This is a genomic window from Streptomyces sp. NPDC047049, from assembly GCF_040643995.1.
GTDB lineage: Bacteria > Actinomycetota > Actinomycetes > Streptomycetales > Streptomycetaceae > Streptomyces > Streptomyces mooreae.
Genome location: NZ_JBEYVM010000027.1, coordinates 1 through 57,671, shown reverse-complemented (window position 1 = coordinate 57,671; position 57,671 = coordinate 1). Strand labels below are relative to the sequence as shown.

The window sequence follows — 57,671 nt, the reverse complement described above, 5'->3', positions numbered from 1 at the left end:
AAAGCTGATGACGGAACGACCCCCGCACCACACCCCCAACCGCCAGCTCGCCGCGCTCATCGCCGAGGCGGGATTCTCCAATGCCGGGCTGGCCAGACGGGTGGATCAGCTCGGCATCGAGCACGGCCTCGATCTGCGGTACGACAAGACGTCGGTGACCCGCTGGCTGCGCGGCCAGCAGCCCAGAGGCACCACCCCCGCCCTGATCGCGGAGGTGTTCACCCGCAGGCTGGGGCGCCGGCTGTCCGCTCAGGACCTCGGCCTGGACGCCTGTGCGCCGGTGTACGCCGGGCTGGAATTCGCCGCGAGCCCCAGCGAGGCGGTGGACATCGTCAGCGGCCTGTGGCGCAAGGACTCCGGCAGCCACGCCGAGCTCCGCAAGATCGCCTTCACCCCGGCCGGGCTCGTGGTGCCCAGCCGCGACTGGCTGATCGGGCGCGCAGACGAACGCGTCGCCCGCGGCGAGACCAACGGCGACGGCACGGGCCGGGTACCCGCACAGGGCCGGGTCACCGTGCCCCGGCAGCGCCGCACCGACCGCGTCGACCGCACCCAGGGCTCCAGGGTCACCTCCGGCGACATCGCGGCGCTGCGCTCGGTCGGCGAGCTGTTCCGGGCGCTGGACCACGCCTACGGCGGCGGCCACGCCCGCCAGGCCCTGGTGCGCTATCTGGAGCACGAGGCCGAGCCGATGCTCCGCGGCAGCTACGGCGAGGCCACCGGCCGCCGGCTCTTCGCCGCCGCCGCCGATCTGACCCGGCTGGCCGGCTGGACCTCGTACGACATCGCGGCCCACGGGCTGGCCCAGCGGTACTTCGTCCAGGCCCTGCGGCTGGCCCAGGCCGCCGGGGACCGGGCGTACGGGTCCTACGTCCTGGCGACGATGAGCCGGCAGGCCGTCTACCTGGGGCACGGCAGGGAAGCCGTGCAGCTGGCGCGGGTCGCCCAGCAGGGCATCGGCGGCAGCGCGCCGCCCGCAGTGCAGGCGCTGCTGCACTCCGCGGAGGCCCGCGGCCACGGCGTCCTGGGCGAGGTCCGGGCCTGCACCACGGCGCTGGCCCGTGCCGAACGGGCGCTGGAGACCGTCCGCCCCGGTGACGACACCCCGTACTGGGCTCGCTTCTTCGACGAGGCGCAGCTCGCCGACGAACTGGCGCACTGCCACCGCGACCTCCAGCAGTACCGCGCCGCCTCCCAGCACGCCGAGCGCTCCCTCCAGCTGCGCGCGGCCGGATTCGCCCGCAGCAGGCTCTTCTGCCGGGTGGTGCTGGCGACCGCGCGGCTGGGCCTGGGCGAACTGGAGCAGGCCTGCACGCTGGGCGCCGAGGCGGCGCTCCAGGCCTCCGAGATGCGCTCCGTACGGGCCCATGAGTACGTCAGGGAGTTCGAGCGCCGCCTGGAGCCCTACCGGGACGCCGCGGCGGTACGGGGGTATCGCGAACGGGTGGCGGCGCTGGGGTGAGGGGGCCCGGCCGCCCGGCCGCCTGGGTGAGGCCGGGCCCGGCCGCCCGGTTCAGGCCGCCGTGGGCAGGGCGTCCGGTTCCGTGGTGAAGGCCGGCAGCCCGAAGTCCTGGAGGAGCGCGCGGGCGGCCCGGCGGCCCGAGTTCAGCGCGCCCTGGAGCGTGCTGGTATCACGGTGATCGCCGCACACATACAGGCCGGAGAGCACCCGCACCGGCCGCTCCGGGTCGTGCGGCGCCGGCATCGCGGGGACGGCATACGGGTCGTGATGGGCGCTCAGCAGCTGCCAGTCGTCGGTGCGCGCACCGTAGATCCGGTCGAGCTGGGGGCGGACCGTCTTGTCCAGTACGGACAGCGGCAGCATCGCGGCGGCGCCGAGCACGGTCGTGGTGATCAGCGACCGGCCCGGCGGCGTACGGGAGGGGTCGATGGCGCCGGCGGCGTAGCTGTAGGCGACCGGACCGTCCGTCGGCAGGATCAGGGCCGTGTCGCGGGACGGTGCGCCGCGGCCCCCGTCCGCCGCGGTGTGGTGCAGGACGGCGACCGGGTGGAAGGCCGGCACCCGCAGCCCCGGCAACAGCTCGGCCGCCTCCCGCGCGCCGGTGGCCACCAGTACCGCCCGGCAGGGGATGTGACCGTGCTCCGCGGTGCTGACGCCGGTGGTGGAGACGGCGGTGACCCGCACGGACGTCCGGACCGTGCCGGGCGGCAGAGCGGCGGCGAGCAGGTCGGGGACGGCTGCGGCGCCGCCGGCCGGCAGCCACAGCCGGCCCTGGGCGTAGGCGCGCAGCGCCACCGCCGCGCCCCGGCTGGAGCCGCGCAGCTTGGGATCGCACAGCAGCGCGGTCAGCAGGGGCCGCAGGAACGCGTCATGGCCGCGGTGCGGAAAGGCGGGGCGGCTCGCCAGGGCGTCGTGGATCGGACGGTCGGCGGGCGGGGCGTGCGGGGCGAAGGCAGGGGGAGCGGCGGCGGTGTCGGCGGCGCGGCGGTCCGTCCGGCGGTCGATACGGCGGACCGGGCGGCGGTCCGGGGGCGGTGCGGTCCGCCGATCGGTGAGGCGGACGGGCTGACGCTCCGTCCGGCGTTCCGTACGGCGGTCGGCGCGGGAGAGGGCGCGGGCCGCGGACAGCGCAGCCTTCGCGCTCCGGGGCGCGCTGACGCGCTGCGCCCGCTGCCCGTTGTGGACGCTCAGACCGGGCGCGAACGGACGGAGCGTCAGGTCGCCGAGGCCCGGGGTACGGCACAGATCCGCGGCGGAGACGGCCAGCGGCCGGCCGTAGCGGTCCAGCCGGAAGCCGTCGAGGCGGTCGGTGGCGGACCGGCCGCCGATATGTGGCGCGGCCTCCAGGACCGTGACGGACACCCCCGCCCCGGTCAGATGGCGGGCGGCGGCGAGTCCGGCCGGACCGGCCCCCACGATGACGACGTCCACGGCCGATGCGGTACGCAGCACATGCCCCTCCCGAGGTCGGTCCCAACGGCGGCGCACCCCTGTCGTGCCCGGTGCCGCCCTGGGGGATACCGAGATGAGGCGTGCGGGGTCGGCAGGAGGCGGCGGTCCGTTCGAGAGGGGGCGTCCAAGGGGCGCGTCGACGCGCCCCTTGGCCAAAGCTTCCCGTGTGGCCCCGCGGCTATGCCGCCCGGACGGCGGTGTGACGCGGACGACTTCGCGGTACGGACGACGGCAGGACGCGCATGCCCCCGCCGCGGACGGCTGCGCGGCCCGGGGACCACGGGGCCCGGAGCGCTACGCGGCCCGGACCGCCTCGATGATGCGCGGATGGGTGAACGTGAACCCCGAGTCCAGCAGTCGCCGCGGAATGACCCGCTGACTGCCCAGCACATCGCCCGCGAACTCGCCCAGCGCGGCCCGCAGGACCGGCGCCGGCACGGTGAACAGCGTGGGCCGGCCCAGGACATGGCCCATCACTGCGGTGACCTCGCGGTTGGTGACCGGCTCCGGGGCCGTGAGGTTGACCGGACCGGCCAGGTCCTCGGTGTCGATGAGGTGCCGGAGCGCCCGGATGTGGTCCTCCAGGGAGATGAAGCTCCAGTACTGGCTGCCGTCGCCGAGCCGGCCGCCCAGACCGAGCCGGAAGACGGGGAAGAGCCGGCCCCAGGCGCCGCCGGAGCGTGCCACGACCAGACCGGTGCGGGCGAAGACGGTGCGGATGCCCGCGTCCTGCGCCGGCTTCGCGGCGTCCTCCCAGGCCACGCAGACCTCCGGCAGGAACCCGTGGCCGGCCGGCGCGCTCTCGTCCGTCCGCCGGTCGCCGGTGTCGCCGTAGTAGCCGATCGCGCTGCCGCACACGAAGACGCGCGGCGGGGTGTCCATGGCGGCGAGGGCCGAGGCGAGGGCCCGGGTGCCCAGGACCCGGCTGTCGCGGATCTCCTGCTTGTAGGCGGCCGTCCAGCGGTGGTCGCCGACCCCGGCGCCGGCCAGGTGGACGACGGCCTCGCAGCCGGCCAGTCCGGCCGTGTCGACCTCCTGGCGCCCGGGGTCCCAGCGCACCTCGCCGGCGGCCCTGGGCGCGCGCCGTACGAGCCGCACGACGTCATGGCCGTCCGCCCCCAGAGACCGTACGAGCGCCGTGCCGATGAGTCCGGTCGAGCCGGTGATCGCGATCCGCATGAGGCCATACTGCCCGCAGCGACGGACCGGTGGTGGCACCCGGGGTCCGGGCCCGCCGTGCCCCGGTGCGAACCGGCCCCGTGGCTATGGCCTGAAACGGTCCCAGAGGGTGGGGAAGCGCTCCGCCATGGTCCGGTCGTCGTCGAAGTCCAGGTACGTGCCGACCGGTTCGCGGGGCGGCGGGGGCAGCCCCAGGTCCGGCATCACCCCGCCGGTCAGCTGCTCGTACGCCTCGTCGGCCGCATAGCCCAGCTCCTCGGCGTCGCCGTCCACCGCCTCGTCGAAGTCGTCCAGCAGCTCGGCGAGCTGGTCGGGGTCGTGCAGCGCGCCCTCGAAGACCTCCCGGCCCTGGGCGATCAGCCAGCAGCGGAAGTAGTCGAAGGCGTCGTCGCCGGCGCCGCCGAGCAGCACCGAGGCCGCGGCCCACAGATCCCAGGAGTACGCCCGGTTGTAGCGGGCCTCGAAGTGGCGGGCGAAGTCCACGACGGCATCCGGGTCGAGCCCGAGGAGCCGCTCGACCAGCGCGTCGGCCTGCTCCTCCGGGTCGCCTGCGGCGGCCTCGCGGGAACCGTCGATCAGTTCCCAGAACTCCGTCTCGTCCATCACCGCTCCAGCATCTGCCCTGCCGGCGCCCGTCGCATGCGGAGTACCCCGGATGCGGCGGGGGCGTTATCCGGATCGGTGACGTGGCGGGCGCGGCGGTGACGGGGTGTTCGGACCGGGTTCGCTCACCGGGCCCGCGCCGCCGTGTGACCGTCCCAAGAATCACTCGTTGGACGGCGTGCAACGACCGAACGACGGCATATCCACCATTTCGCGAAGGGCTGTTCCAGGCCATGCCCATGGACGAACGCACCCGGGCCGACGTCGAACGGGCCGAGGCGGCCCTCGTCGAGCACTATCCACGGCTCGTCCGCCTCACCTACCTCGTCCTGCCCCCGTCGACGGGCCGCCACCGCCGGGTCCTGACCGCACACGGCCTGGTCCAGCGGGCGCTGCCGCGGGCGCGGCTGCGCCGGCCGGACGGCGGACTGCCGGCCCAGCGCGGCCCGGCGCCCGAACCGGGCTACGACGTGGTGCGGCTGCGGGCCCTGCGGCTGGCGCTGGCGTACGAGGGGCGGCCCCTTCGGGTACCGGCGGCCCTGCCCCAGGTCTGGGGCCTGCGGCTCTTCCCGCGGGTCGGCGGCGCCGAAGAACTCGCCCTGGACCAGGCGCTGTCCGCGGTGCCGGCGCCGGTACGCGCCGCCCTCGGGCTGTGGCATCTGGAAGGGCTGGACGAGGACGCCGCACGCAGCGTGCTGGCACGGGCCGGGGTCGAGGAGCCCGATGCGGCACAACGGGCGGCGGCGCAGCTGGACCGGGAGACGGAGACGGGCGCCGCGGCACTGCTGAACTCGGCGGAGTTCGACCCGTGCACGGTGCAGACCCGGCCGACCGACCTGCTGCGCCGCCGGCAGCGGGTACGTGCGGCGGTCGCGCTGGTGGCCGTACTGGCGGTCGGCGCCGCGGTGGCCGGGCTGTCGGGCGGCGACGGGGGCCGGAGGGAGCGCCCGCCGACCACGGCGGAGCAGGCGCTGGACCCCGGCCGGCTGCTGCGCACCCCCAACGAAGCGTGGACGGACACCTCCCGGGTGGACTTCACCGCCTGGCCCGTGCGCGGCCGGCAGGCCGGCGACCGGGAGCTGCTGGGGCGGGCGCTGCGGGTCTGGGCGGCGCCACCCGCCGACGCCCGGATCATGAGGTCCGCGGGCACCTCCACCCGGCCGCCCGACCACCCGCCGCAGCTGCTCTACGCGGGCCAGATCGACGCCGTGACGGTCGTGGTCTTCTACGACGGCGAGCGGCTGGTGCGCTACGCCGAGCCCGAAGGCGCCACGCCCACGCTGCACTTCGCACGGGTCGACGACGCGGATCTGACCACCGGCGCCGCGCTGGTGATCGGCCGCGGCAACGGCTGGATGCGTTATCTGCTGGCGCCGTGGGTCTCCGACGTCGGCGTCCGCGACCTGCTGGCACCGGCCGCCCCGGTGCACGGACTGCATGTCACCCCGGACGGGGTCACCGACCGCATCCCGGTACCGCCCGAGGGGGGCACCGGCTGCGGGCACTGGCCGGCGGCCCAGTTCCGGCCCTCGACGCGGATCGCGGGCACCGGCGTGCACCCGCCCTTCCTGCTGACCGACCTCAACGACCTCGCCCCCGTCCACCTCACCTCCGTGCCACCCGGCGGCGCACCGGCGGCCCAGGCGGGCGAGGCGACCGGCACCCCGGCCCTGCAGGGCTGGGCCCGTACGGCCTGCGCGCTCGGGTCGCTGCGGGGCGCCGGCGTACGGTCCGTCGACAACTGGGCGTTCGCCGGCCAGCGACTCCCGGAGGACAGCGGCAGCGCGACCTGGGTGTGCAGTCGTGCCGACACCTGGCGCGGACCCGGCAGCGTGACCCTGCACTTCCTGCCGCCCGCCACGCGCCCGGCCGAGCCCGGCCGGATCGCCGGACGGGCGCGGGACACCGCCGCCTGCAGCCGCTTCGGAGCCCCGGTGGTCGGGAACGTCCACTGGCGGGCGCAGTCCGGCAAGTGGTACCTGCTCGCGGCCGGCAGCCAAGGGGTCGGCGGCCTCGACGCCACCGGCGGGGTACGGGTCTTTGCCCACACGAACACCCTCGCCGCGCCCGCCGGGCAAAACGCCCCCGACGAGGTCGTCGGACGGCTGCGGAACGGGGGGACGGTGCGCGCACTCCGTCCGTAGGCGAGGGGCGGATCGCTGTACGGCGGCCGGTGAATGCGGACGGGCGGCTGGTGAATCCGGAGAGGTGGCCGATGAATCCTGACAGAAGATGTCGGGTATCGCTGCCACGGTCGCCGTGTACGGATGCGAGGCACCTGACAGCGAGGAGTGGCGTACATGACAACGCAGCGGGAACTGGCGGGACGGGTGGCGCTGGTGGCCGGAGCGACCCGTGGGGCCGGGCGGGCAATGGCGGTCGAGCTGGGCCGGGCCGGCGCCCTGGTGTATGTGACGGGCCGGACGACCAGGGAACGGGTCAGCGAGGTCGGCCGGCCCACGGAGACGATCGAGCAGACCGCGGAGCTGGTGAGCGCGGCGGGCGGCACCGGTATCGCCGTACCGACCGACCACCTGGACCCGGCGCAGGTCAAGGCGCTGACCGAGCGCATCGACCGGGAACAGGGGCGGCTGGACGTACTGGTCAACAGCGTCTGGGGCGGCGACCGGCTGATCGAGTTCGACACCAAGCTGTGGGACCTCGACCTGGAGAACGGGCTGCGGATGTTCCGCCTCGGCATCGACACCCACGTCATCACCAGCCACTACGCCCTGCCCCTGCTGATCAGGCGGCCCGGCGGTCTGGTGGTCGAGGTCACCGACGGCACCGCCGCCTTCAACCGCACCTACCGGGACAACCTCTGCTTCGACCTCACCAAGAACGCACCGCACCGCATCGCCTTCGGGCTCGCCGCCGAACTGAAGGAACACGGGGGCACGGCGGTCTCGCTCACCCCCGGCTTCCTCCGCTCCGAGGAGATGCTCGACCACTTCGGGGTGACGGAGGAGAACTGGCGCGACGCGGTGGCCGATGAGCCGCACTTCGCCATCGCCGAATCGCCGGCCCTGATCGCCCGCGGCCTGCGGGCGCTCGCCGCCGACCCGGCCAAGGAGCGCTGGAGCGGCCGGTCGCTCTCCAGCGGGCAGCTGGCGAAGGAGTACGACTTCACCGACACGGATGGCTCGCGGCCCGACTGCTTCGGATACTTCGAGGAGGTCGTCTTCGGTGGGAAGGAGGGCGGCGCGGAGGACTACCGCTGACGGGTACCGCTGACGACTGCCGGTGACGCGGGCCGGTTTCGGTGGGGGCGCCCGCCCGCGCCCGTGCATCCGGCGGATCACGGGTCGCTGTGGTCCGGTCCGGCCGCGCCCGGCCCGCCCTCGCCCGGTCCGTCCGCGTCCGGTCCGGCTCCTGCCGTGGCCCCCGCCGGGTACAGCGCGGCCATCCGGCGGGCGGCCGAGGCGAAGCGCTCGCGCAGCTCGGGGGGTGCGAGGATGTCGCCCTCCGGGCCGAGCGCCAGCAACTGGGCGTAGGCGACCTCTGCGGACTCCACGGCGAGTGTCACGGTCAGCCGGCCGTGCTCGTCAAGGCCGTCCGCGGTCTGCGCCCGCGCGATCGCCTCGCGGGCCGCGGCGCGTTCGGTGACATACGGCAGCTGGCTGACACCGCGCGGGGACAGCCGCAGTACCACCTCCTCGCGCAGGATCGACCGGGCGAACTGGGCCGCCCGCTGTGCCCAGAACTCCGGGAGGTCGAAGGAAACGTCACGGGTGAATCGCCCGCCGGTGCGGTCGGTGCGGTGGGCGTTGTGGGTGCTGTCGGTGTGGTGGGTGTCGTCGGCGTCGTCGGCCCTGGAGATGTTGCCGTTCCCGGCGGGCGCCACTGTGGTGAACCGGTCGACACGGTAGACGCGGTAGTCGCCCTGCGTACGCGCCGCCAGATACCAGACGCCCGCCTTCAGCACGAGGCCGTAGGGCTCCAACTCCCGTTCCACCTCGGTGTCCTTGCGGAGGTAGCGGGCGGTGATCCGGCGGTCGTCCCAGACCGCGTCGGCGATCTCGGGGAGCAGGGCGGGCGTCTCGGGCTCCTGATACCAGCCCGGTGCGTCGAGGTGAAAGCGCTGGGCGGCGCCGGTCGCGGCGTCCCGCAGCTCGGGCAGCAGGGCGGCGGAGACCTTCAGCCGGGCGGCGGACGCGGCGTCGGCAAGGCCCATCTCGCGCAGGGCGGAGGGCACGCCGGACAGGAAGAGGGCTTCCGCCTCGCTGCGGCCGAGGCCGGTGAGCCGGGTGCGGTAGCCGCCGATGAGGCGGTAGCCGCCGGCTCGGCCGCGGTCCGCGTAGACGGGTACGCCGGCCTCGGAGAGCGAGAGGACGTCGCGGGCGACCGTACGCTCGGAAACCTCCAGCTCCCGCGCCAGTTCGGCGGCCGTCATCGACGGTCGTGCCTGGAGCAGTAGCACCATTTTGATCAGGCGGGCAGCGCGCATGGGTTCATGATGGGGCGCGTTGTTTGTCTGCGGGCCCGGTTGTGGCTGGGCGCGCAGTTCCCCGCGCCCCTTTGGGGCGGCGTTGCGTGTCGGCTGCGGTGTCGTCGGTTGGTCTGTGGGGCTGGCGCCTTTGCGGGGTTGGTGGTTGCCGCGGGGGCACCTCCCGGCCGAAGGCTGGGGGAGGGGTACCGGGCGTCCCCTCCGGCCCACCACCCACAGTGAAAAGGCGCACCGGGCCGCAGCCACCGGCAACGTACGCCCGGCACACAGACACAAAGACAGCCCGGCCCGGCCGTAGTCAGGGCGTGGTCGGCCGGGCCGGTGGTGGGTTCCCGTGTGGAGGCCCCGGGCGCGGGAAGGTGGCCTCCACACGGGAGTCGGGGGTGCCCCGGAGGGCGGGCGGCGGCGCCCGGTGTGGGGCGGGGCCGCCGGTGAGGCAGGGGCCGCGGTGCGGCGGCCCGTGGCTCACCGGCCGTAGCGCTCCCTGGCCTCCTTGACTGTCTCCGGCTTGACCTGGCCGCGGCGGGCGAGGGCGGCGAGCGCCTGGACGACCACCGACTGCGGGTCGACGCCGAAGTGGCGGCGGGCCGCCTCGCGGGTGTCGGACAGGCCGAAGCCGTCGGTGCCGATGGAGGTCCAGTCCTGCTCGACCCAGGGGGCGATCTGGTCGGGGACCGCCCGCATCCAGTCGCTCACCGCGACGACCGGGCCGGGGGCGCCGGCCAGCGCACGGGTGACGTACGGGATACGGTCCTCGCCCTCCAGACGGGCGGCATCGCACTCCAGGGCGTCGCGGCGCAGCTCCGTCCAGGACGGCGCCGACCAGACGTCCGCCGCCACGCCCCAGTCGTCGGCCAGCAGCCGCTGCGCCTCCAGGGCCCAGTGGATGGCGGTACCGGAGGCGAGCAGCTGCAGCTGCGGGCTGTCGGCCTGGGGCTTGGTGCCCTCGTTGAAGCGGTACAGGCCCTTGAGGATGCCCTCCTCGACGCCCTCCGGCATGGCCGGCTGGACCTTGGTCTCGTTGTAGACCGTGAGGTAGTAGAAGACGTCCTCGGCGTCCGGGCCGTACATCCGGCGCAGGCCCTCCTTGACGATGACCGCGACCTCGTAGGCGAGGGCCGGGTCGTAGGAGAGCGCCGCCGGGTTGGTGGAGGCGATCAGGTGCGAGTGGCCGTCGGCGTGCTGAAGGCCCTCGCCGGTCATCGTCGTACGGCCCGCGGTGGCGCCGATGACGAAGCCGCGGCCCAACTGGTCGGCCAGCGCCCAGAACTGGTCGGCGGTGCGCTGCCAGCCGAACATCGAGTAGAAGATGTAGAAGGGGATCATCGGCTCGCCGTGCGTCGCGTACGACGTCGCGGCGGCGGTGAAGTCGGCGAGCGAACCGGCCTCGGTGATGCCTTCGTTGAGGATCTGGCCGTCCTTGGCTTCCTTGTACCAAAGGAGCTGGTCACGGTCGACCGGGTCGTAGGTCGCGCCCTTGGGGGAGTAGAGGCCGGCGGTCGGGAAGAGCGATTCCATACCGAAGGTGCGGGCCTCGTCGGGGACGATCGGGACCCAGCGCTTGCCGGTCTCCTTGTCCCGCATCAGGTCCTTGACCAGCCGGACGAACGCCATGGTGGTGGCGATCTCCTGGCTGCCGGAGCCCTTCTTCAGGCCGTCGAAGGCCTTGTCGGCGGGCATCGGCAGCGGCTTGGCGACGACCTTGCGGGCGGGGGCCGGGCCGTCGAGGGCGGCGCGGCGCTGGCGCAGGTAGACCATCTCGGGGGAGTCGTCGGCCGGGCGCCAGTACGGCACCTGGTCGCCCTCCAGCGCGCTGTCCGGGATGGGGAGTTCGAGGACGTCACGCATGGTGCGGAACTCGGCCATGGTGAGCTTCTTCATCTGGTGGTTGGCGTTGCGGGACTCGAAGCCCGCGCCGAGGGTGTAGCCCTTGACGGTCTGCGCCAGGACGACGGTCGGCGCGCCCCGGTGTTCGACGGCGGCCCGGTAGGCGGCGTACACCTTGCGCGGCTCGTGGCCGGCGCGGGAGGTCTGGAACAGCTCCAGGAGCTTGGCGTCGGTGAGATTGCGGGCCAGGGCCTGCAGGGACTCGTTGGCGCCGAAGAAGTGCTCGCGCAGGTAGGCGGCGTCGCGGGTGGCGTACGTCTGGAACTGCGCGTCGGGGGTCTCGCCGAGGCGGCGGATCAGGGCGCCGTCGGTGTCGAGCGCGAAGATCTCGTCCCAGGCCTGGCCCCACAGCGACTTGACGACGTTCCAGCCGGCCGCGCGGAACTGGGCCTCCAGCTCCTGCACGATCTTGAAGTTGGGGCGGACCGGGCCGTCGAGGCGCTGCAGGTTGCAGTTGATGACGAAGGTCAGGTTGTCCAGGCCCTCGCGGCCCGCGAGCGCCAGTGCGGCGGTCGACTCCGGCTCGTCCATCTCGCCGTCGCCCAGGAACGCCCAGACGTGGGAGTTCGCGGTGTCCTTGATGCCGCGGTGCTCCAGGTAGCGGTTGAAGCGCGCCTGGTAGATGGCGGAGAGCGGGCCCAGGCCCATGGAGACGGTGGGGAACTCCCACAGCCAGGGCAGCCGCCGCGGGTGCGGGTAGGAGGGCAGGCCCTCGCCGCCAGTCTCCTGGCGGAAGTGGTCGAGGTGGTCCTCGGTGAGGCGGCCTTCGAGGAAGGCGCGGGCGTAGATGCCGGGGGAGGCGTGGCCCTGGATGTAGAGCTGGTCGCCGCTGCCGTCGCCCTCCTTGCCGCGGAAGAAGTGCTGGAAGCCGGTCTCGTAGAGCCAGGCGGCGGAGGCGAAGGTGGCGATGTGGCCGCCGAGGCCCAGGGCGGAGCCGCGGGTCACCATCGCGGCGGCGTTCCAGCGGTTCCAGGCCGTGATCCGGGCCTCCATCGCCTCGTCGCCGGGGAAGGCGGGCTCGGCGGAGGTCGGGATGGTGTTGACGTAGTCCGTCTCCAGGAGGGACGGCAGGGCGGTGCCTTCGGTGCGCGCGGTGTGCTCCAGGGCGCGGCGCATCAGGTACGCGGCGCGCTGGGGGCCCGCTGCCTCGGTGACGGCGTCAAGCGACTCGCGCCACTCGGCGGTCTCCTCGGGGTCGCGGTCCGGGAGCTGGTCGAGCTGGCTGTACGGCAGGCGCACGGGATCGGGCATGGGTGGCCCCTTTCCGGACGGGAGGTAGCTCGGGGGTGCCGTCGTGACCGGCCGCGTCCTTCAGGGTGGACCGCGGCCTTGACGACACCCCCTACGAGTTCGGCAGGCAGGGTTGTCGCGCCCCGACGGGAGACGATACGCTCTGATCGATGATCGATCAACGGTCTCCGGGTGAATAACCGCAGGTCGGCACGGGGTGCCGTATTTTTGGGCACCGCGTGCCAGCCGGGGGAGGGCCCGCCGGGCCCCGCCCGAGGCCTCCTCAGACCCGGGGTGCGCAGCTCAGGACGTGTGACTTGAGCAAGGCGCCGATCTTCGGGTCGCGCCGCCGGAACGCGTCCACGATCTCCTGGTGGTCCTGGGCGTGCGAGCGCGGCTCCGGGCTGAACCAGCGGATCGACAGCGTCGTCCAGACCTCGATGCCCAGCGACTCCCAGGTGTGCAGCAGCACGGCGTTCCCGGCGGCCCCCACGATCTCCCGGTGGAAGGCCACGGTGTGCCGCACCTGCGCCTCCCCGTCACCGGTCAGCTCCGCCTCGCGCAGCGCCGCCACCTCGCGCTCCAGCGCCACGGTGTCCTCGGCCAGCCGCCCGGCGGCCAGTTCGGCGGCCACCTGCTCCAGCCCGGCCCGGACCGGATAGCTCTCCTTGAGGTCGTCCGCGGTCAGATTCCGTACCCGTACGCCCTTGTTCGGTGCCGACTCGATCAGCTGCAGCGACTCCAGCTCCCGCAGCGCCTCCCGTACGGGCGTCTGGCTGACCTCCAGCTCCACCGCGATCCGCCGCTCCACGATCCGCTCGCCCGGCTGCCAGCGGCCGCTGACGATCCCCTCGAGGATGTGCTCGCGGATCTGCTCGCGCAGCGAATGGACGACGGGCGGGGTCATGAGGGGCTCCTTCAGAGCGCGTGGTGACGAGGGGGCCATTATCCGCGACGGTCGAAGGCCCGGCGCGAAGATGCTCAGGGGTGCGCAAAGGGGCCGGCCCCGGCTCGTACGAACCGGGGCCGACCCCTGTTGCACACCTATGGCGTGACTGCCGGAATCAGAGACCGATCTCGGTCTCGAACTCGGCGGCCTCCAGGATCTGCTTGACCGTGGTCAGGTAGCGGGCGGCGTCCGCGCCGTCCACCAGACGGTGGTCGTAGGAGAGCGCCAGGTAGGTCATGTCGCGCACCGCGATGGTCTCGCCGAGGTCCGGGTGGTTGATGACCACCGGGCGCTTGACGGTCGCACCGATGCCCAGGATGCCGACCTGGTTCGGGGGCACGATGACGGTGTCGAACAGGGCGCCGCGCGAACCGGTGTTGCTGATGGTGAAGGTCGCACCGGACAGCTCGTCCGGCGTGATCTTGTTCGCGCGGACCTTGCCCGCCAGGTCCGCCGTCTTGCGGGCGATACCGGCGATGTTGAGGTCACCGGCGTCCTTGATGACCGGGGTCATCAGGCCCTTCTCCGCGTCCACCGCGATACCGACGTTCTCGGTGTCGAAGTAGGTGATGGTGCCCTCGTCCTCGTTGATCCGGGCGTTGACGACCGGGTGGGCCTTCAGCGCCTGGACAGCGGCCTTGACGAAGAACGGCATCGGGGAGAGCTTGACGCCCTCACGCTGCGCGAAGGCGTCCTTGGCCTGGTTGCGCATCCGCATGATCTTGGTGATGTCCACCTCGACCACGGAGGTCAGCTGGGCCTGGCCGTGCAGGGCCTTCATCATGTTGTCGCCGATGACCTTGCGCATCCGCGGCATCTTGACGGTCTGGCCGCGCAGCGGGGACGCCTCGATGACCGGGGCCTTGGAGGCGGCGGCCGGGGCGGCGGCCGGAGCCGGCGCGGCGGCCTTGGCGGCCTCGGCGGCGGCGATGACGTCCTGCTTGCGGATCCGGCCACCGACACCGGTGCCCTTGACCGTGGACAGGTCGACGCCGTTCTCCGCGGCGAGCTTGCGCACCAGCGGGGTGACGTAGGCGCCGTCGCCCTCACCGGCGGCCGGGGCCGGGGCGGGGGCAGCGGCCGGCTTGGGGGCCGGGGCCGGCGCGGCCGGAGCCGGTGCGGCCGGAGCCGGAGCGGGCGCCGGGGCGGCAGCGGCCGGAGCCGGCGCGGGGGCCGGTGCCGGGGTGGGCTCCGGAGCGGCGGCCGGGGCCGGCGCGGCCGGGGCCGGGGCGGCAGCCGGAGCGGCGCCGGCAGCACCGATGACGGCGAGCTTGGCGCCGACCTCGGCGGTCTCGTCCTCACCGACGACGATCTCCAGCAGGGTGCCGGACGTCGGGGCGGGGATCTCGGTGTCGACCTTGTCGGTCGAGACCTCCAGCAGCGGCTCGTCGGCCGAGACCTCCTCGCCGACCTCCTTCAGCCAGCGGGTGACGGTGCCCTCGGTGACGCTCTCACCGAGCGCGGGGAGGACGACGTCCGTGCCCTCGGCGCCGCCCGCGGGGGCAGCGGCGGGGGCGGGGGCCTCGGCGGCCGGAGCCGGCTCGGGCTCGGGCTGCGGCTCGGCCGCGGGCGCCTCGGCGGCGGCCGGGGCCGCCTCGGCCGCGGGCGCACCGCTGCCGTCGTCGATGAGGGCCAGCTCGGCGCCGACCTCCACGGTCTCGTCCTCGGCCACCTTGATGGCGGACAGGACACCGGCGGCCGGGGCCGGGATCTCGGTGTCGACCTTGTCGGTCGACACCTCGAGCAGCGGCTCGTCGGCCTCGACGCGCTCACCCTCGGCCTTGAGCCAGCGAGTGACGGTGCCCTCGGTGACGCTCTCGCCGAGCGCCGGCAGGGTTACGGAAACCGCCATGGTTTCAGTTGCTCCTTACAAGTGTGGTGCGGATGTGGTCGCGCCCGGGACTGGGGTCAGTCGTGGGAGTGGAGAGGCTTGCCGGCCAGGGCCAGGTGGGCCTCGCCGAGGGCCTCGTTCTGCGTCGGGTGCGCGTGCACGAGCTGCGCAACCTCGGCCGGCAGGGCCTCCCAGTTGTAGACCAGCTGGGCCTCACCGACCTGCTCGCCCATACGGTCACCGACCATGTGGACGCCGACCACGGCACCGTCCTTGACCTGGACGAGCTTGATCTCGCCCGTGGTCTTCAGGATCTTGCTCTTGCCGTTGCCCGCGAGGTTGTACTTGAGAGCGACGACCTTGTCGGCGCCGTACAGCTCCTTGGCCTTGGCCTCGGTGATGCCCACCGAAGCGACCTCGGGGTGGCAGTACGTGACGCGCGGCACGCCGTCGTAGTCGATCGGCACGGTCTTCTGACCGGCCAGCCGCTCCGCCACCAGCATGCCCTCGGCGAAGCCGACGTGGGCGAGCTGGAGGGTGGGAACGAGGTCACCGACGGCCGAGATGGTCGGCACGTTGGTCTGCATGTACTCGTCGACGAGGACGTAGCCGCGGTCCATCGCGACGCCCTGCTCCTCGTAGCCCAGGCCCGCCGAGACCGGCCCGCGGCCGATCGCGACCAGCAGCACCTCGGCCTCGAAGGTCTTGCCGTCGGCGAGGGTGACCTTCACGCCGTCGGCGGTGTACTCGGCCTTGTCGAAGAAGGTGCCGAGGTTGAACTTGATGCCGCGCTTGCGGAAGGCCCGCTCCAGCAGCTTGGAGCTGTTCTCGTCCTCGACCGGGACGAGGTGCTTGAGGCCCTCGATGATGGTCACGTCGGTGCCGAAGGACTTCCACGCGGAGGCGAACTCGACGCCGATGACGCCGCCGCCCAGCACGATCGCGGACTTCGGCACGCGGTCCAGCGTGAGCGCGTGGTCCGAGGAGATGATGCGGTTGCCGTCGATCTCCAGGCCCGGCAGCGACTTCGGCACGGAGCCGGTCGCCAGCAGGACGTGGCGGCCCTGGACACGCTGGCCGTTCACATCGACGGAGGTCGGGGAGGACAGCCGGCCCTCGCCCTCGATGTAGGTCACCTTGCGGGAGGCGATCAGGCCCTGCAGGCCCTTGTACAGGCCCGAGATGACCTCGTCCTTGTACTTGTGGACCGCCTTGATGTCGATGCCCTCGAAGGTGGCCTTGACACCGAACTGCTCACTCTCGCGAGCCTGGTCGGCGATCTCACCGGCGTGCAGCAGAGCCTTGGTGGGGATGCAGCCGTTGTGCAGGCAGGTACCGCCGACCTTGCCCTTCTCGATCAGGGCGACGTCCAGGCCCAGCTGCGCCCCGCGCAGGGCAGCGGCGTAACCACCGCTACCGCCTCCGAGGATCACTAGGTCGAAAACGGTGCTGGCGTCGTTCGCCACGTCACGTCCTCCATGCATGGGTACGCCGGAGCCGGTCTCCGATGACCGGGCGGCGGCTGTGGTTCGGCCGCTTTTACTTCGGCCCTGGGTAAGGGGGGCCCTGTCCTGCCGAGAACCCATCTTCGCACTTGTTCCACGGAGCCGGGACGGCGGGCCGGTCTCAGGGCGGACGATCAGCCGCCCCGTAAGGGTTACCGGCGCGTACTGGCGTACGGATTTCGTTGTGGGCGAACACGGGACGCGGGTGCGCCTACGGCCCCGGGTGGTATGCCCGGGGCCGTACGGAAATGACGGGTAAGTGCCCAGGCCGGCCGTCAGCCCAGGTCGCCCGCGGCGGTGCGCTCCGCCAGGCGCACCAGGGTGCGCACCGCGGATCCCGTGCCGCCCTTGGGGGTGTAGCCCCACGGCGCGCCTTCGTGGAACGCCGGGCCCGCGATGTCCAGGTGGGCCCAGGTGATGCCCTCGCCGATGAACTCCTTGAGGAAGAGCCCGGCGACCAGGCCGCTGCCCATCCGCTCACCCATGTTGGCGATGTCGGCAACCGGGGAGTCCATGCCCTTGCGCAGCTCGGACGGCATCGGCATGGGCCAGGACTGCTCGCCGACCTCCTCCGCGATCTCGTGGATCGAGGTACGGAACGCGTCGTCGTTGGCCATGATCCCGAAGGTGCGGTTGCCCAGCGCCAGCACCATCGCGCCGGTCAGGGTGGCGACGTCCACGATCGCGTCCGGGTCCTCCTCCGAGGCGCGGGTCAGCGCGTCGGCCAGCACCAGACGGCCCTCGGCGTCGGTGTTCAGCACCTCGACGGTCTTGCCGCTGTACATGGTCAGCACGTCACCGGGACGGGTGGCGGAGCCGGACGGCATGTTCTCGGCGAGCGCCAGCCAGCCGGTGACGTTCACCTGCAGGCCCAGCCTGGCGGCGGCCACGACGGCGGCGAACACCGCGGCGGCGCCGCTCATGTCGCACTTCATGGTCTCGTTGTGGCCGGCCGGCTTGAGCGAGATACCGCCCGAGTCGTAGGTGATGCCCTTGCCGACCAGGGCCAGGGTCTTGTCCGCCTTGGGGTGGGTGTGCGCGATCCGCACCAGCCGCGGCGGGGTCTCCGCGCCCTGGCCGACGCCCAGCAGGCCGCCGTAGCCGCCCTTCTTGAGCGCCTTCTCGTCCAGCACCTCGACCTTGAGGCCGAACTCCTTGGCCGCGGCCTGCGCCTCGGCCGCGAAGGATTTCGGGTCGAGGTCGTTGGGGGGCATGTTGATCAGGTCGCGGGCGCGGTTGATCTCCGCGGCCAGCGCCTGGGCGCGCTCGGCGGCGGCCTTGAACTCCTTGTCACGCGGCTTGCCGCCCAGGAGCGCGACCTCCGCGAGCGGCGCCGACTTGGCGTCGTTCTTCTTGCCGCCCTTGGCGTTCGGCCCGTTGCCGTTGCTGCGGTACGCGGTGAAGGTGTACGCGCCGAGCAGCGCGCCCTCGCTCACCGCGGCGGCCGCCTCGGCGTCCTCGAGGGGCAGCGCGAAGGCGGCCTTCTTGGTGCCGGTCAGGGCGCGGGCGGCGCTGCCCGCGGCGCGCCGCAGTGCCTCGGTCCCGTAGCCGTCGTCCTTGCCCGGCGCCTCGCCGAGGCCGGCCGCCAGCACGACCGGCGCCTTGAGGCCGTCGGCGGCGGGCAGCTTGGTCACCTCGCCCTCGGCACCACTTGCGCCGAGGGTCTCCAGCACAGCGGCGAGCTTGCCGCCGAAGGCCTTGTCCACGGCCTCCGCGCCGGGGGCCACCACGACGCCCTTGGCGCCCTTGGCCACGCCGACGACGACGGCATCCGCACGCACCGTTGCGGCGGAAGAAGTACTGAGGGTCAGTGCAGTCACGGTGATGAAGGTCCTGTTCCGTCCGGGGAATCCGTCTGCGCGCAGCGCGCTGCTGCGGCCGAGCCTACGCTCGGCGGCGCCACAAGGCCCGTCCGATACCACACCGGCACATAACGGGGCCGGGGGAGTTACCGGTATGCGGGGTGAACTGCCCTTCTTTGTCAGTGAGTTGACGGATAAGGGAGACGCGCCCGGGCCGGGCCGCGAGCTACCCGAGGGCCAGCGCCACCACTGCCGTGAGCCCCGCGCTCTCCGCGAGCGCCCCGAACACATCGCCGGTCACCCCGCCCAGCCGCCGCCGGCAGTGCCGCAGCAGCAGCTCGCCCAGCCCGAGCCCGAGCAGCGCCGCGAGCCCGGCGTGCAGCGCGCCGTACGCACCGAACGCGGCGCCGGCCGCCGCGCATCCGGCCACCACCGCCCCCGTGCACAGCAGCGCCGCCCGCACCGGGACCGTGCCCGCGACCGCCGCGCCGAGCCCTTCCGGCCGGGCGGCCGGCACCCCCGCACGGGAGGCGAGGGTCAGCGCGCAGCGCGCGGTGACCGCACCGACGGCCGCCGCGACGGCGCCGCGTGCCCAGCCGTCCGCGTACAGCTCCGCCAGCGCGGCCACCTGGGCCAGCAGGGCGAACAGCAGCGTGATGACCCCGAACGGGCCGATGTCGGACTGCTTCATGATGCGCAGCGCCTCGTCGCCGGGCTTGCCGCTGCCCAGCCCGTCGGCGGTGTCGGCGAGTCCGTCCAGGTGCAGCCCGCGGGTGAGGACGGCGGGCACCACGGTGGTGGCGACCGCGGCGAGCAGCGGGCCGCCGCCGAGCAGCAGCAGCGCCGCGCCGAGCGCCGCCGCGCACAGCCCGGCCACCAGTCCGGCCAGCGGCGCGCAGAGCATGCCGCCGCGCGCCGCCTCCCGGTCCCAGCGGGTGACGCGTACCGGCAGCACGGTCAGCGTGCCGAAGGCGAAGCGCAGGGCGTCGAGGGGGGCCGGGGGAGCGGGGGTGTCGGTCACCGCGGCAGGCTATCCGGGCGCCCGCCGTGTCCGGCCGCCGGTCCGGACCGTCACCCGGCAAACCGGGCCGCAGGGTGGTGAAGTGTCCCCATCCGGCAAATGGGGAGCGTGTGGGATGGGCCACTGGTGGTACCGCAATATCGTCGAGCCGGGGAAGCTGCCGCTGCTGCTCGCCCTCGCCTCCTTCGTGCTGACCTTCCTGGTGACCCGGGCCATCACCCGCCTCATCCGCGCGGGCAAGGGGCCGTTTGGCAACCTCACCCCCGGCGGTGTGCACGTCCATCACGTGGTGCCCGGCGTGATCCTGATGGTCCTCGGCGGGTTCATCGCCCTCGCGGGCGGCCGGCGCGGCTTCGGTTCGGGGGTCGCCGCGGTGCTCTTCGGCATCGGCGTGGGCCTCGTCCTCGACGAGTTCGCGCTGATCCTCCACCTCGACGACGTGTACTGGAGTGAGGAGGGGACCAAGAGCGTCGAGATCGTCATCCTCACCGTCGCCCTGGTGGCCCTGATCCTCGCCGGCTTCCTGCCGTTCGGCGTCAACGAGATCGGGCCGGAGGAGAGCACCGACCGCTTCACGGTCGTGCGGACCGTGGCCGTCAACTTCCTCTTCGCGCTCGTCGCGCTCACCAAGGGCAAGGGCCGGATCGCGGTCATCGGGGTCTTCGTGCCGTTCGTCGCGCTCTTCGGCGCGGTCCGGCTGGCCCGCCCCAACTCGCCCTGGGCCAGGCGCTTCTACCGCCACCGCCCGAAGGCGCGGGCCCGTGCCCGGGTCCGCGCCTACCGGCACGACCGCCGCTGGTCGGCCCTGCGCCGCAAGGCCGAGCACATCATCGGGGGCGCCCCCAGCCGCTGACCCGCGGGGTCTGCTCCGTCCCGCGCGGCCGCCCCAGTTCCCACAGCGCGCACACCACGAGCACCGCCAGCACCGCCGCGACATGCTCCTTGCCCGCCAGGTTGTTCTTGATGGACACCACCTCGACGACCATCGCCACGGCGACCGCGGCACAGGTGAACCATGCGCGGTAGCGCCAGCACACGAACACCGCCAGCCCCACCACGGCCGCCGACGGCCCGGTGTCGATGACGAACTTGTCGGAGTCGGGCAGCCCGAGCGGGCTCACCGGGCCGATCCAGATGCCGATCCGCGCGTACATCGTCCCGGCGAGCGTGGCGACATAGGCGATCAGCAGCGTCTGCCGCCGGCCCACACAGATCTCCGCGATCCCGAAGACCACCAGGATCTGCGCCAGCGCCCCCCACACCGGAAGGTCCAGCGCCGGGACGAACAGCGACAGGGGGGTGCGCAGCAACGCCACCCACAGGTGCTCCCAGGCCTGTACGGAGCCGATGTCCTGGACCATTTGATAGCCCCAGGCCTGGTTCTGCACGAACTGGAGGACCAGGGTCAGGCACACCGCGGTGAGCGTCAGCCAAATGGCCCGCAGCTTCGCCGTGACCAGCGAGGACCGTACCGTCCGCAGGAGCGGGCCCCACTCGCGGCGCGCGGCGCGGGCCAGGGCGGACAGCTCCGGGCGCCCCGGCACCGGCCCGCCCTGCTGCCCCGCACCGGCCGCGCTCACCTCGCATGCTCCAGGTGCGTGCGGTTCAGCCACTTGGGCAGACCGGGGGCTTCCAGAAAGCCTTCCGCGCGGCCGGCGGCGATTCCGATCCGCAGCAGATCGGTGCTCTTTTCGAAGAGCATGTACCGCGGCTCCCAGATCGGCCGGTATTTCGCATTGGCGCGATAGAGCGATTCGATCTGCCACCACCGGGAGAAGAAGCTGAGCAGTGAGCGCCACAGGCGCAGCACCGGGCCCGCGCCGAGCCGCGATCCACGTTCGAAGACGGAACGGAACATCGCGAAGTTCAGCGAGAGCTGAGTGACCTCCACCTCTTTCGCCCGCTGGATCAACTCCAGCACCATGAACTCCATCAGACCGTTCTCGGAGTTCCGGTCCCGCCGCATCAGATCCAGCGAAAGGCCCTTTTCGCCCCAGGGCACGAAGCTGAGCAGCGCCCGCAGCTCGCCCGCTTCCTCCCCCGCGCCGCCGTCGCGGCATTCGAGCATCACACAGCGCCCGTCGCCCACGTCGCCGAGCCGGCCCAGCGCCATCGAGAAACCGCGCTCGGTCTCCCCGTCGCGCCAGTCGTCGGCCAGCCGCAGCAGCTCCGACATCTCCTCGGCCGGGATGTCCTCGTGACGCCGGATACGGACGGTGTAGCCGGCCCGCTCGACGCGGTGGTAGGCCTGCCGTACGGTCCGCATCGCGCGGCCGCCGAGGGTGAACTCCGCGGTGTCCACGATCGCTTCGTCGCCCAGCTCCAGCGCGTCCAGACCGTGCCGGGCGTAGATCGTGCCGCCCTCCTCGCTCGCGCCCATCACCGCGGGCGCCCAGCCGTGCTCCCGGGCCTCGGCCAGCCACACCTCGATCGCCCCGGGCCAGGCCTCGGGGTCCCCCAGCGGATCGCCGGAGGCCAGCGACACCCCGCCCACGACGCGGTAGGTGACCGCGGCCTTGCCGCTGGGGGAGAACAGCACGCTCTTGTCGCGGCGCAGCGCGAAGTAGCCCAGCGAGTCACGGTCGCCGTGCCGCGCGAGGAGCGCCCGCAGCCGCTCCTCGTCGTCCTCGGTGATCGCCTCGGTGCTGCGGACGGACCGGAACGCCGCCCACAGGACCGCGACCAGCAGCAGCGTGCTGAGCACATTGATCGTGACGTTGACCCAGTTCGGGGTGGCGATCCCCGGGAAGGCGCGGTCGTCGGCGGCCAGCGACACCAGCCGCATCAGGCCGTAGCGCCAGCGCTGCATCCACGTCGAGGCGCCGTCCCCCGCGGTGTTGGTGACGGTCACCAGCAGGGCCGCCAGCAGCGAGGCGACCAGCAGGCCGCCGGCCGCGACGGTCGCCGCCAGCTTCGGGTTCGCGCGGTCGCCCTTGGCGGAGAACTCGCGGCGCCCCACCACCAGCGCCGCGGCGAAGAGCACGGTCACTCCCAGCGACACCCAGTTCTGCGCATGCCCGCGGAACTCCGGGGCCACCACCATCCCGTATCCGAAGAGCACCGCCAGCAGACCGGACAGCACCAGATTCAAAATCCAGGCCGCCCGCTTGCGCCGCCGCAGGGTCACCGACAGGAAGAGTGAGAAGGCACCGGAGGCGAAACCCGCCGTCAGCAGATACGGAGTAAAGAATTCCGCGATGTTGTGCCGGCGGATGTCATTGCCGAACGACACCCATACCGCGCTCAGCAGATTGATGAAGGTGACCGTGCGCAGATACCAGATGCCGAATGCGGCACCACGCCGTGACCACGTGCCGCGAGGGCGGTCTTCGTCCGGACTCAAGCGATGTCTCCCATAAAACGTGTAAAGCGCGATCTTATGGGGAGCCGCCGGCGGTCCGGCACGGGCATGACGTGGTGAGCGCCCGGGCCGGGCGCTCGTCCGCTCGCTTCCTGCGGCGGCCGGCCGGGGCGGGCCGGCGCCGGGTCAGTCGCGTACGGGCAGCTCTGCCGCCAGGGCCGCGGCTGCCCGTACCAACGGCAAGGCCAGCAGCGCCCCGGTTCCCTCTCCCGCAGTGACGCCGTGGTCGAGCAGAGGGTTGAGTGCGATCCGGTCCAGCGCCTTCGCCTGGGCCGGCTCCCCGCTCGCCTGCCCGGCCACCCACCAGTCCGGTGCCCGGAACGCCACCCGCTGCGCCACCAGCGCACAGGCCGCCGAGACCACCCCGTCCAGGATCACCGGCGTACGGCGCACCGCGCTCTGCAGCAGGAAGCCGGTCATCGCGGTCAGATCCGCGCCGCCGACCGTGGCCAGCAGCTCCAGCTGGTCGCCGAGCACCGGACGGGCCCGCCGCAGCGCGTCGCGGATCGCCGCGCACTTGCGCATCCAGGCCAGGTCGTCGATGGGCGCCCCGCCCCGCCCGGTGACCACCGAGGCGTCCGTACCGCACAGCGCGGCGATCAGCGTGCTCGCCGCGGTCGTCCCGCCGACGCTCAGATCGCCCAGCACCACCAGATCGGTGCCCGCGTCCGCCTCCTCGTCCGCGACCGCCATCCCGGCCCGGAACGCCGCCTCGGCCTCCTCGGCCGTCAGCGCGTCCTCGATGTCGATCCGTCCCGAACCGCGCCGTACCCGGTGCCGGGTGACGTCTTCCGGCAGCTCCTGCGGGTCGCAGTCCACCGCCAGATCCACCACCCGCAGCTGCGCCCCGGCGCCCCGGGCCAGCACCGCGGCCGGGCTCGCCCCGTCCAGCACGGCCCGTACGAGATCCCTGGTGCCGCCGGCCGGCCGGGCCGACACCCCCAGCTCGGCCACCCCGTGATCGCCCGCGAACAGCAGCACCCGCGGCCGCTCGACGGGCCGCACCGGCACCTGCTGCTGCGCGGCGGCCAGCCACTCGCCCAGCTCGTCCAGGCGGCCGAGCGCACCCGGCGGGACGGCCAGCCGGGCCCGCCGCTCCTCGGCGTCACGGCGTGCCCCGCCATCGGGGCGCTCGATCAGGTGGGCGAAGTCGTCGAGGTTCAAGGCGCTCATTGGGCGCAGATTACCGTCAACTCACCGCTGACGAAGCGCACCGGGGGGAACGGCCCGAGGCGAGGTGGCCGGGGCGAACCGGACCTCGCACACCAGCGGCGTCAGCGCGCGCAGCACCGGGACGCCGCGGCCGCGCCACACCAGCCGGGACCACAGGCCGCCCGCCGCCGCCCCGCCCGGCACCGGACCGAGTTCGCGCACCGCGACGATGCCCGGGTGCAGGCAGGCCACCCGCGGCAGTTGGGCACGGTCCAGCCCCCAGCGCGGGGCCGGCCACCGGCCGCCGGCTGCCGCGGCCCGCCGCGCCAGCGCGGCCGCCCGCCCTGGCAGCGCGTCAAACACCAGCACACCGCCGGGAAACCGCTCCGCGCACGCCGCCAGCAGCGCGCGCACCGCGGGCGGCGGCAGCCGCATCAGCACCCCGGGAGCGGTGATGACGACCCCGCGCCACGGCTCGCACACCGCGTCCAGCCAGGCGTGATCGGTCACCGCACGGGCCACGGTCCGCCGCCGCGCACCGTCCGGGAGCAGCATCCGGCGGGCCGCCGCGGTCTTCGGGGGCACCACCGTCAGCCAGGTCAGCCGCCCGTTGTCCAGCCGCCAGAAACCGGTGCCCAGCCCCTCGCCGAGCGCGACCACCGTCGCCTCCGGATGCCGCTCCAGATAGGCGCGCACGGCCGCGTCGAAAAGCCGCCCGCGCCCCCGGGGCTCCCGGACGGGCCCCGCCGCCCACCCCGCCGGCGCTTCGGATTCGGTCCGCTCGGATTCGGTCACGGGTCAAGAGCACCCGGCGCCGCGCCCCCGGGCAAGCGGACACGGGCCGCGCCGGGCCCGTGTCATCCACGCAGCGCAAGCGCCTGCCCCGCGACGACCAGCAGCACCTGCTCGCACTCCGCGGCGAACGCGGCGTTCAGCCGCCCCAGTTCGTCACGGAACCGGCGGCCCGCCGCAGTCGCCGGGACGACCCCGGACCCGACCTCGTTGCTCACCGCCACCACCGGCCTGCGCGTCACGCGCAGCGCCGCCACCAGCGCATCGGTCCGCTTCCGCAGCGCCTCCCGGCCGCCGGCCTCCCAGGTCGCGTCGTCCCACGCCCCGACGTCGTCCATGACATGCGTCAGCCACAGCGCCAGACAGTCGATCAGCAGCGGCGAGGTCCCGGCCGGGCGGCCGCTACCGGGGCCGGGGCCCGCACCGGGCCCGCCGTCCTCCGCGCCCGGCACGCCGGCCTCCCGGCCCGGCCCCGCGGCTTCCGCTCCCGTCCCGGCGGCCTCCGTGTCCGGCCCGGACCCGAGCAGCGGCAGCAGATCGCAGGTCTCGACGGTGCGCCAGCTGCTGGGGCGCCGCTCCCGGTGCAGCGAGACCCGCTGCGCCCAGTCCTGGTCGCCGTCCCGGGTCCCCCCGGTGGCCACGTACACCACGTCGGGGAAGGCCGCGAGCCGCCGCTCCGCCTCCACCGACTTGCCGCTGCGCGCCCCGCCCAGCACCAGGGTCCGCCGCGGCAGATCCGGCACCGCGTGGAACTCGCCGACCACCAGCGTGCTGCCGTCCGCCACCGCGCGGGCCCCCACCGCCGCCAGCCTGCGGTGCAGTTCGGGCCCCGGCGGCACATCGTGGTCGAGGTGCACCGCCACCACGTCCGTCGCCGCGTCGACCGCGCCGCTCGCCCGCAGCCTGGCCAGCGCATCGGGCCGCTTCACCACGTCGAGCAGCACCAGGTCGTAAGGGCCGGCGCCGCCGGCGCCCGCCTCACCACCGCCCACCGCTCGGCCGTTCCCGTTGCCCAGTCCGGCCGGCGCCGCGCCCGGCGGCAGATACAGCAGCCGCTCGCCGTCCGCGCCGGAGATCTCGTAGCCGGTACCGGGGATGTCCACCGCGACGGCGCGCACCCGGTGCCCGTCGAGCAGCGCCAGCTCCCGCCCGTCCGCGACCCGCCCCGGCTGCGGCATCCCGGCCGGCACCTCCAGCGCCGGGCCGTCGTGCGGATGGGAGAGCAGCACCTGCCGTACGCCCGCCAGGGACTGCCCGGCACGGGCGGCCGCGAAGGCCGGGCCCGGCGTCAGGTCGATCATCAGCGCGCCGTCGACGAGCAGCGCGGTGGCCGCCCGCGCCTCGTCGCCGACGGCGGTCGCACAGGCGGCACACGGGCAGCCGGGCCGCGGCAGCCCCTGCGGGGCCCCGGTGCCAAGGAGAGTCACATCCACACCGCCGAGTTTCCCGCGTCCACGGCGGGCGGGCGCGGCGGGGGCGGACTCGACACGGCCGTTAGGCTGCCGATCAGCACGGAAGCACGGCACCGGGGGTGCGTCAGGACGCGCCCGCGGTGGCACAGATTCGTACTCGGTGGGATCCAGGAGGCGCACATGGCGTGGACGTGGCGGTTCGAGAAGGCCGACGGTTCGGAGACGGCGCCGGCCGTCCAACCGGAGGAGTTCACCACCCAGGGCGACGCGGAGTCCTGGATCGGCGAGGAGTGGAAGGCCCTCCTCGAAGGCGGCGTCGACCAGGTCAGGCTCTTCGAGGACGACACCGAGATCTACGCGGGCCCGATGAGCCTGCACGCGGCCGCGGAGGGCTGAACCCCGAGGGCGCGGCGGGGCCCGGCCGGCCTCGAACGACGCTTGGCCGGGCCCGCACGGGCCCGGCCAGGCATCGAATTCCATCCCGCCGCGACGGCGCGTCACCACAACGGCGAGGGTCTGGGGGCACCTCCCAGCGTTAGCTGGGGGAGGAGTCAGGGGACGTCCCCAGCCACCACGTACGACGCGGCTACGGCCGCTGCCCCCGCTTCACCTGCGGCTTCGGCAGCCGCAGTCGCCGCATCTGCAGCGTCCGCATCACCGCGTACGCCTTCACGCCCTTGAGGTTTTCGTTCGGGAAGCGCTCCTGCAGCCGCTTGCCCAGACGGAACCAGATCATCACCGAGTCGAGCACGATCAGCACGATGATCACGAGCCACAGCAGCAGCGCGATGCTCTGGATCGACGGCACCCGGATCATGGTGAGCACCAGGATCACCACGGCCATCGGCAGGAAGAACTCGGCGACGCACCAGCGGGAGTCGACGTAGTCGCGCGCGAAGCGGCGCACGGGACCCTTGTCGCGCACCGGCAGATACCGCTCGTCGCCGCTGGCCATCGCCTCGCGCTGGCGGGCCATGTCGACGCGGCGGGCCTCGCGCTGGGCCTTCGCCGCGTCCTTGCGGTTCGTGGGCGTATGCGCACGGGAGCGGCGCTGCGACTGGGCATCGCTGCGTTTGGGCGTCGGGCGGCCCTTGGGGGCCTGCGGATCGCGGGGCTGCTGGGGCTGGTCCGCGGTCACCTTGGCGGTCGCGGCCTGCTCATCCTTCGAACGGCTTCGGAACACAACACCCAAGGGTACGTGCTCGCCGCGGGAGAGCCACGGTCCGACGGGCACGATCCGGCAACGGCGCTCCCGGAAGCCGGCGTCTGACCAGGCCGGAACCCATGCACTACCGGGACAGAGCGGACATCGTGCCGATTGTCCGGACTCTCCCTACTCCTTGCGCGGGAGAAGAACGCGTACCGATCGTCCTGGAGGAGGAGCGCATCCGGGCGCGAACAGTGCGGTAATGGAACCAGGGCCCGTACTGTGGGGTCTGTAGATGTGCTGGAGCCTAAGCCCGAGGTGACTCGGTCAGAAGGGGGCGCGCGAGGCCCATGAGCGATGGTGTCATGAAGCGGATGGGGATGATCTTCCGCGCGAAGGCCAACAAGGCCCTGGACCGGGCCGAAGACCCGCGCGAAACCCTCGACTACTCGTACCAGAAGCAGCTGGAGCTGCTGCAGAAGGTGCGCCGCGGCGTCGCCGACGTGGCGACCTCCCGCAAGCGCCTGGAGCTGCAGCTCAACCAGCTCCAGGGCCAGTCGTCCAAGCTGGAGGACCAGGGCCGCAAGGCGCTGGCGCTCGGCCGCGAGGACCTGGCCCGCGAGGCGCTGAGCCGGCGCAGCGCGCTGCAGCAGCAGGTCACCGACCTGGAGACGCAGCACCAGACGCTGCAGGGCGAGGAGGAGAAGCTCACGCTCGCGGCGCAGCGGCTGCAGGCCAAGGTCGACGCCTTCCGTACGAAGAAGGAGACGATCAAGGCCACCTACACGGCCGCCCAGGCCCAGACCCGGATCGGCGAGGCCTTCTCCGGCATCTCCGAGGAGATGGGCGATGTCGGCATGGCCATCCAGCGTGCGGAGGACAAGACCGCACAGCTGCAGGCCAGGGCCGGTGCCCTGGACGAGCTGATGGCCTCCGGCGCCCTGGACGACCCGACCGGTATGGCCAAGGACGACATCACCGCCGAGCTGGACCGGCTCTCCGGCGGCAGCGACGTCGAGCTGGAGCTGCAGCGGATGAAGGCCGAGCTCGCGGGCGGCTCGTCCGGCCAGCAGGCCATCGAGGGCGGCCAGAACGGCGGGGACCGGTCCGCCCCGCAGCAGGACCGGCCGCGTTTCGACAAGCAGTGAGGGCCGGCGGCGGATAGCCTCGCCGCAGATCGTCGGACCGGACCGAGGGAGACCGTCGTGATCGTACGGATCATGGGGGAGGGCCAGGTGAAGCTGGACGATGCCCACTTCACCGAGCTCAACCGACTGGACGATGAGCTGCTGGCCGAGATGGAGAGCAACGACGAAGCAGGTTTCCAGCGCACTCTCGATGCCCTGCTGGACGCGGTCCGCCGACTCGGTACGCCGCTTCCCGACGACGCCCTCGAACCGTCCGAACTCATCCTGCCGTCCGCCGACGCCTCACTCGAAGAGGTCCGGGACATGCTCAGCGACGACGGCCTCATCCCGGGCTGAACCCCGGCCCGGTCCCGGCCCGGCCCGGTCCGGCGCCGGTCCGGGCACTCCACTCCAGCGCACGGCGCCCCGGTCCCCCGTCGGACCGGGGCGCTACCGTTTGCTCTTGTGAGCCACCTCGACCCCCGCCCGGACACGCCCCGCGCCGGCCGCTTCCCGTGGCAGCGGGCCCATCCGCTCGCCTTCGACACCGTCCTGGCGGTGGCGGTCTTCGCGTGCGTCCTGTGCGGCGCGGTGGCCGACCCGCACGGACCGAACGGTCCGCGGTTCGGCGCTCACCACCTCTCCGCCACGACCGTGGCCTTCGCCGCGCTGGCCTGCGCCGCCCTGGTCCTGCGCCGCCGGCTGCCCCGTACGGTCCTGGCCGTCACCGGCGCCTGCACCATCGTCGAACTGCTCGCCCGCTCCAGCGACCCGCGCGCCCCCGTGGCCGCCGCCGCGGTGATCGCCCTCTACAGCCTGGCCTCGCGCACCGACCGGCCCACCACCTGGCGGATCGGCGCGCTGACGGTCGTCGTCCTGACCGCCGCCGCGATGCTCTGCGGCCCGCGCCCCTGGTACGCGCAGGAGAACATCGCGATCTTCGCCTGGACGGGCATGGCCGCGGCGGCCGGCGACGCGGTCCGCAGCCGCCGGGCCGTCGTCGACGCCATCCGCGAGCGCGCCGAACGCGCCGAGCGCACCCGCGAGGAGGAGGCCCGGCGCCGGGTCGCCGAGGAGCGCCTGCGCATCGCCCGAGAGCTGCACGATGTCGTCGCCCACCACATCGCCCTGGTCAACGTCCAGGCCGGGGTCGCCTCGCATGTCATGGACAACCGCCCCGACCAGGCCAAAGAGGCGCTGGCGCACGTCCGCGAGGCGTCCCGCTCGGCGCTGGAGGAACTCCGCGCCACGGTCGGCCTGTTGCGGCAGTCCGACGACCCCAAGGCGCCGACCGAGCCCGCGCCCGGCCTCGGCGTCCTCGACCAGCTCGTCGACGGGTTCGTCCGCGCCGGGATCCCCGTCGATCTGGAGATCCCGCACGAGCCCCGCGCGCTGCCCGCCTCCGTCGACCTCACCGCCTACCGCGTGGTCCAGGAAGCGCTCACCAACGTCCACAAGCACGCCGGCGAGGGGGCCCGCGCCACGGTGCGGATCGTCCACTCCGAGACCGCGCTGACCGTGACCGTCCTGGACGACGGCGCGGGCCGGGCCGGCATCCCGCGGCAGAAGGGCGGCGACCGCCCGCCTGTGGAACCGGGCGGGCCCGGCGAAGTGGAGGACAGCGGCGGCGGCCACGGCCTGATCGGGATGCGTGAGCGGGTCTTCGCGCTGCGCGGCACCGTGGTGACCGGCCCGCGCGCGGCCGGCGGCTTCCAGGTGCGGGTCACCCTTCCGCTGCACACCGTCCGTACGGGGGAGTCACGATGACGATCAAGGTGCTGCTCGCCGACGACCAGACGCTGTTGCGCAGTGCCTTCAGGGTGCTGGTCGACTCCGAGCCGGACATGGAGGTGGTGGCGGAGGCCTCCGACGGCGCCCAGGCGTACGAGCTGACCCGGGCCCAGCGCCCCGACGTCGTCCTGATGGACATCCGGATGCCCGGGGTGGACGGACTGGCGGCCACCCGCATGATCAGCGAGGACCCGGAACTCACCGGTGTCCGGGTGGTCATCCTGACGACCTTCGAGGTCGACGACTATGTGGTGCAGTCGCTGCGGAACGGCGCCAGCGGCTTCCTGGGCAAGGGGGCCGAGCCGGACGAGATGCTGGGCGCGATCCGGATCGCGGCGGCCGGCGAGGCGCTGCTGTCGCCCGTCGCGACCAAGGGCCTGATCGCCAAGTTCCTCGCGCAGGGCGGCAGTACGGGGGACGGCGGGCCCGGCGGCCGGGGCGCCGAGCGGCTGGCCACGCTGACCGGCCGCGAGCGCGAGGTGCTGACCCTGGTGGCCGGCGGGCTGTCCAACGACGAGATCGCCGAGCAGCTGGCGGTCAGCCCGCTCACCGTCAAGACGCATGTGAACCGCGCGATGGCCAAGCTGGGCGCCCGCGACCGGGCCCAGCTGGTGGTCATCGCCTACGAGTCCGGACTCGTCCGCCCACGGGCGCAGTGAAGCCCGTACGCCCACGGGTGCAGTGAAGGGGGAGGGGCCCGTACTCCCAACGCGGTACGGGCAGCGGCCGGAAACCGACCTGCGAGCGAGGAAAACCGGCCAGGGCATGGCGGAAGGTGTAAGTGGGCCCGGGAAAGGCCCCGCCGACCGTTTCAGAACAGAAGAGAGACCCCACCCATGTCCTGGCTGTCCCGACTCAGCCTCGTACAACGGGGCCTGATAGCGCTGATGTCGATCGTGGCGATCGCCTTCGGCGCCATCGCGATCCCGCAGCTCAAGCAGCAGCTCCTGCCGTCCATCGAGCTCCCGATGGTGTCCGTGCTGGCCCCCTACCAGGGCGCCTCCCCGGACGTCGTCGAGAAGCAGGTCATCGAACCCCTCGAGGACGGCGTCCAGGGCGTCGACGGCATCAAGTCCGTCACCTCGACGTCGAGCGAGGGCTCGGGCGTCATCATGGCGCAGTTCGACTACGGCAACGACTCCAAGCGCCTGGTCGCCGACGTCCAGCAGGCCGTGAACCGCGCCCGCGCGAAGCTGCCGAAGGACGTCGACCCGCAGGTGGTGTCCGGTTCGACCGACGACATCCCCACCGTGGTCCTGGCCGTCTCCTCGGACTCCAAGGACCAGCAGACGCTGGCCGACCAGCTCAACCGCAGCGTGGTGCCGGACCTGAAGAACATCGACGGCGTCAGTCAGGTCAGCGTGAACGGCGTCCAGGACCGGATCGTCGCGGTCACCCCCGACGACAAGAAGCTCGCCGCCGCCGGGCTGAGTGCCCAGTCGCTGGGCCAGGCGCTGCAGAACGGCGGGACGTCGGTGCCCGCCGGCTCGTTCTCCGAGGACGGCAGGAGCAAGACCGTCCAGGTCGGCGCCGGCTTCACCTCCGTCGCGCAGATCAAGGACCTGCGGCTCGCCCCGTCGGCGGGCGGTGGCGCGTCCGCCGGCGCCGGTGCCTCCTCGGGCGAGGGTGCGTCCGCCGGCGGTGCTCCCTCCGCCGGCAGCGGTCCGTCCGCGGGCGGGGGTCCGGGTGGCGCGGTCCGCCTCGGCGATGTCGCCACCGTCAAGGAGGAGCAGGCCACTCCGACGTCCCTGACCCGCACCAACGGCAAGCCCAGCCTCGCCGTGAACGTGACGATGGACAAGGACGGCAGCGCGGTCGCCATCTCCGACGCCGTCAAGGACAAGCTCTCCACGATCCGTCAGGACCTGGGCAAGGGCGCGCACGTCACGGTCGCCTCCGACCAGGGCCCGCAGGTCTCCAAGTCGATCGACTCGCTGACCACCGAGGGCCTGCTCGGCCTCGCCATGGCGGTCATCGTCATCCTGGTCTTCCTGCTCAGCCTGCGCTCCACGCTGGTGACCGCGGTCTCCATCCCCCTCTCGGTCGTCATCACCCTGATCGTGCTGTGGACCGGGGACCTCTCCCTCAACATGCTCACCCTCGGCGCGCTGACCATCGCGATCGGCCGCGTCGTCGACGACTCCATCGTCGTCCTGGAGAACATCAAGCGGCACCTGGGCTACGGCGAGGAGCGCCGCGAGGCCATCCTGAGCGCCGTCAAGGAGGTTTCCGGAGCGGTCACCTCCTCCACCCTCACCACGGTCGCGGTCTTCCTCCCGATCGGTGTGGTCGGCGGCATGGTCGGCGCCCTGTTCGGCTCCTTCTCGGTGACGGTGACCGTCGCCCTGCTCTCCTCCCTGATCGTCTCCCTGACCGTCGTCCCGGTGCTGTCCTACTGGTTCCTGCGGGCCCCGCGGATCCCCGAGGGCACCACGGTGGACGACCTGCGCCGGGCGGCCGAGGAGAAGGAGGCCAAGAGCCCCCTTCAGCGCTGCTACGTCCCGGTCCTGCGGTTCGCCACCCGCCGCCGGCTCACCAGCCTGGCCATCGCCGTGGTGATCCTCCTCGGCACCTTCGCCATGGGCCCCCTGCTCAAGACCAACTTCCTCGACCAGGGTGCCCAGGACACCCTCACCCTCAAGCAGGAACTCAAGCCCGGCACCAGCCTGGACGCGGCCGACAAGCAGGCCGAGCGGGTCGAGAAAGTGCTCGCGGCCAACGACGACATCGCCGATTACCAGGTCACCGTCGGCTCCTCCGGCTTCATGGCGGCCTTCGGCGGCGGCACCGGTGCAGGCCAGGCCTCCTACCAGCTCAAGCTGGCGGACTCCGCGGACTCCGACAAGGTCACCGACGCGCTGCGCGCCGACCTCGACAAGCTCGGCAAGTCCATCGGCGACACCAGCTTCACCACCGGCGGCGGCTTCGGCAGCCAGGACCTGAGCGTGGTCGTCAAGGCCGGCGACGCCGGTGTCCTGAAGACGGCCAGTGAACAGGTCCGCAAGACCGTCGCCGGCCTCGACGACGTCACCGACGTGCAGAGCGACCTCTCCCAGAGCGTCCCCCGGATCTCCGTGAAGCCCAATGCCAAGGCGGCCGAGGCCGGTTACGACCAGGCCTCGCTCGGCGCGGCGGTGACCCAGGCGGTCCGCGGCACCACCAGCGGCAAGGCCGTCCTCGGCGACACCGAGCGGGACATCGTCATCAAGTCGGCCCACCCGGCCACCACCGAGGACGAGCTGAAGAACCTGACCGTCCCGACCCCGTCCGGCCCGGCGAAGCTCAGCACCCTCGCCACCGTGCGGACCGTCCCCGGCCCGGTCCAGATGACCCGGATCGACGGCGCCCGCTCGGCGACCATCACCGCCAAGCCGACCGGCGACAACACCGGCGCGGTCAGCGCCCAGCTGAAGCAGAAGATCGACGCGCTGAAGCTGCCGGACGGCGCCACCGCGACGATCGGCGGCGTCTCCCAGGACCAGTCCGACGCGTTCTCCTCGCTCGGCCTGGCGATGCTGGCGGCCATCGCCATCGTCTTCATGCTCCTGGTGGCCACCTTCCGCTCGATGATCCAGCCGATGATCCTGCTCGTCTCGATCCCCTTCGCGGCAACCGGAGCGATCGGCCTGCTGGTCGCCACCGGCACCCCGCTGGGCGTCCCGGCGATGATCGGCATGCTGATGCTGATCGGCATCGTGGTCACCAACGCCATCGTGCTGATCGACCTGATCAACCAGTACCGGTCGCAGGGTCACGGCGTCGTCGAAGCCGTCATCGAGGGCGGCCGCCACCGCCTCCGCCCCATCCTGATGACGGCCCTGGCCACCATCATGGCGCTGCTCCCGATGGCGCTGTCCATCACGGGCGACGGCGGCTTCATATCCCAGCCGCTCGCCGTGGTCGTGATAGGCGGCCTGATCACCTCCACCCTGCTCACCCTCCTCCTCGTCCCGACGCTCTACGCGATGATCGAGCTCCGCAAGGAGCGCCGGGCGAAGAAGAAGGCCGCGAAGCGGTCCGCCGCCGACGGCCCGCAGCCCGAGGAGACCGACCGCACACCGGAGCCGGCGAGCGTGTGACGCCGGCCTGACCGGCGGAGCCCGGTGAAGAAACGATGCCCCCGCAAGCCGGTGCTTGCGGGGGCATCGTGCTGGGCATCCGCTCACGGGGCGGCCCGGGGCCGCCCCGGCACCACTCACCGACGAAGGGGGACCACAGTGGGAAAGCACGGTGACGGCAAGGGCGGCGCGGACGGCGACCGGCAGCAGAGCCCGAAGGAATCCGACGGCCGGTGGACCAAGCCGGTGACCGACCCGCCGAAGAAGAAGTAGGGGCGGCGCCATGTCCTCGCCGGGCCGGCTGGTGGAAATCCTGCACAACAAGGGCGAGTTGCCCCCGGAATGGGCACCGACGGTCGCCGCCGTCGACCGCGCGCACTTCGTCCCGGACACCTTCGAGGTGGCCGACCGCACGGTCTCCCGCTCCGCGGACGAGGCCGAGTGGCGCCGGATGGTCTACGCCGACCTGCCCCTGATCACCCAGCACAACGACGGCCGGCGCGCGGCGGACGAGGTGGCCTTCCCCACCTGCTCGACCTCCATGCCCTCCCTCATGCTGGCGATGGCCGCGGTCGTCCGGGACGGCGACGCGGTCCTGGAGGTCGGCACCGGCACCGGCTACCACGCCGCCTGGCTCGCCCACCGGCTCGGCGGGGACCGGACGACCACGATCGAGACCGACAAGGCCCTGCACGACATCGCCCGGGACAACCTCGCCCGGGCGGGCCTGCACCCCCACACGGAGTGCGGCGACGGCCTGGCGGGCGTCCCCGCGCGGGCCCCCTTCGACCGGATCATCGCGACCTGCACGGTCCGCGACATCCCCTACGCCTGGGTGGCACAGACCGCACCGGGCGGCACGATCCTCACCCCGTGGGGCTCGTCGTTCCACTCCTACTCGTTCGCCACCCTGACCGTCCGCGACGGCCGGGCCACCGGCGTCTTCTCCGGCCGCCCGGCCTTCATGTGGGCCCGCCAGCAGCGCCGCTCCTACGGCCGCATCCGCGACTGGTACCACGGCGAGGAGGGCGACCACTCCACGACCACGCTCGACCCCCGGGTACTGGAGTACGACTCCCACGCCCGCTTCGCCGTCGGCCTCCGGGTACGCGACGCCTGGCCCCTGCTGTGCCACGCCGACGACGGCAGCGACGAGGCCACGTACTGGCTCTTCGACGACGCCCGCACCTCATGGGCCACCGCCGAATACGTCCCCGGCCGTGCGTCGTACGACATCGAACAACACGGCCCCCGCCGCCTGTGGGACGAGGCCGAATCCGCCTACCGCACCTGGCACTCCCAGGGCAGCCCGCCCCGGGACCGCTACCGCATCACCGTCACCGCCGACGGGCAGCGCGTGTCCCTGTGACCGGCCCGGGACGGTCCGTCCCGGCGACGCGCCGGGACGGACCGAAGTGCGTCTCTAGTCCCGGTCCTTGAGGGAGTCCACGAAGGTGTTCCAGGCCGCGCGGGGGATGAGGAGCGCGGGGCCGTGCGGGTTCTTGCTGTCCCGTACGGGGACGAGGCCGGGGAAGCCGTCGGCGATCTCGACGCAGCTCCCGCCGTTGGGATTGCTGTAGCTGCTCTTGCGCCAGCGGGCGGTGCTCAGCTCGGGGGTGTGTCGCATGGTGTGTGGTCCTCCATTACCTTCCGGATCAGCTCTGCCGACTCCGCCAGTGAGAGCGAGTTCGCGCGCAGCACTTCGTACTTGCGCCGCCACTTCTTCACGGCTTCCGGATCCTCGTAGAGGTGCGCGACATCGTTGCCCTCTTCGTAGGCCACGGACGACCCGTCGGGAAGCGTCAGCAGATTCAGAGCGCTGCCCATCAGCGGGTGAAGACCCGAACTGAACGGCATCACCTGGACCTTACTGTCCGGAGTATCCACCTGTTCGAGCAGCCAGGCCAGTTGTTTATACGTGGCCTCTCTGCTCCCCATCTGCCGTCGCAGCACGGCCTCGTCGATGATCGCCCACCGGTACGGCGGCGAGTCCGAGCGCTGACGGTCCTGCCGGGAAATCCGGGCGTTGACGCGCTCCTCCACCTGTTCCTCGGAGAGATTGTCCAGGCAGCCCACGAACGCCCGCGCGTACTGCCTGGTCTGCAGCAATCCAGGCACGGCCTGCGGTTCAAAGACCTCGATCACCTCGGCACGTGCCTCGAAGTCCATGAAGCGCCGGTACTGATCCGGGTGCGCCTCCCTCTTCGCCAACTGGTACAGGCCGTGGAAGTGCTCCTCCGTGCCGAATGCCGCGTCGAGTGCGGCGGGTAGTTCCGGGGGTGGCATCAGCTCCGCCGCCTCGACGCGCGCCAGCGTGCTCTTGCCGAAGTTGACGATCTCCGCCAACTGCACCAGCGACAGCTTCGCGCGCTCGCGGTGGCGGCGCTGTTCGGCTCCGAAGAAGTGGCGTGCGGACAGGTACGGGGTCAGTTCCTTCGACGTGAACTTCATATCCGTCAGCTCTCGGTCGTCCCAGCTCAACAGGCGGACGAGACACCTGCGTTGAGGCCATGTCCCACAGGGTGGCGATGGCGATACACACGGTAGTGAGCGGTGCCGATGCGAAGGAAGCGAGTCATATGTACGAGAGTTCGCCGTCACGGTGTTCGCCCCCGCGGCTGCTGCCGTGGACCAGACCGGACGGTGGCCCGTGCTACCTGAGCACGGACAACCCCGACAGCCCCCTGTCCCTGCTGGCCGACCAGGCCGAGGACGACCTGATCGCCGCCGCCGAGGCACTGCTGGACGAGACCGGGCCCCTGCCCGCCGTACGGGGCACTGATATCCCGGAGCTGTGCCGGACGGCCGCCGCACTCCACCAGGCGCTGCGGGGCGTATTACGGATCGCCGTCAGCCGGGGCGACCGCCTGCCGGAGCCGTGCGATCACGGGGAGACCAGATTGTGCGAGGGCCGGACCTGCTGCCGGGCCTGCCGTCAGCGCAGATCTATCTCCAGAGCGGTCCGTGACGATCCGTCTGAGGGCCGGGCGGCACACGCAATTGGCGGCACACGGGGCGGCAGGGCACGCATTTGGCGGCGCATCTCTCGCCGACCCCGGAGGCCGGTGGTTTCGTGGCGGGTGGAGCTGGACCGACGAAAGGTGAGCAACCGTGCCGTCCGCGCTGGCCCGCAGGGCCACCCCCGTCATCGCGCTCGGGCTGGGCCTCGCCCTGGCTCTCGCGGTGCCGCCGCCCGCCCTCGCTTCCCCGGGAGACGTCCGGGTCCGCGTCGGCGTCACCGGCGGCCCCTACACCGCCAGCGTAGGACTCGTCATCACGGGACCGCGCACACTCCTGGGCGGTTTCTACTGCGCCGCCGACGGCCTCTCGCCCACGCCCCTCACGGCCCTGGTCGACGCCGATGAGCAGTACGGCCTCGGCGGCGTCAAGGCGCGCTGGGACACCAAAGCCCAGGATTTCGTCGTCACCGAGATCCACGGCGACGTCGCCGAGGGCAAGAAGAAGTGGAACGCGTACGTGAACGAGGAAAAGATCAAGAAGGGCCCCTGCCATACCGCCATCAAGGGCGGCGACAAGGTCCGCTGGACCCTGGAGTAGCCACGGGAATCCGCCAAGCAGGTACGCACGGCGGCCGGGCCCGGGCAGACGGCCCGCCCCCACCCCCGGAAACACACTCCCCCACGGGAGGGGACGGGCCGGAGGGGCCGGTGTGTGGGACGTAAAGCGAAGCAGTCCCACACACCGGCCCCTCCGGCCCGTCACCGCACCCACAGCCCCGCGCAGCGGACCCGCCCCGCCCGCCGCCAGGCGCAGGCGAAACGGCGGGAAAGCTAAAAACGGGCGAAGGCAAAGCGCAGCGAAACGGTGGGAAAGACAAAAACGTGGGGATCAAACCGCGCTACGCGCGGGAACGCAACGGCCGTCCTCCGTCTGGTAGTTCCAGCGGGCGCCGTTCGTGACCAGTTCCTTGACCGCTCGGAGAAAGCGGTCGACGTGCTCGTCCGGCGTGCCGACGCCCACGCTGACGCGGATGGCGTTCAGGGAGCGCTCGCCGGGGGCCGCCTCCGGGGCGCCGCACTCTCCCGGGTCCTGCGGTTCGCTGCCCAGGAGGGTGCGGACGAGGGGGTGGGCGCAGAACAGGCCGTCACGGACGCCGATGCCGTACTCCGCCGAGAGTGCCGCGGCGAAGTGCGAGCTGTTCCAGCCCTCGACGACGAAGGAGAAGACGCCCACCCGCGCCGCGTCCTCGCCGAAGAGCGAGAGCAGGTTCACCTCGGGCACCTCGGCCAGGCCCGCCCGCACCCGGGCGATCAGCGTCTGCTCGCGGGCGGCCAGGTCCTCGAAACCGGCCTCGGTCAGGGCCTGGCAGGCCGAGGCGATGGCGTAGGCGCCGATGACGTTGGGCGAACCGGCCTCGTGACGGGCGGCGGTGGAGTGCCACTCGACGTCGACTCCGCCGTCCGTGCGCCGGGAGACCTTGCGGCTGGCGCCGCCGCCGGCCAGATACGGGGCGGCGGCCTGCAGCCAGTCCGCGCGGCCGGCCAGGACACCGGCGCCGAACGGCGCGTACAGCTTGTGCCCGGAGAAGGCGACCCAGTCGACGTCCAGCTCCGCGATGTCCACGGGGTGGTGCGGGACGAGCTGCGCCGCGTCCAGCACGATGCGCGCGCCGTGCGCATGCGCGGCGGCCGCCAGCTCCCGCACCGGCCACAGCTCACCGGTCACGTTGGAAGCACCGGTCACACAGACCAGCGCCGGCCCGTAGGGATCGCGCTCGGCCAGCGCCTTCTCCAGGGTGTCCACCGCCTGCTGCGGGGTGCGGGGCGCGTTGAGGTAGGTCACGGTGACGTCCGCACGCTGCTCCCACGGCAGCAGCGAGGCGTGGTGCTCGGTCTCGAAGACGAAGACCCGGGTGTCCTGCGGGAGGACGGAGGCGAGCAGGTTGAGGGAGTCCGTGGTCGAACGGGTGAAGACCACCTGGTCCTCGGCTCCACAGCCCAGGAACTCCGCGATGGTCCGGCGGCTGTTCTCGAAGAGGTCGGTGGAGAGCTGCGAGAGGTACCCGGCGCCGCGGTGCACGCTGCCGTAGTAGGGGGCGTAGGCCGCCACGTCGTCCCAGACCCGCTGCAGTGCGGGGGCGCTGGCGGCGTAGTCCAGCGCGGCGTAGTCGACCTCGCCGCCGGTCACCAGCGGGACGCGGACGTCCCGGCCGAGGACGGGCAGCGGGGCACAGACGGAGCGGTCGGCGGCAACGGCGGAAACGGACATGGCGAACTCCCGTAAGAAGCAAGTGAATTCGCTGCGGGGCGGAGCGCGTCGGGGTGCGCACAGCGCACGGCAGGGCGCCGCAGCGGAAAGAAAAAGGGGATGCGGAAAAGGGGCCGTCGAGCCCTATCGCATTCGCTGATTCACGGAAGTTCTCCCTCGGGGACCAGGATCCCTGGCGAGGGATCCGCGCTTGCCGCAGACCTCGCTGCCTACGGCCTGGTCATCACCCGGGGCACCCCGCCACGGAAGGAGGGTTGCCGGACAGCGGGCCGGGGCCTGCATCGCTGTCACTCGTGACCTGCGCAGAATCATGCCATACGGGCAACATCACGCAAGCCCCGGTCCGTATACCGGACCGGGGCTTGCGTCACACGCCGCGTCACCGGGCGCTCAGGTGTTGCTGGCGGTCACCCAGCGCTCCAGGGCCTGCCGGGCCGCCCCCGAGTCGATCGCGGCGGCGGCCCTGTCGATACCGGCCCGGATCTGCTGGGCCAGCGGGGCGTCGGAGGGCTCCAGCGCGACCAGCGCCGCCGCGGAGTTCAGCAGCACCGCATCGCGCACCGGACCGGTCTCCCCGTCCAGCAGCCGGTGGGCCACCTCCGCGTTGTACGACGCGTCGGCGCCGCGCAGCGCCTCCACCGGCACCAGGCCGATGCCCACGTCGCGCGGGTCGAAGGCCTCCTCGCGCACCGTGCCGTCCCGGACGATCCAGACCCGGGAGGTCGCGGTGGTGGTCAGCTCGTCCAGGCCGTCGTCGCCGCGGAAGACCAGCGCCGACGAGCCGCGCTCGGCGAGCACCCCGGCGAGGATCGGCGCCATCCGGGCGTCCGCGACGCCGGTCGCCTGGGCGCGGACCTTCGCGGGGTTGGTCAGCGGGCCCAGCACGTTGAACGTGGTGCGGATGCCGAGCTGGGCCCGGGCGTTGGCGACGTGCCGCAGCGAGGGGTGGAACTTCACCGCGAAGCAGAAGGTGATGCCCGCTTCCCGGGCGACCTCGGTGACCCGCCGGGGGGTGAGGTCGAGGTTGACGCCGAGCTTTTCCAGCACGTCGGAGGCGCCGCTGGCCGAGGACGCCGCGCGGTTGCCGTGCTTGACGACCTTGGCGCCGGTGCCGGCCACCACGATCGAGGACATCGTGGAGATGTTGACCGTCTTGGCGCCGTCGCCGCCGGTGCCGACGATGTCCACGCTCGGTCCCGGCACCTCGATCAGCCGGGCGTGCTCGTACATGGCCCGGACGAGCCCGGAGATCTCGGCGACGGTCTCGCCCTTTGCCCGCAGCGCCACCGCGAAGCCGGCGATCTGGGCATCGCTGGCATCGCCCCGCATGATCCGGTCCATCGCCCATGCGGTGTCCTCCGCGGCGAGGTCCCGGCCGTCGAGCAGGGCGTTGAGGATGCCCGGCCAGGTGTGGGCCGCCACGCTGTCGCCGCCGAGGGGGGTCGCAACGTTCATGGTCCACACTCCTGATTTGTGTCCTGCTTGTGCGTTCACCCTATCGAGCCGCCGGGCAGGCCGGAGGGCCCCGTCCGGTCATCGGACGGGGCCCTCTGGGTGGCGTGCTCCTACGGTGCGCCATGAGGCGCCGCGGTGATCAGTGGTGGCCGTGGCCGCTGGTGATCTCCTTGTACTCCTCGACCGTGGGCTTGGCGATGACGCTGTCCTCGCCGTAGTAGCTCTTGGAGAGCTTGGCCCGCAGCTTCTGCGAGCGCGACACCTTGCGTGCCACACCGTTCTCGTCGACCTCGGGGCCGAGCTCGATCGGCGCGGGCTGCTCGTGCTGGGTGAGCACGTGCAGCTGCTCCTGGTCGAGCGGCTCGTGGACCTCGATGAACTCACCGTGCGGCAGGCGCTTGATGATGCCGGACTCGCGGCCGTGCAGCACCTTGTCCTTGTCGCGGCGCTGCAGACCCAGGCAGATCCGCTTGGTGGCGATGAAGGCCAGCACCGGCCCGACGAAGAACGCGATCCGGACGAACCAGGTGATCGAGTTGATCGACAGGTGGAAGTGGGTGGCCCACAGGTCGTTGCCGCCACCGATCAGCATCACGAAGTACGCGACCAGCCAGGCGACACCGAAGCCGGTACGGGTCGGGACGTTGCGCGGGCGGTCCAGGATGTGGTGCTCGCGCTTGTCGCCGCGGACCCAGGACTCGACGAACGGGTAGACCGCGATCGCGACCAGGACCAGCGGGAAGACCAGGATCGGGACGAGCACGCCCAGGTTGAGGGTGTGGCCCCAGAAGTTCCACTCCCAGCCCGGCATGACACGCACCAGACCCTCGGCGAAGCCCATGTACCAGTCGGGCTGGGCGCCGGTGGACACCTGGTCGGGGCGGTACGGGCCGATGGCCCACACCGGGTTGATGCTGGCGATCGCGGCGATGGCGGCGATCACACCGAAGACCAGGAAGAAGAAGCCTCCGGCCTTGGCCATGTAGACCGGCAGCAGCGGCATGCCCACGACGTTGTTGTTGGTCTTGCCGGCACCCGGGAACTGGGTGTGCTTGTGGTAGAAGACCAGGATCAGGTGCGCCACCAGCAGGCCGAGCATGATGCCCGGCAGCAGCAGGACGTGCACCGTGAAGAACCGCGGGATGATGTCGTGCCCCGGGAACTCCCCGCCGAAGATGAAGAACTGCAGGTACGAACCGACCAGCGGCATCGCCAGGATGACGCCCTCGATGAACCGCACACCGGTGCCGGAGAGCAGGTCGTCGGGGAGCGAGTAGCCGGTGAAGCCGGTGAACATGCCCAGCACGAACAGCAGGAAGCCGAACAGCCAGTTGACCTCGCGCGGCTTGCGGAAGGCGCCGGTGAAGAACACCCGCATCATGTGGACCATCATCGCGGCCAGGAAGACCAGCGCGGCCCAGTGGTGGATCTGGCGGATCAGCAGGCCGCCGCGCACGTCGAAGCTGATGTCCAGCGTCGACTCGAAGGCCTGGGTCATCCGGATCCCCTGCATGGGCACATAGGAACCGTGATAGGTCACCTCGGCCATGCTCGGGTGGAAGAACAGCGTCAGGTAGACACCGGTCAGGATGATGATGATGAAGCTGTAGAGCGCGACCTCACCCAGCATGAAGGACCAGTGGTCCGGGAAGATCTTGCGCATGTTGGACTTGGCGAGGCTGTAGATGCCCAGCCGTCCGTCCGCCCAGTCCGCGATCCGCTCGCCCCGTGGCGCCGGGCCACGGCGTGTGCTGGTCGCGGTTGTCTCGTTACTCATCCGCGCTCCCAGAAGCTCGGGCCGACGGGCTCCTCGAAGCCGCTTGCGGCCTCCAGGAAGCCGTCCTTCTCCGTGATGTGCAGCTGCGGCAGGGCGTGTCCGGCCGGACCGAAGATCACCCGTCCGCCGTCAGAGAGGTCGAACGTCGACTGGTGGCACGGGCAGAGCACGTGGTGCGTCTGCTGCTCGTACAGGCTGATCGGGCAACCCACGTGGGTGCAGATCTTCGAGTACGCCACGATGCCCTCGTGCGACCAGGAGAGTTCGTGCTTGTCCTTGATGTCCTGCGGCTGGATCCGCACGAGCATCAGGGCGTCCTTGGCGATCTTCTCGGCGAACTCCTCGTCGTTCTCCTCCAGGCCCTCGGGCTTGGCGAACGTCAGGGAGCCGACCGCGATGTCCTCGGGACGCAGCGGGAGGTTGGTGGACTGGTTGACGAGCCGGACGCCCTTCTTCCAGTTCGTGGTGCGCAGCTTGTTCCCGGGCAGCGGGCCGAGGTCGCGCAGCAGGACGACGCCGGAGAGCGGCACCAGGGCCAGCGCACCGAACATCGTGTTGCGGACCAGCTTGCGGCGGCCGATCTGCGACTCCTTGGCACCCGCCGCGAAGTCCGCCATGACCTTGGCCTTGACCTCGGGGGCGGCCTCGATCGGGTGGCGCTCGTCGGCGACCTCCTCGTCCGACATCAGCGTGCGGGCCCAGTGGACCGCACCGGCGCCGATGCAGAACAGCGCCGCGCCGAGGGTCAGACCGAGCGCGAAGTTCAGCGCGCTGATGTGACCGATCGGCCAGATGAAGACGATCTTGTCGATCGGGATCGCCACATAGGAGGCGATGAAGGCGACCGTCGCCACCATCGACACCACGAAGAGCAGCGCGACGGTGCGCTCGGAGCGCTTGGCGGCCCGCTCGTCGATGTCCTGGGCGCGGTGCTCGTGGGGCGGCAGGCCGGGGTCGGCGAACGGGTTCTCCGCCGTGGCCACCGCACCTTCGTGAGCCGTCTCCCGCTCACTGGGAAGGGTTTCTTCTGGCACGTCTTCGTGTCGTCCAGTCTCGCTCATGACTTCTTGGCCTTCGTAGTCCGGGCTGCGACCCAGATGGCGACCGCGATCAGCGCGCCCAGGCCGAAGATGTAGCCGAAGAGACCCTCACTGACCGGACCGAGACCGCCGAGGTCGAGGCCGCCGGGGCTCTCGGATTCATCGCCGTTGACGGCGCCGAGGTACGCGATGATGTCCTTCTTGTTCTCCTTCGACAGCGAGCCGTCGCCGAAGGAGGGCATGTTCTGCGGGCCGGTCTCCATGGCCTCGTAGATGTGCTTCGGGTCCACGCCTTCGAGCGTCGGTGCGAACTTGCCGTCGGTCAGGGCGCCGCCCTTACCGGTGAAGTTGTGGCACTGCGCGCAGTTGGTGCGGAACAGCTCGCCGCCCTTGCCGATGTCGGCACCGTCGGCGCTGTACTGCTCCTTGGACGGCACGCTCGGGCCGGGGCCCAGCGACGCGACGTAGGCCGCGAGCTGGTCGATCTGGGCGTTGGTGTAGATGTTCTTCTTCCGCGGCACCTGGGCGCCGGGCTGCTGGGCCGGCATCCGGCCGGTGCCCACCTGGAAGTCCACGGCTGCGGCGCCAACGCCGACCAGGCTCGGGCCGTCGGAGGTGCCCTGACCGCCGGTGCCGTGGCAGCTGGCGCAGCCCACGGCGAAGAGCTTCTTGCCCTCCTTGACGGCAAGAGACTGGGCGGTGTCATCGGCCTGAGCCTTGTCCGCCGGCGCGAACGCGGCGTACAGCCCCCCAGTGACCGCCAGCGCGAAGAGTAGGACGACGAGCGCCGCCAGCGGATGGCGCCGTCGTGCGGAGAGCTTTTTCACGGATTACCCCGGTGTCAGGATCTTCTGCGTCGATGCTTTGGCTATGTCTGTCTGATATGCGGTACCGGTCGGACCGGTTACCGGATCAGGTAGATCGTGGCGAAGAGGCCGATCCAGACGACATCGACGAAGTGCCAGTAGTAGGACACGACGATGGCCGCGGTGGCCTGCGTGTGGGTGAACCTCTTGGCCGCGTACGTCCTGCCCAGGACCAGCAGGAAGGCGATCAGGCCGCCCGTCACATGCAGTCCGTGGAAGCCGGTGGTCAGGTAGAACACCGAGCCGTACGGGCCGGACGAGAGCGACAGGCCCTCGTGCTTGACCAGCTCCGTGTACTCGAAGACCTGACCGCCGATGAAGATCGCACCCATGATGAAGGTGACCACGAACCAGGCCCGGAGCTTCTTGACGTCGCCGCGCTCGGCGGCGAATACGCCGAGCTGGCAGGTCAGGGAGCTGAGCACCAGGATCGTGGTGTTGGTCGCGGAGAACGGAAGATTCAGCGCACTGGCGGATTCCTTCCAATACGCCTCGCCGGTCACCGATCGGAGGGTGAAGTACATCGCGAAGAGGGCCGCGAAGAACATCAGCTCGGAACTCAGCCAGATGATGGTTCCGACGCTGGTGAGGTTCGGCCGATTGACCGACGGGTGCGCGTGCCCGGTTTCTACTGTCGTTGCTGTCGCCACGACCGACATTATGTCGGTCGCTTATCCCGCCCTCACTCCGGGGGGTGCCGTTCGGTGTGTCAAGGACGTATGCCCTGCTCGTAAGGCCCAATTCCGGAGGTCGCCCGAAGGGGGGAAGCGCCGGGCGGCCCGTCGCCCGCCGGCCCGTCCCGGACCGGTCCTGACGGCCCGTCGGGCAGATCCTGGATCCGTCCAACCCCTCCTGCGGACACCCGCCGCGGGAGTAGCATCCGCCCCACCCGATGCTGTGCCGCTACGAAGCGTGGAGGAACGATGCAGGCGACTGCCACGGTGCTGGTCTACAGCGACAACGCAGGCACCCGCGAGCAGGTCCGGCTGGCGGCCGGCCGGCGCCCCGCCGCCGATGTGCCGCAGATCGAGATCCTGGAGTGCGCCACCGCGCCCGCCGTCCTCACGGCCCTGGAGCAGGGCGGTATCGACGTCTGCGTGCTGGACGGCGAGACCGCGCCCGCGGGCGGGATGGGCGTCTGCCGGCAGATCAAGGACGAGATCTTCCATTGCCCGCCGGTGCTGCTGCTGATCGGCCGCCCCCAGGACGCCTGGCTGGCGACCTGGAGCCGCGCGGACGCCGCGGTGACACATCCGCTGGACCCGGTGGCCTTCGCGGACGCCCTGGCCGGCCTGCTGCGCCGCAGGAACCTCGTACAGGCCTGAGCGGCCGCCGGGCCGCCCCGGAACCCGCCGGGCGGTGGTCAGAACTTCGGGCGCAGCCGGGCGTTGTCGGCGGGGTCCTGGAGGCGCCCGGCGGCTCCCGTCGTGGTGGCGGCCTTGTTCTTGAGCGCGCTGCCCTCGCGCCATTCCTGCCAGGGCATGTTCCAGTCACCGAAGCCGTTGTCGAACGGCGTCATGGTGTCGCCGCTGCTGTTGACGACCTTGACGATGTCGCCGATGCGCACGTGATTGAAGAACCACTGGGCGTTGCTGGTGGACATGCCCGTACAGCCGTGGCTGACGTTCGCCGCGCCCTGCGATCCGACGGACCAGGGTGCGGCGTGGACGTACTCCCCGCTCCAGGTCACCCGGGTGGCCCAGTAGACCGGCAGGTCGTAGGACTCCCCGCTGCCGGCGGCGATGCCGACCGTCGAGCTGCGCATCCGTACGAAGCTCTCCTTGCCGAGGACGACCTTGACGCCGTTGCGGGTGGAGAAGCCGGGCTTGCCGGTGGTGACGGGGATGGTGTTGATCGACTCACCGTTGCGCAGCACCGTCATCCGGTGGGTCGCCGCGTCGGTGATGGCCTCCACGCGGTCGCCGGTGGTGAGCTTCACGGGCTTGGAGGGGCCGCCGTAGAGCCCCTTGGCGACCTTCAGGCCCGCCAGGTTGCTGTGCACCGAGATGGTGGCGTGCGCGGGCCAGTACTCCTTGGGGCGGAAGTGCAGCTTCTTGTCGTCCACCCAGTGCCAGGCGCCCTGCACCCGCGGCATGGAGTCGACCTTCAGGGCGCTCTCGACGACGGCCCGGGCCCGGGGGTCCTTGACCGGCTGGCTCAGCTCGGCGGTGACCGGCTGGCCGACGCCGTACTCCCCCTCCTTCGGGCCGAAGGTGGCGGTCAACTGGCCGTCGGCGCCGCGGGTATTGACCACGAGCGTCTTACGGCCGGGTGAACCGTCCTCCTCCTCGGTGCTCACCCGCACCGTGTAGCGGCTGCCGGCGGCCAGGGGCGCCGTGGTGCGCCAGTGCCTGCCGTCGGCGCTCAGCTCGCCGCGTACGAAGCGTCCTGTGGCGTCGGTGGCGGTCACGTCGGTGATCCGCGCGTCGTCGCCCTTGACGGACACCTCCAGCGGCTTGTCGGGGTCCGCTTTCCGGGTGCCGGCCGGGGGGTTGGCCGTGATCTGGCCGGCCGCGTCGTAGGGAGTGCCGGAGAGCGCTTCCGAATCCGAGCCCCCGCACGCGGTGGCGCTCACCGCAAGGGGCACGAGCAGGAGGCCGCAGCTCAGCACCGTCCGGGTTCGAGGTCTGTGACTCATGCCCCAAAAATATGAAGAATCACCTGTCCCAGCGCGCTGGAGGAGTGCAAACGGGTCTGCTCCCGGCCGCCAAACGAGGCGGGCCCGGACACCTGTTGAGGTGTCCGGGCCCGCCGTGGCGTCCTGCGCCGTGGTTACTGCGTGCGGTTCTCGCCGCGGTAGTACTCGAAGACCCAGCCGAAGAGGCCGACGAGGATCACCGGGGCCGAGAAGTAGAGCAGCCACCAGCCGAAGACCACGCCCAGGAAGGCGAGCGCGCCACCGACGGCCAGGGACAGCGGCTGCCAGCTGTGCGGGCTGAAGAAGCCCAGCTCACCGGCGTCGTCCGAGACCTCGGCGTTCTCGTTGTCCTGGGCACCCGCGTCGACCCGCCGGGCCGTGAAGGCCAGGTAGTAGCCGACCATGATGCACAGGCCGAAGGCGAGGAACAGTGCGGTGGTACCCGCGGGCTCCTTCGACCAGACGCCATAGACGATCGCCATGGCGAGGACGAAGACGGAGAGCCAGATGAACATCTTGCCCTGGATCTTCACTTGCCCGCCTCCTTGCCGCCGGCGAGGGCCTTGTCGTCCTCGGAGGCGCGGCCGTTGTGCAGCGCGTCGAGGGCTGCGATCTCCGGGTGGTGCAGGTCGAACGCCGGGGATTCGGAGCGAATGCGCGGCAGGGTGAGGAAGTTGTGCCGCGGCGGCGGGCAGGACGTCGCCCACTCCAGCGAGCGGCCGTAGCCCCACGGGTCGTCGACCTCGATCTTCTCGCCGTACTTCGCCGTCTTCCAGACGTTGTAGAGGAACGGCAGGATCGACAGGCCCAGCAGGAACGAGCTGATCGTCGAGATGGTGTTCAGCGTCGTGTAGCCGTCGGCCGCGAGGTAGTCCGCGTAACGCCGCGGCATGCCCTCGGCGCCCAGCCAGTGCTGGACGAGGAAGGTGCCGTGGAAGCCCACGAACAGCGTCCAGAAGGTGATCTTGCCCAGCCGCTCGTCCAGCATCTTGCCGGTGAACTTCGGCCACCAGAAGTGGAAGCCGGCGAACATCGCGAAGACGACCGTGCCGAACACCACGTAGTGGAAGTGCGCCACCACGAAGTACGAGTCCGAGACGTGGAAGTCCATCGGCGGCGAGGCCAGGATGACACCGGTCAGACCACCGAAGGTGAAGGTGATCAGGAAGCCGATCGTCCACAGCATCGGCGTCTCGAAGGACAGCGAGCCCTTCCACATCGTGCCGATCCAGTTGAAGAACTTCACACCGGTCGGCACCGCGATCAGGAACGTCATGAACGAGAAGAACGGCAGCAGCACACCGCCCGTCACATACATGTGGTGCGCCCACACCGTGACCGACAGACCGGCAATCGACACCGTCGCCGCGATCAGACCCATGTAACCGAACATCGGCTTCCGGGAGAACACCGGAATGACCTCGGAAATGATGCCGAAGAACGGCAGGGCGATGATGTACACCTCTGGATGGCCGAAGAACCAGAAGAGGTGCTGCCAGAGCAATGCGCCGCCATTCGCGGCATCGAAGACGTGCGCCCCGAATTTACGGTCCGCCTCCAGTGCGAACAGCGCCGCCGCCAGCACCGGGAAGGCCAGCAGGACCAGCACACCGGTCAGCAGCACGTTCCAGGTGAAGATCGGCATCCGGAACATCGTCATGCCGGGAGCCCGCATGCAGATGATCGTCGTGATGAAGTTGACCGAACCGAGGATCGTGCCGAAGCCGGAGAAGGCCAGACCCATGATCCACATGTCCGCGCCGACGCCCGGCGAACGCACCGCGTCCGAGAGCGGCGAGTACGCGAACCAGCCGAAGTCCGCCGCACCCTGCGGGGTGAGGAAGCCGGCCACCGCGATCAGCGAGCCGAAGAGGTACAGCCAGTAGGCGAACATGTTCAGCCGCGGGAACGCCACGTCGGGCGCGCCGATCTGCAGCGGCATGATCCAGTTCGCGAAGCCGGCGAACAGCGGCGTCGCGAACATCAGCAGCATGATCGTGCCGTGCATCGTGAACGCCTGGTTGAACTGCTCGTTCGACATGATCTGCGTGCCGGGACGGGCGAGCTCGGCGCGCATCAGCAGCGCCATCAGTCCGCCGACGCAGAAGAACGCGAACGACGTGACCAGGTACATCGTGCCGATGGTCTTGTGGTCAGTGGTCGTCATCCACTTCACCACGGCGATGCCGGGTTGCTTCTTGCGTACGGGCGGTGCTGCCGGAGCCGTATCGGCGGCGGCACCCTGAGGTTCGTTGAGGATGCTCACTGGTTCTTGGTCTCCGCATTCCTGGCGTGATCCGTCTGCTTGATGCCCGACGGCAGGTATCCGGTCTGGCCCTTCTTCGCCAGGTCCTTCAGGTGCTCCCGGTACCGCTCGGGGGAGACGACCTTGACGTTGAAGAGCATCCGGGAGTGGTCGACTCCGCAGAGCTCGGCGCACTTGCCCATGAAGGTGCCCTCCTTGTTGGGGGTCACCTCGAAGACGTTGGTGTGGCCCGGGATGACGTCCTGCTTCATCAGGAAGGGCACCACCCAGAAGGAGTGGATGACGTCACGGGAGGTCAGCACGAACTGGACGGTCTCGCCCTTCGGCAGCCACAGGGTCGGGCCCGGGTTGCCGGTCTGCGGGTTGCGCTCGCCCGGGGTGCCCGCGTCGTAGACGCCGTCGGCACCGGCCGGAGCGCCCTTCTTCCACTTGTCCGGGATCGCGCCCAGAGCGGGGGAGTTGATGTTCGAGGTGGACTTCTTGCCGTCCACGTTCTCCAGGTAGTTGAACGCCCAGCTCCACTGGAAGCCGACCACGTTGACGATGTGGTCAGGCTTCTTGGAAGTCTTGAGGATTGCGCTCTCATCGCGCGCGGTGAAGTAGAACAGCACCGCGATGATGATGAACGGGACGATCGTGTACAACGCCTCGATCGGCATGTTGTACCGCGTCTGCGGGGGGACCTCCACCTTGGACCTGCTGCGGCGGTGGAAGATCACGCTCCAGATGATCAGGCCCCAGACCAGCACGCCCGTTGCGAGGGCGGCGGCCCAGGAGCCCTGCCAAAGAGAGAGGATCCGCGGCGCCTCGTCGGTGACGGGCGTTGGCATGCCGAGGCGGGGGAAGTCCTTATATGTGCAACCAGTCGCGGTCGCCAGGACCAGGCCCGCAGCAAGCACCTGCGGCAGCTTCCGCCGCATCGGGCGCCGCGACGAGCGGTCGGAGCCGTTGGGACTCACGTAGCGCCTTCCCGAGAGTCTCGCCCGCGCGGTCGGCTGCGGCCTTACTCGCTGGTCGGTCGCCGCCCTGCGTCGGGCAGGGGTTTGGATGTTTATGCGGGCCAAACCTTACTGGACGCTATTTGGGGTCGCGCGGGGAGGGTGCCCAACGCGCCGCGACGCACCCCTAAGGGGTGGCCAGGGCTTCCGGGAGGCACCCGCCGAGCCCCCGGATTCCCGCCGAATACCCGCTTCCACCAGGCATCTGACGCCGTGCCCGGCCGGGCTCTTGCACCGCGGGCCGGGGGCCTTCCCCGGGGCTTTGCACTGGACGCCGGCCGGGGCGCTCCTGCCCGCCAGGCCGCTCCCGGGGGCCGCGCGGCACCGCACGGCGGGGCCGGGCCCGCCCCGGCCGCGAGCGGGAGGACTAACGTCTCGTACGTGCCCTATTTCGACGCGGCGTCGGCCGCCCCCTTGCATCCGGTCGCCCGCGAGGCCCTGCTCGCCTCGCTCGACGAGGGCTGGGCCGACCCGGCCCGCCTCTACCGGGAGGGGCGGCGCGCCCGGCTGCTGCTGGACGCCGCCCGGGAGGCCGCGGCCGAGGCCGTGGGCTGTCGCCCCGACGAATTGGTTTTCACCCCTTCGGGGACGCAGGCGGTGCATACGGGAGTCTCCGGGGCGCTGGCGGCCCGGAGGCGGACCGGCCGCCGGCTGCTGTACTCCGCCGTGGAGCACTCCTGTGTCCTGCACGCCGCCGAGGTCCACGAGGCGGCCGGCGGCAGCCGCACGGAGCTGGCCGTCGACCGTACCGGCCGGGTGGCACCCGGCGACGTGGCCGCCGCGCTCGGCCCGGACACCGCGCTGGTCGCTCTGCAGTCCGCCAACCACGAGGTGGGAACCGCACAGCCGGTCGAGGAGGTGGCCGCGCTCTGCCGGGAGGCGGCCGTCCCCCTCCTGGTGGACGCCGCGCAGTCGCTGCCGTGGGGGCCGGTGCCCGGCGCCTGGTCGCTGCTGACGGCGAGTGCCCACAAATGGGGCGGACCGCCCGGCGTGGGGCTGCTCGCCGTCCGCAAGGGGACCCGGTTCGCGCCCCAGGGGCCGCGGGACGAGCGGGAGTCGGGCCGCAGCGCGGGCTTCGAGAACATTCCCGCCGTCGTGGCCGCGGCGGCGTCCCTGCGGGCGCTGCGCGCGGCTCCGGAGACCGGGGAGGAGGCGGCGCGGCTGCGGCGGCTGGTGGACCGGATCAGGACGCGGGTGCCTCAGCTGGTCCCGGACGTGGAGGTGGTCGGCGATCCGGTGCGCCGCCTCCCCCACCTCGTCACCTTCTCCTGTCTCTATGTCGACGGAGAGGCCCTGCTGCACGAGCTCGACCGGGCGGGCTTCTCGGTGTCGTCCGGGTCGTCGTGCACGTCCAGCACCCTGACGCCGAGCCATGTGCTGCGGGCGATGGGCGTGCTGTCCGAGGGGAATGTGCGGGTCTCGCTGCCGTACGGCACGGCCGAGGCGGACGTGGAGCGCTTCTTGGAGGTGCTGCCGCGGGTGGTGCGCGCGGTGCGGGAGCGGCTGGGCGTCCCGGCGGCGGGAGCCGGGGAAACCGCGGAGGCCACCGAGCCCGCGAAGGCCGCGAAGGCCGCCGAGCCCTCCGCGCCCGGGGAGGCCGCAGAGCCCGCTGAAGCCACCGAGTCCGCCGGGCTGGTCGTCGACTCGCTGGGCAAGCGCTGCCCCATCCCGGTCATCGAGCTCGCGAAAGTGATCGGCGAAGTGCCGGTCGGCGGGACGGTGACGGTGCTCTCCGACGACGAGGCCGCCCGGCAGGACATCCCCGCCTGGTGCACCATGCGCGACCAGGAGTACGTGGGCGAGCGGGCGGCCGAGCGCGGCGCCGCGTACGTCGTGCGGCGCCGCGCCTGAAACCGGGCAGATCAGGCCAGGTGCTGCTGGACCTCGGCCGCGGCCTCGTGGCCGTAGGCCTTGGTGAAGCGGTCCATGAAGTGGCTGCGGTGCAGCTCGTACTCCTGGGTGCCGACGGTCTCGATGACCAGCGTCGCCAGCATGCAGCCGACCTGGGCGGCGCGCTCCAGGCCGACGCCCCAGGCCAGACCGGACAGGAAGCCGGCCCGGAAGGCGTCGCCGACGCCGGTGGGGTCGGCCTTGGTGGTCTCCTCCGGGACGCCGACCTCGATGGTGGGCTCGCCGACCCGCTCGATACGGACACCGCTGGCGCCGAGGGTGGTGACACGGGTGCCGACCTTGGCCAGGATCTCCTCGTCACTCCAGCCGGTCTTGGACTCGATCAGGCCCTTCTCGTACTCGTTGGAGAAGAGGTAGGCCGCGTCCTCCAGGAGGGTGCGGATGGCTTCGCCGTCCATCCGGGCGATCTGCTGGGAGAAGTCGGCGCCGAAGGGGATACCGCGGCTGCGGCACTCCTCGGTGTGCCGGATCATCGCCTCGGGGTCGTCCGCGCCGATCACGACGAGGTCCAGGCCGCCGACCCGCTCGGCCACGTGCTGCAGCTCGATCAGCCGGGCCTCGCTCATCGCGCCGGTGTAGAACGAGCCGATCTGGTTGTGGTCGGCGTCGGTGGTGCACACGAAGCGCGCGGTGTGCAGCACCTCGGAGATGCGGACGGAGCGGGTGTCGACGCCGTGGCGGTCGAGCCAGGCGCGGTACTCCTCGAAGTCGTTGCCGGCGGCACCGACCAGGATCGGCTCGGTGCCGAGCTGGCCCATGCCGAAGCAGATGTTGGCGGCGACGCCGCCGCGGCGGACGTCGAGCTGGTCGACCAGGAACGAGAGGGAGACCGTATGCAGCTGGTCGGCGACCAACTGATCGGCGAAACGGCCGGGGAAGGTCATCAGGTGGTCGGTGGCGATGGAGCCGGTGACTGCGATACGCACGACGGGTCTGCTCCTGCGGAAGGCGTAGGGGCGGGCTGACGTGGAGCCACGCTACCCGCCGGGGTCGCGTGCCACCCGGTCATCCCGGACACTTGGAATGGCTGAAACTACCCAATAGTAGGTCTTTCTCGTCGCTATATGGCTGCGTACGGTGCCCCTATGACCAAACCTGTGAAAGCCGTCACACCGCGTGAGGGCGTCTCGCCCGCCGCGCAGGACCCCGAATCGCTCGACGAGCTGCGCGGCGACTGCGCACGGATGGCGGACCGGTGGCCGACCGGGCGGCGGTCCGCGCCCGCGCCGGGGCGCGCCGCGGATCTGCACGGCGTCGAGGTTCCCTCCCGTTCGGCCGCGCTCGTGGACGGAATGTCCGAGTACGGCGACTGAAATGTCCGGGTACGGCGGCTGACCGGCCGCCCGGCCGGAACCGTATCCACCCCCGCTCCGTCCCATCGACGTCACCTCACGGAGGATGGCACGTCAGATGTTCAGCGGAGCCGAAGGAGCGATGCGGTGAACACCGAGGGCACCACCGACACCCCGAGCCCCAAGGAGCGCAGGCGGCGCACCCCCATGGTGGTCGCCTCGATGGCCGCGGCGGTACTTCTCGCCGGGGGCGGCGCGGCGTACTGGGTCTCGTCCGCGTCCAGCGACGAAGGCGCGGGCTCAGCGGCCAAGGGCGACCCGCCACCGCTGGCGCTCGACGGCTACACCGGCGGCGGTTCGATCGCGGCCGGCGAGCCCAATCCCCAGGGCGCGAAGTACCGGGCGGTGAAGAAGCTGCCCGGCGGTCCGGCGTCCGCGCCGGTGTACCGCCCCAAGGGCGAGATCAGCCGCGAGTCGGTGGAACGGCTGGCGAAGGCGCTGGACGTGTCCGGAAAGGTGCGCTCGGAGGGCACCTCCTGGAAGGTCGGCGGGCTGACGCGGGACGCCCGCAGCCCCGTCCTGGAGGTGAAGAAGTCCGGCTCGGGCGCCTGGACGTACTCGCAGTACGGCACGCCGGGCGGCACGAACTGCGCCCTGCCCGCCTCTCCGAAGGGCGGCAAGGGCCAGGACCAGGCCGACGGCGCGGCGCCGTCCGGCCGGCCCGGCTGTCCTTCGTACCGCGGCGGCGGGGACGTCACGACCGAGGACGACAGCAAGGGCGCGGTGTCGCCGGAGAAGGCCGAGAAGGCCGTGCGGCCGGTGCTGAAGGCGCTCGGCCAGGAGAACGCCCGGCTCGACGCGGGCGGGCTGTCCGGCGCGGTGCGGGTCGTCAGCGCGAATCCGGTGCTCGGCGGGCTGCCGACGTACGGCTGGCAGAGCGATCTCCAGGTCGGCTCGGACGGCCAGGTGATCGGCGGCAGCGGCCAGTTGGCGAACCCGGCCAAAGGTGCGGTCTATCCGGTGCTGAACGCCGACAGGACGCTGGACCGGCTGAACCAGGGCGAGGGCCGCACGCCGGCCGGTTGCCCCTCGACGCCCGGCGGCAAGGACGACAAGGGGGGCAAGGGCGGCGGGATAGCGCCGTGCGAGCCGGATCCGACGAAGGCGCAGCAGCCGTCGGAGGTGACCGGCGCCGTCTTCGGCCTCTCGGTGCAGTACGTGGACGGCGGGCAGGCGCTGGTGCCGTCGTGGCTGTACAAGGTGCGCCAGCCGGGCACCGGCAGCGGCCCGGACGCCACCTCGACGATCGCGCACCCGGCGGTGAACCCGAAGTACCTGGCCCACCGGGGCGGCGGGTCGCCGAGCGCGACGAAGCCGTCCGGCAAGCCCGGGGCGATGGCCCTGGAGTCGTACGACGTGGGCGACGGCGGCAAGAAGCTGACGGTGCACTTCTGGGGCGGGGTGTGCAGCACCTACTCGGTGAGCGCCGAGGAATCCGGTGCGGACGTGAAGACCAAGGTCACCGGCAAGGACAAGAAGCCGGGCCAGGTCTGCGTGAAGATCGCCAAGGAGTTCACCAAGACCGTGACGCTGCAGAAGCCGCTGGACGGCCGGAAGGTGGTCGATGTGTCGACCGGGAAGTCCGTGCCCAAGCGGTGAGCCCGTGCCCGGGCGGTGAGTCCGTGCCCGGGCGGTGAGCCCGTGCTCAAGCGGTGAGTCCCTGCCCGAGCGGTGACCGGACGCGGTGCGGCCGGCCGCGGCGGAGGCGGGAAAAACGAAAGGCGGCGCTCCCCCACTCGGGGGGAGCGCCGCCTTTCGACGAGCTGCCGTGCTCCTGGGCCGGGGCCCGTACTCCTTGGCCGGAGTCCGTGCTCTTCGGCCGGAGCCCGCACTCCTTAGCTGAAGGAGTCGCCGCAGGCGCAGGAGCCGGTGGCGTTCGGGTTGTCGATCGTGAAGCCCTGCTTCTCGATGGTGTCGACGAAGTCGATGGAGGCACCGCCCAGGTAGGGGGCGCTCATCCGGTCGGTGACGACCTTGACACCGTCGAAGTCCTTGACGACATCGCCGTCGAGCGAACGCTCGTCGAAGAAGAGCTGGTAGCGCAGACCGGAGCAGCCGCCGGGCTGAACGGCCACCCGCAGCGCGAGGTCGTCCCGGCCTTCCTGCTCCAGCAGGCTCTTGACCTTCGACGCGGCCGCGTCGGACAGGATGATGCCGTCGCTGACGGTGGTCTCGTCCTGAACGCTCATCTACATCTCTCCCGGGTTGTACGGACCGCTTGTCATCGGATGCAACCAGCTGCAACCGGCGACGTCCCGGATTAATTCCGGCTGGGCGCGAATTGCCGAGAAGCCGGTTTCCGGACACCGTCCGGGCAAGCCTCTCGTCTTGTTCTCTCCTCATGCTCGCACACCGGCCGCCGGGAACACGTGGCCGACCGCACACGGCGGAGCCGGGGCGCTGATGCGTCACATCGACACGATGGCCATCGTCAAAGTGACGTGAAGCGGCTATGATAGATAGCGTCATATAGACGAAAAGGCCTTCGGTGGACCCACCCACCGGCTCCCACGGATGCGGCTGCGCCGCGCTCATCGAAGAAAAGAGAGGGTGCGTGTTGTGACCACCGCCCAGCCCCTGGACGTCCAGCCGACCCCGCTGGCCCTGCTCCTCCTCGGCCGTGAGGCCGACCCGAAGAGCGAGCGCGGTGTGGAGTGCCCCGGCGATCTGCCGGCCCCGTCGGACCCCGACCTCGTCGAGCGAGCCCGCGCGGCCAAGGCGAAGCTCGGGGACAAGGTCTTCGTCCTCGGGCACCACTACCAGCGCGACGAGGTCATCGAGTTCGCCGATGTGACCGGCGACTCCTTCAAGCTCGCGCGGGACGCCGCCGCCCGGCCGGACGCCGAGTACATCGTCTTCTGCGGTGTGCACTTCATGGCGGAGTCCGCGGACATCCTCACCGGCGACGACCAGCAGGTCATCCTCCCCGACCTCGCCGCCGGCTGCTCGATGGCCGACATGGCCACCGCCGAGCAGGTCGCCGAGTGCTGGGACGTGCTCACCGAGGCCGGTGTCGCCGAGCAGGTGGTCCCCGTCTCGTACATGAACTCCTCGGCCGACATCAAGGCCTTCACCGGCAAGCACGGTGGCACGATCTGTACGTCCTCCAACGCCAAGCGGGCACTGGACTGGGCGTTCGAACAGGGCGAGCCCGGTGCGACGAAGGTGCTGTTCCTGCCCGACCAGCACCTGGGCCGCAACACCGCCGTCCGCGACATGGGCCTGTCCCTGGACGACTGCGTGGTCTACAACCCGCACAAGCCGAACGGCGGCCTGACCACCGAGGAGCTGCGGGCCGCCAAGATGATCCTGTGGCGCGGGCACTGCTCGGTGCACGGGCGGTTCTCGCTGGACTCGGTGAACGATGTGCGGGAGCGCATCCCCGGCGTGAACGTCCTGGTCCACCCCGAGTGCAAGCACGAGGTCGTGGCGGCGGCGGACTACGTCGGCTCGACGGAGTACATCATCAAGGCGCTGGAGGCCGCCCCGCGCGGCTCGAAGTGGGCCATCGGCACCGAGCTCAACCTGGTCCGCCGGCTGGCCAACCGCTTCGCCGCGGAGGACAAGGAGATCGTCTTCCTCGACAAGACGGTCTGCTTCTGCTCGACGATGAACCGCATCGACCTCCCGCACCTGGTGTGGGCCCTGGAATCGCTGGCCGCGGGGAAGGTCGTCAACCGGATCCAGGTCGACGACGAGACCGAGAGCTTCGCGAAGATGGCTCTTGAGCGGATGCTGGCGTTGCCGTAGCCCACGTTTTTGGCTTTTCCGCCGTGGTTGTTGCTCACCGTTTGTCGCCCGCTGCGCGGTGCGCCCGCCGTGGCGCCTGCGGCGGGCGGGTCCGCTGCGCGGGGCTGTGGGTGCGGTGACGGGCCTCCGGGGCCGGTGTGTGGGACTGCTTCGCTTTACGTCCCACACACCGGCCCCTCCG

47 protein-coding genes and 1 riboswitch are annotated in these 57,671 nt (G+C 71.7%); of the genes, 17 read left to right on the top strand and 30 right to left on the bottom strand.

What is annotated here, in order from left to right:
- Positions 1-7 precede the first annotated feature (7 nt).
- Complete coding sequence (locus ABZ851_RS34780) at positions 8-1,462, top strand: regulator (protein WP_361136358.1); 1,455 nt, start codon at positions 8-10, stop codon at positions 1,460-1,462.
- A 51-nt stretch (positions 1,463-1,513) separates the two neighbouring features.
- Here ABZ851_RS34780 and ABZ851_RS34775 read toward each other — a convergent pair whose 3' ends face one another.
- From ABZ851_RS34775 to ABZ851_RS34765, 3 genes are all read right to left on the bottom strand, one after another.
- Positions 1,514-2,914, bottom strand: a complete 1,401-nt coding sequence (locus tag ABZ851_RS34775) for an FAD-dependent oxidoreductase (protein ID WP_361136356.1) — start codon at positions 2,912-2,914, stop codon at positions 1,514-1,516.
- A gap of 294 nt (positions 2,915-3,208) precedes the next feature.
- Positions 3,209-4,093 carry a TIGR01777 family oxidoreductase gene (locus ABZ851_RS34770; protein WP_361136354.1) on the bottom strand — a complete coding sequence of 295 codons (885 nt, stop codon included), beginning with the start codon at positions 4,091-4,093 and terminating at the stop codon, positions 3,209-3,211.
- Between the two features lie 84 nt (positions 4,094-4,177).
- Complete coding sequence (locus tag ABZ851_RS34765) at positions 4,178-4,696, bottom strand: DUF4240 domain-containing protein (protein ID WP_088797327.1); 519 nt, start codon at positions 4,694-4,696, stop codon at positions 4,178-4,180.
- A 239-nt stretch (positions 4,697-4,935) separates the two neighbouring features.
- Between ABZ851_RS34765 and ABZ851_RS34760 the strand changes: the two genes are divergently transcribed.
- Positions 4,936-6,840: a hypothetical protein gene (locus ABZ851_RS34760; protein ID WP_361136352.1), complete on the top strand. Its 1,905-nt coding sequence runs from the start codon at positions 4,936-4,938 to the stop codon at positions 6,838-6,840.
- A gap of 156 nt (positions 6,841-6,996) precedes the next feature.
- Positions 6,997-7,917 carry an SDR family oxidoreductase gene (locus ABZ851_RS34755; protein WP_361136350.1) on the top strand — a complete coding sequence of 307 codons (921 nt, stop codon included), beginning with the start codon at positions 6,997-6,999 and terminating at the stop codon, positions 7,915-7,917.
- A gap of 77 nt (positions 7,918-7,994) precedes the next feature.
- On the opposite strand, the gene ABZ851_RS34750 is transcribed toward ABZ851_RS34755, so the two are convergent.
- The 7 genes from ABZ851_RS34750 to ABZ851_RS34720 form a co-directional block, all read right to left on the bottom strand.
- Positions 7,995-9,143 carry a WYL domain-containing protein gene (locus tag ABZ851_RS34750; RefSeq protein WP_361136348.1) on the bottom strand — a complete coding sequence of 383 codons (1,149 nt, stop codon included), beginning with the start codon at positions 9,141-9,143 and terminating at the stop codon, positions 7,995-7,997.
- A gap of 465 nt (positions 9,144-9,608) precedes the next feature.
- Positions 9,609-12,281, bottom strand: a complete 2,673-nt coding sequence (gene aceE, locus ABZ851_RS34745; protein WP_361136346.1) for a pyruvate dehydrogenase (acetyl-transferring), homodimeric type — start codon at positions 12,279-12,281, stop codon at positions 9,609-9,611.
- A gap of 262 nt (positions 12,282-12,543) precedes the next feature.
- Positions 12,544-13,167, bottom strand: a complete 624-nt coding sequence (locus ABZ851_RS34740; RefSeq protein ID WP_361136344.1) for a GntR family transcriptional regulator — start codon at positions 13,165-13,167, stop codon at positions 12,544-12,546.
- A 157-nt stretch (positions 13,168-13,324) separates the two neighbouring features.
- Positions 13,325-15,061, bottom strand: a complete 1,737-nt coding sequence (sucB, locus tag ABZ851_RS34735) for a 2-oxoglutarate dehydrogenase, E2 component, dihydrolipoamide succinyltransferase (RefSeq protein WP_361136342.1) — start codon at positions 15,059-15,061, stop codon at positions 13,325-13,327.
- Positions 15,062-15,117: 56 nt separating this feature from the next.
- On the bottom strand, positions 15,118-16,506 hold the full coding sequence (lpdA, locus tag ABZ851_RS34730; RefSeq protein ID WP_018090121.1) for a dihydrolipoyl dehydrogenase: 1,389 nt from the start codon (positions 16,504-16,506) through the stop codon (positions 15,118-15,120).
- Between the two features lie 314 nt (positions 16,507-16,820).
- On the bottom strand, positions 16,821-18,365 hold the full coding sequence (locus ABZ851_RS34725; protein ID WP_361136340.1) for a leucyl aminopeptidase: 1,545 nt from the start codon (positions 18,363-18,365) through the stop codon (positions 16,821-16,823).
- A gap of 208 nt (positions 18,366-18,573) precedes the next feature.
- Positions 18,574-19,368: an adenosylcobinamide-GDP ribazoletransferase gene (locus ABZ851_RS34720; RefSeq protein ID WP_361136338.1), complete on the bottom strand. Its 795-nt coding sequence runs from the start codon at positions 19,366-19,368 to the stop codon at positions 18,574-18,576.
- 115 nt (positions 19,369-19,483) lie between these two features.
- Here ABZ851_RS34720 and ABZ851_RS34715 point away from each other — a divergent pair, with 115 nt between their 5' ends.
- Positions 19,484-20,221 carry a hypothetical protein gene (locus ABZ851_RS34715; protein ID WP_361136336.1) on the top strand — a complete coding sequence of 246 codons (738 nt, stop codon included), beginning with the start codon at positions 19,484-19,486 and terminating at the stop codon, positions 20,219-20,221.
- Here ABZ851_RS34715 and ABZ851_RS34710 read toward each other — a convergent pair.
- The 5 genes from ABZ851_RS34710 to ABZ851_RS34690 form a co-directional block, all read right to left on the bottom strand.
- Complete coding sequence (locus ABZ851_RS34710) at positions 20,196-20,948, bottom strand: hypothetical protein (RefSeq protein WP_361136334.1); 753 nt, start codon at positions 20,946-20,948, stop codon at positions 20,196-20,198. The two genes, ABZ851_RS34715 and ABZ851_RS34710, sit on opposite strands and share 26 nt — an antisense overlap.
- Positions 20,945-22,711 (bottom strand): phosphatidylglycerol lysyltransferase domain-containing protein, encoded by a 1,767-nt coding sequence (locus tag ABZ851_RS34705; protein ID WP_361136332.1) that lies wholly within the window; start codon positions 22,709-22,711, stop codon positions 20,945-20,947. Before ABZ851_RS34705 ends, ABZ851_RS34710 begins: the two co-directional genes overlap by 4 nt.
- Before the next feature lie 144 nt (positions 22,712-22,855).
- A complete protein-coding gene (cobT, locus tag ABZ851_RS34700) occupies positions 22,856-23,902 on the bottom strand; it encodes a nicotinate-nucleotide--dimethylbenzimidazole phosphoribosyltransferase (RefSeq protein ID WP_361136330.1) in 1,047 nt (348 codons plus the stop codon).
- Positions 23,903-23,923: 21 nt separating this feature from the next.
- On the bottom strand, positions 23,924-24,676 hold the full coding sequence (locus ABZ851_RS34695) for a class I SAM-dependent methyltransferase (protein ID WP_361136328.1): 753 nt from the start codon (positions 24,674-24,676) through the stop codon (positions 23,924-23,926).
- A 62-nt stretch (positions 24,677-24,738) separates the two neighbouring features.
- Complete coding sequence (locus ABZ851_RS34690) at positions 24,739-26,106, bottom strand: bifunctional adenosylcobinamide kinase/adenosylcobinamide-phosphate guanylyltransferase (RefSeq protein ID WP_361136326.1); 1,368 nt, start codon at positions 26,104-26,106, stop codon at positions 24,739-24,741.
- Positions 26,107-26,265: 159 nt separating this feature from the next.
- On the opposite strand from ABZ851_RS34690, the gene ABZ851_RS34685 reads away from it, so the two are divergent.
- Complete coding sequence (locus tag ABZ851_RS34685) at positions 26,266-26,481, top strand: hypothetical protein (protein ID WP_088797313.1); 216 nt, start codon at positions 26,266-26,268, stop codon at positions 26,479-26,481.
- Positions 26,482-26,671: 190 nt separating this feature from the next.
- On the opposite strand, the gene ABZ851_RS34680 is transcribed toward ABZ851_RS34685, so the two are convergent.
- The gene (locus ABZ851_RS34680) at positions 26,672-27,268 is read right to left on the bottom strand and encodes a DUF3043 domain-containing protein (protein ID WP_311626302.1); all 597 of its coding nucleotides are present in this window, start codon (positions 27,266-27,268) and stop codon (positions 26,672-26,674) included.
- Positions 27,269-27,582: 314 nt separating this feature from the next.
- Here ABZ851_RS34680 and ABZ851_RS34675 point away from each other — a divergent pair, with 314 nt between their 5' ends.
- The 6 genes from ABZ851_RS34675 (at position 27,583) to ABZ851_RS34650 (ending at position 35,577) form a co-directional block, all read left to right on the top strand.
- Entirely contained in the window at positions 27,583-28,380 is a 798-nt protein-coding gene (locus ABZ851_RS34675; protein ID WP_088797312.1) for a PspA/IM30 family protein, read from the top strand.
- A gap of 57 nt (positions 28,381-28,437) precedes the next feature.
- The gene (locus ABZ851_RS34670) at positions 28,438-28,716 is read left to right on the top strand and encodes a hypothetical protein (RefSeq protein ID WP_088797311.1); all 279 of its coding nucleotides are present in this window, start codon (positions 28,438-28,440) and stop codon (positions 28,714-28,716) included.
- Between the two features lie 108 nt (positions 28,717-28,824).
- Positions 28,825-30,126: a sensor histidine kinase gene (locus tag ABZ851_RS34665; RefSeq protein WP_361136322.1), complete on the top strand. Its 1,302-nt coding sequence runs from the start codon at positions 28,825-28,827 to the stop codon at positions 30,124-30,126.
- Entirely contained in the window at positions 30,123-30,809 is a 687-nt protein-coding gene (locus ABZ851_RS34660) for a response regulator transcription factor (protein ID WP_336052953.1), read from the top strand. Before ABZ851_RS34665 ends, ABZ851_RS34660 begins: the two co-directional genes overlap by 4 nt.
- 177 nt (positions 30,810-30,986) lie before the next feature.
- Positions 30,987-34,229 carry an efflux RND transporter permease subunit gene (locus ABZ851_RS34655; RefSeq protein ID WP_361136320.1) on the top strand — a complete coding sequence of 1,081 codons (3,243 nt, stop codon included), beginning with the start codon at positions 30,987-30,989 and terminating at the stop codon, positions 34,227-34,229.
- Positions 34,230-34,491: 262 nt separating this feature from the next.
- Positions 34,492-35,577, top strand: a complete 1,086-nt coding sequence (locus tag ABZ851_RS34650; protein ID WP_361136318.1) for a methyltransferase domain-containing protein — start codon at positions 34,492-34,494, stop codon at positions 35,575-35,577.
- 54 nt (positions 35,578-35,631) lie between these two features.
- Here ABZ851_RS34650 and ABZ851_RS34645 read toward each other — a convergent pair whose 3' ends face one another.
- Complete coding sequence (locus tag ABZ851_RS34645) at positions 35,632-35,835, bottom strand: DUF397 domain-containing protein (RefSeq protein WP_361136316.1); 204 nt, start codon at positions 35,833-35,835, stop codon at positions 35,632-35,634.
- The gene (locus ABZ851_RS34640) at positions 35,814-36,659 is read right to left on the bottom strand and encodes a helix-turn-helix transcriptional regulator (protein WP_361136409.1); all 846 of its coding nucleotides are present in this window, start codon (positions 36,657-36,659) and stop codon (positions 35,814-35,816) included. Before ABZ851_RS34640 ends, ABZ851_RS34645 begins: the two co-directional genes overlap by 22 nt.
- A gap of 660 nt (positions 36,660-37,319) precedes the next feature.
- Between ABZ851_RS34640 and ABZ851_RS34635 the strand changes: the two genes are divergently transcribed.
- A complete protein-coding gene (locus ABZ851_RS34635; RefSeq protein WP_088797304.1) occupies positions 37,320-37,766 on the top strand; it encodes a hypothetical protein in 447 nt (148 codons plus the stop codon).
- A gap of 291 nt (positions 37,767-38,057) precedes the next feature.
- On the opposite strand, the gene ABZ851_RS34630 is transcribed toward ABZ851_RS34635, so the two are convergent.
- From ABZ851_RS34630 to ABZ851_RS34605, 6 genes are all read right to left on the bottom strand, one after another.
- Entirely contained in the window at positions 38,058-39,437 is a 1,380-nt protein-coding gene (locus tag ABZ851_RS34630) for an aminotransferase class V-fold PLP-dependent enzyme (RefSeq protein ID WP_361136314.1), read from the bottom strand.
- A 181-nt stretch (positions 39,438-39,618) separates the two neighbouring features.
- A riboswitch (SAM riboswitch) is annotated at positions 39,619-39,736 on the bottom strand.
- A 91-nt stretch (positions 39,737-39,827) separates the two neighbouring features.
- Entirely contained in the window at positions 39,828-40,892 is a 1,065-nt protein-coding gene (gene trpD / locus ABZ851_RS34625) for an anthranilate phosphoribosyltransferase (RefSeq protein ID WP_361136312.1), read from the bottom strand.
- A 139-nt stretch (positions 40,893-41,031) separates the two neighbouring features.
- Positions 41,032-42,669, bottom strand: coding sequence for a ubiquinol-cytochrome c reductase cytochrome b subunit (locus ABZ851_RS34620; protein ID WP_311626833.1), 1,638 nt, complete (start codon positions 42,667-42,669; stop codon positions 41,032-41,034).
- Positions 42,666-43,730 (bottom strand): Rieske 2Fe-2S domain-containing protein, encoded by a 1,065-nt coding sequence (locus tag ABZ851_RS34615; protein ID WP_311626834.1) that lies wholly within the window; start codon positions 43,728-43,730, stop codon positions 42,666-42,668. The genes ABZ851_RS34620 and ABZ851_RS34615 overlap by 4 nt, the downstream gene beginning before the upstream one ends.
- Positions 43,727-44,536, bottom strand: a complete 810-nt coding sequence (locus tag ABZ851_RS34610) for a c-type cytochrome (RefSeq protein ID WP_088797294.1) — start codon at positions 44,534-44,536, stop codon at positions 43,727-43,729. Before ABZ851_RS34610 ends, ABZ851_RS34615 begins: the two co-directional genes overlap by 4 nt.
- Positions 44,537-44,613: 77 nt before the next feature.
- Complete coding sequence (locus ABZ851_RS34605; protein ID WP_006606088.1) at positions 44,614-45,234, bottom strand: heme-copper oxidase subunit III; 621 nt, start codon at positions 45,232-45,234, stop codon at positions 44,614-44,616.
- A 264-nt stretch (positions 45,235-45,498) separates the two neighbouring features.
- On the opposite strand from ABZ851_RS34605, the gene ABZ851_RS34600 reads away from it, so the two are divergent.
- Entirely contained in the window at positions 45,499-45,900 is a 402-nt protein-coding gene (locus ABZ851_RS34600; RefSeq protein ID WP_088797295.1) for a hypothetical protein, read from the top strand.
- Between the two features lie 38 nt (positions 45,901-45,938).
- Here ABZ851_RS34600 and ABZ851_RS34595 read toward each other — a convergent pair whose 3' ends face one another.
- The 4 genes from ABZ851_RS34595 to coxB all read right to left on the bottom strand — a co-directional run bounded on the left by ABZ851_RS34595 (position 45,939) and on the right by coxB (position 50,438).
- Positions 45,939-47,213 carry an Ig-like domain-containing protein gene (locus tag ABZ851_RS34595; protein ID WP_361136308.1) on the bottom strand — a complete coding sequence of 425 codons (1,275 nt, stop codon included), beginning with the start codon at positions 47,211-47,213 and terminating at the stop codon, positions 45,939-45,941.
- Positions 47,214-47,347: 134 nt separating this feature from the next.
- Positions 47,348-47,746, bottom strand: coding sequence for a cytochrome c oxidase subunit 4 (locus tag ABZ851_RS34590; RefSeq protein WP_030812810.1), 399 nt, complete (start codon positions 47,744-47,746; stop codon positions 47,348-47,350).
- Positions 47,743-49,479: a cytochrome c oxidase subunit I gene (gene ctaD / locus ABZ851_RS34585; protein ID WP_361136306.1), complete on the bottom strand. Its 1,737-nt coding sequence runs from the start codon at positions 49,477-49,479 to the stop codon at positions 47,743-47,745. Before ctaD ends, ABZ851_RS34590 begins: the two co-directional genes overlap by 4 nt.
- A complete protein-coding gene (gene coxB / locus ABZ851_RS34580) occupies positions 49,476-50,438 on the bottom strand; it encodes a cytochrome c oxidase subunit II (RefSeq protein ID WP_361136304.1) in 963 nt (320 codons plus the stop codon). The genes ctaD and coxB overlap by 4 nt, the downstream gene beginning before the upstream one ends.
- A 420-nt stretch (positions 50,439-50,858) precedes the next feature.
- On the opposite strand from coxB, the gene ABZ851_RS34575 reads away from it, so the two are divergent.
- A complete protein-coding gene (locus ABZ851_RS34575) occupies positions 50,859-52,328 on the top strand; it encodes an aminotransferase class V-fold PLP-dependent enzyme (RefSeq protein ID WP_361136302.1) in 1,470 nt (489 codons plus the stop codon).
- A gap of 11 nt (positions 52,329-52,339) precedes the next feature.
- On the opposite strand, the gene ABZ851_RS34570 is transcribed toward ABZ851_RS34575, so the two are convergent.
- Complete coding sequence (locus tag ABZ851_RS34570; protein WP_361136300.1) at positions 52,340-53,314, bottom strand: carbohydrate kinase family protein; 975 nt, start codon at positions 53,312-53,314, stop codon at positions 52,340-52,342.
- A gap of 159 nt (positions 53,315-53,473) precedes the next feature.
- On the opposite strand from ABZ851_RS34570, the gene ABZ851_RS34565 reads away from it, so the two are divergent.
- Positions 53,474-53,701: a hypothetical protein gene (locus ABZ851_RS34565; RefSeq protein WP_311626309.1), complete on the top strand. Its 228-nt coding sequence runs from the start codon at positions 53,474-53,476 to the stop codon at positions 53,699-53,701.
- Positions 53,702-53,827: 126 nt separating this feature from the next.
- Positions 53,828-55,339, top strand: a complete 1,512-nt coding sequence (locus tag ABZ851_RS34560) for a hypothetical protein (protein ID WP_361136298.1) — start codon at positions 53,828-53,830, stop codon at positions 55,337-55,339.
- 236 nt (positions 55,340-55,575) lie between these two features.
- On the opposite strand, the gene erpA is transcribed toward ABZ851_RS34560, so the two are convergent.
- Positions 55,576-55,929 carry an iron-sulfur cluster insertion protein ErpA gene (gene erpA / locus ABZ851_RS34555; protein ID WP_006606077.1) on the bottom strand — a complete coding sequence of 118 codons (354 nt, stop codon included), beginning with the start codon at positions 55,927-55,929 and terminating at the stop codon, positions 55,576-55,578.
- A 361-nt stretch (positions 55,930-56,290) separates the two neighbouring features.
- Between erpA and nadA the strand changes: the two genes are divergently transcribed.
- Positions 56,291-57,490 carry a quinolinate synthase NadA gene (nadA, locus tag ABZ851_RS34550; protein WP_361136296.1) on the top strand — a complete coding sequence of 400 codons (1,200 nt, stop codon included), beginning with the start codon at positions 56,291-56,293 and terminating at the stop codon, positions 57,488-57,490.
- Positions 57,491-57,671 lie beyond the last annotated feature (181 nt).

Excerpts from the sequence above, each read along its gene's own strand:
- ABZ851_RS34675 (WP_088797312.1), top strand. The coding sequence starts at position 27,583 with ATGAGCGATGGTGTCATGAAGCGGATGGGGATGATCTTCCGCGCGAAG.
- ABZ851_RS34750 (WP_361136348.1), bottom strand. The coding sequence starts at position 9,143 with ATGCGCGCTGCCCGCCTGATCAAAATGGTGCTACTGCTCCAGGCACGA.
- ABZ851_RS34715 (WP_361136336.1), top strand. The coding sequence starts at position 19,484 with ATGGGCCACTGGTGGTACCGCAATATCGTCGAGCCGGGGAAGCTGCCG.
- ABZ851_RS34615 (WP_311626834.1), bottom strand. The coding sequence starts at position 43,730 with ATGAGCGAGACTGGACGACACGAAGACGTGCCAGAAGAAACCCTTCCC.
- ABZ851_RS34765 (WP_088797327.1), bottom strand. The coding sequence starts at position 4,696 with ATGGACGAGACGGAGTTCTGGGAACTGATCGACGGTTCCCGCGAGGCC.
- ABZ851_RS34770 (WP_361136354.1), bottom strand. The coding sequence starts at position 4,093 with ATGCGGATCGCGATCACCGGCTCGACCGGACTCATCGGCACGGCGCTC.
- ABZ851_RS34645 (WP_361136316.1), bottom strand. The coding sequence starts at position 35,835 with ATGCGACACACCCCCGAGCTGAGCACCGCCCGCTGGCGCAAGAGCAGC.
- ABZ851_RS34640 (WP_361136409.1), bottom strand. The coding sequence starts at position 36,659 with ATGAAGTTCACGTCGAAGGAACTGACCCCGTACCTGTCCGCACGCCAC.
- ABZ851_RS34755 (WP_361136350.1), top strand. The coding sequence starts at position 6,997 with ATGACAACGCAGCGGGAACTGGCGGGACGGGTGGCGCTGGTGGCCGGA.
- ABZ851_RS34655 (WP_361136320.1), top strand. The coding sequence starts at position 30,987 with ATGTCCTGGCTGTCCCGACTCAGCCTCGTACAACGGGGCCTGATAGCG.
- ABZ851_RS34760 (WP_361136352.1), top strand. The coding sequence starts at position 4,936 with ATGGACGAACGCACCCGGGCCGACGTCGAACGGGCCGAGGCGGCCCTC.
- ABZ851_RS34605 (WP_006606088.1), bottom strand. The coding sequence starts at position 45,234 with ATGTCGGTCGTGGCGACAGCAACGACAGTAGAAACCGGGCACGCGCAC.
- ABZ851_RS34780 (WP_361136358.1), top strand. The coding sequence starts at position 8 with ATGACGGAACGACCCCCGCACCACACCCCCAACCGCCAGCTCGCCGCG.
- ABZ851_RS34565 (WP_311626309.1), top strand. The coding sequence starts at position 53,474 with ATGACCAAACCTGTGAAAGCCGTCACACCGCGTGAGGGCGTCTCGCCC.
- aceE (WP_361136346.1), bottom strand. The coding sequence starts at position 12,281 with ATGCCCGATCCCGTGCGCCTGCCGTACAGCCAGCTCGACCAGCTCCCG.
- ABZ851_RS34600 (WP_088797295.1), top strand. The coding sequence starts at position 45,499 with ATGCAGGCGACTGCCACGGTGCTGGTCTACAGCGACAACGCAGGCACC.
- trpD (WP_361136312.1), bottom strand. The coding sequence starts at position 40,892 with ATGAACGTTGCGACCCCCCTCGGCGGCGACAGCGTGGCGGCCCACACC.
- ABZ851_RS34685 (WP_088797313.1), top strand. The coding sequence starts at position 26,266 with ATGGCGTGGACGTGGCGGTTCGAGAAGGCCGACGGTTCGGAGACGGCG.
- ABZ851_RS34595 (WP_361136308.1), bottom strand. The coding sequence starts at position 47,213 with ATGAGTCACAGACCTCGAACCCGGACGGTGCTGAGCTGCGGCCTCCTG.
- ABZ851_RS34650 (WP_361136318.1), top strand. The coding sequence starts at position 34,492 with ATGTCCTCGCCGGGCCGGCTGGTGGAAATCCTGCACAACAAGGGCGAG.
- sucB (WP_361136342.1), bottom strand. The coding sequence starts at position 15,061 with ATGGCGGTTTCCGTAACCCTGCCGGCGCTCGGCGAGAGCGTCACCGAG.
- ABZ851_RS34740 (WP_361136344.1), bottom strand. The coding sequence starts at position 13,167 with ATGACCCCGCCCGTCGTCCATTCGCTGCGCGAGCAGATCCGCGAGCAC.
- ABZ851_RS34630 (WP_361136314.1), bottom strand. The coding sequence starts at position 39,437 with ATGTCCGTTTCCGCCGTTGCCGCCGACCGCTCCGTCTGTGCCCCGCTG.
- erpA (WP_006606077.1), bottom strand. The coding sequence starts at position 55,929 with ATGAGCGTTCAGGACGAGACCACCGTCAGCGACGGCATCATCCTGTCC.
- ABZ851_RS34660 (WP_336052953.1), top strand. The coding sequence starts at position 30,123 with ATGACGATCAAGGTGCTGCTCGCCGACGACCAGACGCTGTTGCGCAGT.
- cobT (WP_361136330.1), bottom strand. The coding sequence starts at position 23,902 with ATGAGCGCCTTGAACCTCGACGACTTCGCCCACCTGATCGAGCGCCCC.
- ABZ851_RS34620 (WP_311626833.1), bottom strand. The coding sequence starts at position 42,669 with ATGAGTAACGAGACAACCGCGACCAGCACACGCCGTGGCCCGGCGCCA.